Below are 56179 nucleotides of genomic sequence, written 5' to 3' on the forward strand. Positions count from 1 at the left end.
GCGCCAGCCTGGATGCCGCGAACCTGCCTGCTTCCAGGCCGGTGTCGCTGGCGGAAAGTCAGAAGGCCTATCAGCAGAGCATTGAACAATACCGCGGCATTGCACGTGCCATCGGCTTGCAGCCACAATAAGGACGCCATGCATCCCATCCTGGCCGCGCTGCGGGATAGCGCCGAAGAGTTCGTAGCAGTTCGCCGTGACCTGCACCGGCATCCGGAACTCGGCTTCGAGGAACATCGCACCAGCGACATCGTGGCCAGCCTGCTCGCCGAATGGGGCTATGAGGTCGAGCGCGGGCTGGGGACAACGGGGGTCGTCGGCCGGCTGCGACGCGGTACGGGCCACCGCAGCCTTGGCATCCGCGCCGACATGGATGCCTTGCCGATGGAGGAGGCCACAGGGCTCCCCTATGCCAGCTGCCATCCCGGCGTGATGCACGCCTGCGGGCATGACGGGCATACCACCATGCTGCTTTGCGCAGCAAAGTATCTCGCCCGGCGCGGCGGCTTCAGTGGAACCCTGAACCTTATCTTCCAGCCGGCAGAGGAGGGGTTGGGCGGTGCAAAGAAGATGATGGAGGACGGACTTTTCAGGAAGTACCCTTGCGATGCCGTCTTCGCCATGCACAACGTACCGGGCACCGCATCGGGCCGTCTGCTGTTGCGTGAGGGCGCGGCGCAGGCTTCGGCCGACAACGTCACCATCACGCTGGAAGGCGTAGGCGGCCATGCGGCGATCCCGCACCACGCGGCCGACCCTGTCGTGGCCGGCGCCTCCATCGTGATGGCCTTGCAGACCATCGTGGCGCGCAATGTCGATCCGCTGCAAGCGGCGGTCATTACCGTGGGCGCGTTCCAGGCCGGTACCGTCTCCAATATCATTCCCTCGCACGCCGTGCTCAGGCTGAGTGTCCGCGCACTGGACCGCGATGTGCGAGAGCGGATCGAACAGCGTGTCAGGGACCTGGTATCCGCGCAGGCGCAGAGTTATGGCGTCACGGCGCAGGTCGATTATCAGCGCGGGTATCCAGTCCTGGTGAATACGCCGGCTGAAACGGCGTTCGCGAGCCAGGTTGCCGTGGAGTTGCTGGGCCCGAGCCACGTCAACTGCCAGGCGTCGCCTATTGCCGCCAGTGAGGACTTTGCCTTCATGCTGGATGCCGTACCTGGCTGCTACCTGTGGATTGGAAACGGCGAAGGCAGAAAGGCCGGAGGCTGCTCGGTCCACAATCCCGGCTACGACTTCAATGATGGGAACATTGCTGTCGGTGCGGCGTATTGGGCCCTGCTGTGCGAACGTTTCCTCGTGGACTAAACGCTGCCGAACCTGATAGCAAAGGTCCCCCTTCGTTCCAGGCTGGCGGTGTGTAGCCACGCACACTCAGCCGCTTGCAAGCCACTCCATGGCAAGGGTTTCGCGCCTCACAAATCGTTGCGCCCCCACATACGTACTTTCACCTAATGCTGCATTGCGACAATTCCTCTGCTACAATCAGGGAAAACCCCATAAGGGTAATCCCGAAAGGAAGGACGCCATGAACACCCAATCCGATATCAAGCTGACTGACCAACTCGAACGCGACCTGATCGACCGTGAACTCGGTACGCAAAGCCTGGGCTTCGCCCACGACGTGAAGCGCGCCATTGCCTTCGTCCAGAGCGTGATCGAGCGCCTGCAGACCCAGGCCCGCAAGGCCAAGGTGGTCTACGCCAACGGCTAAAGTATTGTTTGCAGCATAGTAGTTGCGGCCCGTTGCGGGCTGCGTTGTAGAACCGGCCATACGTGCGCCCTCCCGGGCAGACGCGGCCGGTTTTGTTTTGCCCGTGGCTTTTGCGTGCTTTGTGAATAACTTTCGCAAGGCTTGCCAGACCTTTTCGTTTGGCCGGGACGTGGCAGGGGGCTATCGTGGATGCCTTCGCAATACGCATTCCCGACCATGCCCCCGCTTGTCCTGCTGTGCCTGCTGATCACCTATGTGGTCTGGGGCACGACCTACCTGGCGATCCGCTTTACGCTGGAGAGCTTTCCGCCGCTGTTCATGATGGGCACGCGCTTCCTGTGCGCGGGCCTGCTGCTGGCCGCCTGGCTGGCGTGGCGGGGCACGCCGATGCCGTCGTGGCGGTTGTTGCGCAACTGCGCGGTGCCGGCGCTGTTCCTGCTGGTGGGCGGCATGGGCTTGACCGCGATTGCCGAGCAGACGATTTCTTCCGGTGCCACCACGGTGATGATCGGGTCGATGCCGATCTTCGCGCTGATCTGGAGTGCCTGCTTCGGCAACCGGCCGAAATGGTATGAGTACGTGGCGATCGCGATCGGCAGCCTGGGCATCCTGGTGCTGACCGCGGGGGCGGAATTCCGCGTCAGTACCGGGGGCGTGGTGGCGCTGATGCTGGCCGTGGCGAGCTGGTCCTTCGGCTCGCAGCTGGCGCGCCGGCTTGAGCTGCCCCAGGGCGCAGCGGCATTTGCAGCGGAGATGCTGATCGGCGGCGCGGTGTTGATGGTGCTGTCGGCGCTGCGGCAGGAGCCGTGGCCGGCATCGGTCAGCGCGCAGGCCGGCTGGGCCTGGGCCTACCTGGTGGTGGCGGGGTCGCTGGTGGCGTTCTCTGCCTATATGTACCTGGTGTCCACGGTCAGCCAGACGTTGTCGGCCAGCTATGTCTATGTGAACCCGCCGGTAGCGCTGGCGATGGGTGCGTGGCTGGGCGGCGAGCAGATCGCTCCGCAGACGCTGGGTGCGGTGATGCTGATCCTGGTGGCGCTGGCCGTGCTTAGCCTGGGTACGCTGCGCACGGCGCGGACCCAGGCGGCCTGATACTGCCGACAGCCGCCTGGCAGATCAACTGCCCGACTGTTCCTGGATCCAGAGCGACAGCCGCACCTTGTAGGCCTGCTGGATATGCCGGCGCGCGATCTGCTCGGCCAGTGCCGGGTCGCGCTTTTCCAGCGCCTCGACCAGCGAGATGTGTTCTTCGTAGGAGCTGCGCGCGCGTCCCGGCACCGCCAGCGTGGTGCGTCCCAGCAGTGCCATCGACTCATGCAGCGAGCGCAGCGTCTTCAGCAGGTAGCGGTTGTGGGCGCAGCGGTGCAGGGTTTCGTGGAAGAGCCGGTTGTTCAGCGCGAGCCGGTCGGGGTCGTCGGCGATGGCTAGGTCGCGCTCGACGATATCGCGCAGCAGCGAGATCTCCACGTCGGTGGCGTGGCGCGCGGCCAGCGCGGCGGCGGTGCCTTCCAGCACTTCGCGCATGACGTACAGCTCGCTGACCATGCTGGCGTCGAGCTGGGTGACCATCATGCCGCGGTTGGGCTCGTTGACGACCAGCCCTTCGGACTCCAGCCGCGACAGCGCTTCACGCACCGGCGTGCGCGACAGGCCCAGGGATTCGGCCAGTTCCACCTCGCGCAGCCGCGTGCCGGGGGATAGCTGGCCGGCCTGGATGGCGGCGCGCAGTTGCTGGTAGGCGCGCTCTGAGCGCGGGAGCGATGCGGCCTGGCCACTCTCGGCGGCGCCGGCGAACTCTTGAGAAATCATGTGAGGCTGGCTGATGCGGTTGGACTGTCGTAGCCAGCCATCATACCCGCTCGTGCGCGGCTGACATCACGGCGACGCAATATGGGGTAAAGGGCCCGGCGCGCGGCAGTGCCGGGCGCTTCAGCCCGCCGGTGACTGGAACGGATGGTATTGATAGAGCCAGGTCTCGGACAGCGGCTTGCCGTTCATCCTCAGGAACAGGCGAATATCGACCGGCTGGTTGCCGTCGGCGGTCAGGTCGAACTGGGCGCGCCAGTGGCCCGGCACGCCGTTGGGCACGGCCTCGGTGAAGACGTAGGAGAAGGTGCCGCGCGAGGCGGTCAGCACGGCCTCGGGTTTGACGCCGAAGGGCAGTTTTTCCAGCGGCGCGCCCTTGAACTCGACCATGAACTTGCGCACGCCCTTGGGCCGCGGCTGGCCCGGCTGGCCGCCATTGCCCAGGCGCGTGGCCACGCAGCGCGCCAGCGGCGAGGGGAAGGGCTCGTCGGCCTGCCAGTGCAGCCGGTAGCGCAGGCGGTAGGTGCTGCCGGCCTTGGCCGGGGCCTTGGGCACCCACATGGCGACGATGTTGTCGTGGATCTCGTCATCGGTGCGCAGCTCAACCAGCTGCACCGAACCGGCGCCCCAACCGTCGCGCGGCTCGACCCACAGGCTCGGGCGGCGCTCATAGTTGACGCCGTCCTGGTAGTGGTCGAACAGGCGGTCGCGCTGCAGCAGCCCGAAACCCTTCGGGTTATCGTCGGAAAACGCCGAGGCCATGGTCTGCGGCGGGTTGTTCAGCGGGCGCCAGATATGCTCGCCGGCGCCGTTCCACAGCGCCAGGCCGTCGGAATCGTGCACCTCCGGGCGCCAGTCGACGGCGATGCCCTTGATGCCTTCAGAGAACCAGAACATCGAGGTCAGCGGCGCCAGCCCCAGCCGGCCCACATCCTTGCGCAGGAACAGCGCGCATTCCACATCCATGATCACGGCCTTGCCACGCTGCATGACGAAGCGGTAGGCGCCGGCGATGCTGGGGCCATCCAGCAGGGCATAGACCGTGACGGTATCGCCGTTGCCCTCGGGTGTCTCGAACCAGAAATGGGTGAAGGCCGGGAATTCCTCGGACTTGCCGGCTTCGGCCACGTCGATGGCAACGCCGCGCGCGGACAGCCCGTACTGGTACAGGTCGCCGATGGCGCGGAAATACGACGCGCCGAGGAAGGCAACCCAGTCGTTCTTGCGCCAGTCGCGCGTCTTCTGGTCGCCGAGGCGGCTTTCCTGGAAGCGGAAGCCGGCAAAGCCGCTGCCCGGCGGCAGCTTGTGCGCGGGGCTGTCGGCCGGCATGTCGAAGTAGGCGTCGTCGTAGACGATCTCGCGGGCCTTGGCGGGGCCGCCCTTGGCGCTCTCGATCACGTGCATGCGCACCGGCGTGCGGAAATACGTGCCGAGGTGGAAGAAGGTAACCGGGAACTGGCCGGGGCCACTGGCAAAGAGCGCGTCGTCGGTGCGGAAGCGGATCTTGCCGTGGGCGTCGTAGTCGATGCGGGACAGCACGTCCGCGGGCGGCGACGGCGGCGGCGCGTAGGGCTTGCCGGCCAGCGCGCGGGCGCGTTCGATCAGGGCGTCGAAACCGAATGGCTGGGCGTCGCCGAGCTTGATCCGGCTGGCTGCCAGCACCGACGGGGTAATGCCCAGTGCGGCAAGCGCGGCGGAGGCGGTGGCGGAGACCAGCAGGGTTCGGCGGTTCATCATGTGGCGAGAGCGTCCTTTTATTGTCCGGGGGTTGTGCAGAACTGTAAGAGACGCCGCCGTCCGCGAAAAGTTCGGACACCCTCTGTTACAGGCAGCCGCCCGCAGCCTGGCTGCAAGCGGCCGCCGCCGCACATCAGTGCGCCTGCCCGCCGGCCCGGCGCTGCTGGCGCCGCTGCCGCGCCAGCATGTTCAGCCCCTCGACCGCGGCCGAGAACGCCATTGCCGTATAGATATAGCCCTTGGGCACATGGGTGCCGAGGCCCTCCGCGACCAGTGTCATGCCGATCATCATCAGGAAGGCCAGCGCCAGCATCACGATGGTCGGGTTACGGTTGATGAAGTTGGCCAGCGGCGTGGCCGCGAACAGCATCGCCATCACCGCGGCGATCACCGCCACGAACATGATTTGCACATGCTCGGTCATGCCGACCGCGGTAATGATGCTGTCGATCGAGAACACCAGGTCCAGCACCAGGATCTGGCCGATGGCCGAGGCAAAGCTCTGCACCGCCTTGGCCGCGCCGCCTTCCTCGGCTTCCTCGTCCGCCGAGACATGGTGGTGGATTTCGCGCGTGGCTTTCCAGACCAGGAAGGCGCCGCCCGCAATCAGGATGATGTCGCGCCACGACAGCCCCTGGCCCAGGATGGTGAACACCGGCTCGGTGAGCTTGACGATGAAGGCGATGGTGGCCAGCAGGCCCAGGCGCATCACCAGCGCCAGGCTGATGCCGATCTTGCGCGCGTTCTCGCGCATGGCTTCTGGCAGCTTGTTGGTCAGGATCGAGATGAAGATCAGGTTGTCGATCCCCAGTACGATTTCCATGGCCACCAGGGTGGCCAGTGCCGCCCACGCGGCGGGGTCCTGCAGCAATGCCAACGACGCTTCCATGAGGGCTCCGGGTGTCAGGTTGCAGGCTGGCGCCAGACGGTGGTCCGCCCGGGGCACATGCAGGCGTCATGTTAGCGCAGCGCCGCTTGCCCGCGCAGTGTGATCCGTAAAGATAATGCTTGCTTGACGCGGTTGCCATGCGCCTCTATGGAATATAGTATGTGATATATCAAAGCATCTAAATCGGGCCATCAAGGAGACAGCAATGAAAGTGTGTATCTACGGTGCGGGCGCCATCGGCGGCTATGTTGGGGCGCAGCTGGCGCGCGCGGGGGCGGAGGTCAGCTTCGTCGCGCGCGGCCCCCATCTCGCGGCAATGCAGGAACATGGCGTCAAGCTGCAGATCGACGGCGAGGAGCGTGTGGCCAAGGTGCGATGCACCAGCGACCCGCGCGAGCTCGGGCACCAGGACTATGTGTTCATCACCCTCAAGGCGCATTCCGTGCCGGGCGTGGTGGACCAGATGCAGCCGCTGCTGGGGCCGGAAACCGCGGTTGTCACCGGCGTCAACGGCATTCCGTACTGGTACTTCTACAAGCATGGCGGCGAGCTGGCCGGCAGCACGCTGGAAAGCGTCGATCCCGGCGGGCGCCAATGGAAGGGACTGGGGCCGGAGCGGGCGATCGGCTGCGTGGTATATCCCGCGGCCGAGATCGTTGCGCCCGGCGTGATCAAGCATGTCTACGGCAAGAAGTTTCCGCTGGGCGAGCCGGATGGCAGCCGCTCCGCGCGCGTGACCCGGCTGAGCGAAATGATGATGGCCGCCGACCTGGACGCCCCGGTGCGCGACAACATCCGCGACGAGATCTGGCTCAAGCTGTGGGGCAACCTGTGCTTCAACCCGATCAGCGCGCTCACGCATGCCACGCTCGACGTCATCACCGCCGACCCGGCCACGCGGGCGCTGTCGCGCCAGATGATGGTGGAGGCGCAGGGCATCGCCGAGCGCTTCGGGGTCAAGTTCCGCGTCGACGTGGAGCGGCGCATCGACGGCGCCGGTGCCGTGGGCGCGCACAAGACCTCGATGCTGCAGGACCTGGAGGCCGGGCGGGCCATGGAAATCGACCCGCTGCTGACCGTGGTGCAGGAAATGGGACGCCTGGTCGCGCAGCCCACGCCGATGTGTGACGCCGTGCTGGGGCTGATCAAGCAGCGCGACACGATGGCCAAGCTGGCTGCCTGAGCGCGGCTGGAAACAGGGGATACCGCCGGGTCAGGTATCCCCTGGCGCACGCCAGGCGCGCCAAGATGGCGTGCGCCGGGCTTGCGAAGCGAGAAAGGCAGGGCGATAGTGATATACCATATACGACAGACCGCGCACCGCTACTGTGCCGATGCATGACAACAACGCATTGTTTGATGCGTTTTCGTAATGGGTCAGGCGTTTTTGCTAAGCTGTGCGGCAATGCGGGGGTAGCCATTCCGGCCACCCTGCCGCTGGTCTCACACGAGCTCATTCATGTCTGCGCAAAGCCAATCCATCGTCCAGCCCAACGGGCTGGCCTTGTCCGTGCAACCGATCAACGCCGGCGCAAGCCTGCGCGACCAGGCCTACGCCATGTTGCGCCAGGCCATCGCCGACGCTGACATCTACCAGTCGCGCGACGAGATCCGCCTCGATGAGCGGGTGCTGAGCGAGGCCATGGGTGTCAGCCGCACGCCCATCCGCGAAGCCATGACGCTGCTGGAGCAGGAAGGCTTCCTGCGCACCGTGCCCCGGCGCGGCATCTACATCATGCGCAAGACCAAGCGCGAGATCGTGGAGATGATCCAGATGTGGGCCGCGCTGGAAAGCATGGCGGCGCGGCTGGCCACGGAGAACGCCACCGATGCCGAGATCGCGCAGCTGCGCAGCATGTTCGACAGCTTCCGTGATTCCACTCCGGCCGAGCATATCGAAGAGTATTCCGACGCCAATATCGCGTTCCACCAGGCGATCGTGCAGCTGTCCAAGTCGCACATCATCATGGACACGATCCGCAATATCTTTATCCACGTGCGCGCGATCCGGAAGATGACGATCTCGCAGAGCGACCGGGCGGCGCGCTCCATCGTGGACCACCTGCGCATCATCGAGGCGCTTGAGAAGCGCGATACCGAGCTGGCCGAGCGCCTGGTGCGGCAGCATTCGCTGGACCTGGCTGACTACGTGGAACGGCACTGCGATTTTCTCGACTGAAGGCGGACGGGGCAGGGCGGCAAAACGGCGGACTTGGGTCCGCCGTTTTGCTTTTGTGCGTTTCCGGATGGCGGGCGAGCGTTTCGCGCTATGGTGTGTGATATATCAATGCGAAAAAGATCCTGGCTGGCTGATTCGGGATTTCCCTAAGTTTCCCCACTTCCGATAGGCGAAACCGGCCGATTGCTGCATTGCATCGTCGAAATTTGTGTCCCACCGGGCAAACTCCTCTTGCTCTCTTCTGATATATCACATACCGTATGTCATCGAGAGGCCGGAACGGACCCGAGTGAGTACGCGCCGAGCACCAGGAATCAGACCATATACAAGTGAAACCATCGCCCGAGGAGACATCCGAAATGGAAACCAAGGCACTGCAAGGCGTTCGCATCCTGGACATGACCCACGTCCAGGCGGGCCCCTCGGCCACGCAGCTGATGGCGTGGCTGGGCGCGGACGTGATCAAGGTGGAAATGCCCGGCCGCGGGGACATTACCCGCAGCCAGCTGCGCGACGTGCCCAATGCCGACAGCCTGTACTTCACCATGCTCAACAGCAACAAGCGCAGCCTGACGCTGAACATGAAGACGCCCGAAGGCAAGGCGTTGCTCGAAGACCTGGTCCAGCGCTGCGACGTGCTGATCGAGAACTTCGGGCCGGGCGTGCTGGAGCGCGCCGGCTTTGACTGGGACCACCTGCAGGACCTGAACCCGCGGCTGGTCTATGCCTCGATCAAGGGCTTCGGCCCGGGGCCGTACGCGGACTGCAAGGCGTATGAGAACGTGGCGCAGTGCATGGGCGGCTCGGCCTCCACCACGGGCGATGCTGAAGGCGTGCCTACCGTCACCGGCGCGCAGATCGGTGATTCGGGCACAGGCGTGCATTGCGTGGTCGGCATCCTGGCCGCGCTGCTGCAGCGCGAGCATACCGGCCGCGGCCAGCGCGTGGAAGTGGCGATGCAGGACGCGGTGCTGAACCTGTGCCGCGTCAAGCTGCGCGACCAGCAGCGCCTGTCCAACGGCCCGCTGCGCGAGTACCCCAACGATGAGTTCGGCGACCACGTGCCGCGCGCCGGCAATGCCTCGGGCGGCGGCCAGCCGGGCGCGGCGCTGCGCTGCGCGCCGGGCGGCCCCAACGACTATGTCTACGTCATCATCCAGCCGCAGGGCTGGGAGCCGCTGATGCGCCTGTGCGGGCGCGAGGACCTGATCACCAATCCGGACTACGCCACGCCCGAGGCACGCCTCAAACACCTGGCCGACTGCTTTGCCGTGATCGAGAAATGGACCGGCGGCCGCAGCAAGTTCGACGTGATGGCGGCGCTCAACGAGGTCGATGTGCCGTGCGGCCCGATCCTGTCGATGAAAGACCTGATCGAGGACGAGTCGCTGTACCAGCGCGGCTACCTGAAGGAGCTGGAGCACCCGCAGCGCGGCAGCTACGTGCAGCTGGGCTGCCCGATCACGCTCTCGGCGTCGCCGGTGGAGATCGAGCGCTCGCCGCTGCTGGGCGAGCATACCGAAGAGATCCTCGAGTGGCTGGGGCGCTCGCCCGCGCAGATCGCCGCGATGAAGCTGGCCGGCGCGGTATGACGCAAGCCTGACGTCATTCCCGCCTGTGCGGGAATGACGATTCCGGGCGCGAGCCGCCCGCGATCCCATTTCTTCCAAGATCCTGCAACCGACATCGGAGCAGGCAGGGTCTCCCTTTGCCTGCGCAAGGAGCATGCTGTGCAAACCTGGATACGCTTTCGCCGCGCCGACGGCAGCATCGGCCATGGCCGCATCGACGAAGCCGATGGCAACCGTGTCATCGAATATGACGGCGACGGTTTCAACGACCCAGCCCCCACGGGGGCCGTGCATGACCGCGCGTTGCTGACGCTGCTCGCGCCCTGTGCGCCGGGCAAGGTGGTGGCGCTGTGGAACAACTTCCATGCGCTCGCGCGCAAGCTGGAAAAGCCCGTGCCCACGCATCCGCTGTTCCTGCTCAAGCCGGCCTCGTCGCTGGCCGGGCCGGGCGATGCCGTGCTGCGCCCCAAGAGCTACGACGGCAAGATCGTCTATGAGGGCGAGCTGGGCATAGTGATCGGCAGCAAGGCGCGCAATGTGTCGGTGGCCGAGGCCGGCGCGCATATCTTTGGCTACACCGTCGTCAACGACGTGACCGCGGCCGAGCTGATCACGGCCGACCCCAACTTCCCGCAGTGGACGCGCGCCAAGGGCTTCGACACCTTCGGCTGCATCGGCCCGGCCATTGTCTGCGGCTTCAACTGGAAAGCCGCCAGCGTCATCACGCGGCTCGATGGCGTCGAGCGGCAGAACTACCCGCTGTCGGACATGGTCTTCTCGCCCGAGGAACAGGTCAGCCGGATCTCGCAGGACCTGACGCTGATGCCCGGCGACGTGATTGCGTGCGGCACCTCGATCGGCGTGGGGTCGATGAAGGACGGTGCGGTGGTCGAGGTGGCGATCGCGGGCATCGGCTCGCTGGTCAACCACGTGCGCGGCTGAGCCGGCGCCCGATTCCTTCCATAAAACGGTGAATGCCATGCCAATGACGATCGGTGTGCCACGCGAAGTCCACCCGGGCGAGCGGCGCGTTGCCGCCACGCCCGACTCGGTCAGGGAACTGCTCAAGCTGGGCTACCAGGTGGTGGTGGAGACCGGCGCCGGCCAGGAAGCGTCGTTCTCCGACGCTGACTACAGCGCCGCCGGTGCGGCCATTGTCGACGCGGCCAGCCTGTGGGCTTCGGTCGATGTGGTGATCAAGGTGCGCCCGCCGCAGGTCCATCCCAGCCTGGGCGTGGAAGAGGCGGCGCTGCTGAAGAAGCATGCCACGCTGATCGGCTTTGTCTGGCCGGCGCAGCAGATGGCGATGCTGGAGCGGCTGACGCAGCGCGGCGCAACCGTGCTGGCGATGGACTGCGTGCCGCGCATCTCGCGCGCGCAGAAGCTGGATGCGCTCAGCTCGATGGCCAATATGGCGGGCTACCGCGCGGTGATCGAGGCCGCGCATGCGTTTGGTCGGCCCTTCGCCGGGCAGATCACGGCCGCAGGCAAGATCCCGCCGGCGCGCGTGCTGGTGATCGGCGCGGGCGTGGCGGGGCTGGCGGCCATCGGCGCGGCGCGCAGCCTGGGGGCGGTGGTGCGCGCCTTCGATACGCGGCCGGTGGTGCGCCAGCAGATCGAAAGCCTGGGCGCCGAGTTCCTGACCGTCGAGATCGAAGAGGACGGCAACGGCGGCGGCGGCTATGCCAAGGAGATGAGCCCGGCCTTTATCGAAGCCGAGATGCGTCTCTTTGCCGAACAGGCGCGCGAGGTCGACATCATCATCACCACCGCCCTGATACCGGGCAGGCCCGCGCCCAAGCTGCTTGAGGCCGGCACGGTGGGCCTGATGCGCGCCGGCAGCGTGGTGGTCGACCTGGCCGCTGAGCAGGGCGGCAACTGCGTGCTGACCGTGCCGGGCGAAGCGGTGCGGCAGCACGGCGTGACCATCATCGGCTACACCGACCTGCCCAGCCGCATGGCCGCGCAGGCCAGCCAGCTCTATGGCACCAATATCCGCCACCTGCTGACGGAGCTGACGCCGGGCAAGGACGGCCAGCTCGTGGTCGACATGGACGACGAGATGATCCGCGGCGCCACGGTGCTGCACCAGGGCACGGTGACCTGGCCACCGCCGCCACTGACGGTGGCGATCCCGCAGCAGCAGGCGCCGGCCGCGCCGCCGCCGGTGCAGGCCGAGGCCGAGCCGCCGCGCAGCCGCACCGGCGCGACGCTGCTCGCGCTGGCCATCGCGGCGGCTGCGCTGCTGGGCCTGGGCGCGGTCGCGCCGCCGGCTTTCATGGCGCATTTCACGGTGTTCGTGCTGGCGATCTTTGTCGGCTACCAGGTGGTGTGGAACGTCACCGCCGCGCTGCATACGCCGCTGATGAGCGTGACCAATGCCATCAGCGGGATCATCGTGGTGGGGGCGCTGGTGCAGCTGGGTAAGCCGTCGCTGGTGACGGCGGTGATTGCTGGCAGTGCGGTGCTGCTGGCTACCATCAATATCGCCGGCGGCTTCCTGGTGACGCAGCGCATGCTCAAGATGTTCCAGCGGGACTAGAGGGGGGAGACAGGGATGCCATCCGGAATCAGCAATATCGCTTACCTGGGCGCCAGTGCGCTCTTCATCCTCAGCCTGAGCGGGCTGAGCCACCCCGGCACCGCGCGCCGCGGCAACCTGCTCGGCATCGCCGGCATGGTGATCGCGGTGCTGACCACCGTGCTGGCGGGCAGCCCGGACGGCATCGCCATCATCATCGGCGCGATGCTGGTGGGCGGCATCGCCGGTGCCATGCTGGCCAAGCGCGTGGAAATGACGCAGATGCCGCAGCTGGTGGCGGTGCTGCACAGCTTCGTCGGCCTGGCCGCGGTGCTGGTGGGCTACGCCAACTACCTGGATAGCCATGCGCTCACCGGCGCGGAGAAGGCCATCCATGAAGTGGAGACCTACCTTGGCATCCTGATCGGCGCGGTCACGTTCACGGGCTCGATCATCGCGTTCCTGAAGCTGCAGGGCACCATGGGCGGCAAGCCCATGCTGCTGCCCGGGCGGCATGCCTTGAATGCCATCGCGCTGCTGGTTTGCGTGTGGCTGGGCTATGCCTTCCTGAGCGCGCCCGACGCGCAGCAGGGGCTGGTGCCGCTGGCGATCATGACTGGGATCGCGCTGCTGGTCGGCGCGCACCTGGTGCTGGCCATCGGCGGCGCCGACATGCCGGTGGTGGTGTCGATGCTCAACAGCTACTCCGGCTGGGCCGCGGCGGCCACCGGCTTCATGCTGGGCAACGACCTGCTGATCATCACCGGCGCGCTGGTGGGATCGAGCGGCGCCATCCTCAGCTACATCATGTGCAAGGCGATGAACCGCAAGTTCCTGTCGGTGATCCTTGGTGGCTTCGGCGCGGTGCAGGCGCAGGGCGCGGCGACCGAGCAGGGCGAGGTGCTGCCGGTGTCCAGCGAGGAAGTCGGCAACCTGCTCAAGGACGCCAGCGACGTGATCATCGTGCCAGGCTACGGCATGGCGGTGGCGCAGGCCCAGGGCACCATCAGCGAGATCGCGCGGCGGCTGCGGGCGCAGGGGGTCAATGTCCGCTTCGGCATCCACCCGGTGGCGGGCCGCCTGCCCGGGCACATGAACGTGCTGCTGGCCGAGGCGCGCGTGCCCTACGACATCGTGCTGGAGATGGAAGAGATCAACGACGACTTCGAGAAGGCCGACGTGGTGCTGGTGGTGGGCGCCAACGACATCGTCAACCCCGGCGCGCTGGAAGACCCAGGCAGCCCCATTGCCGGCATGCCGGTGCTGGAGGTGTGGAAGGCCCGCACCGTGGTGGTGTCCAAGCGCAGCATGGCGGCGGGCTACGCCGGCGTGGACAACCCGCTGTTCTACAAGGACAACACGCGAATGTGGTTTGGCGACGCCAAGGGCAGTGTCGACGCCTTGCTGCGGCAGTTGGAGGAAGCCCCGGCCTGAGGTGAGCATTCCGGATCCGTTCGCGCTTTATTCAAGCCAGCGTCGCCCCCGCTCTTGCGGGGCGACGCTGGCTTTCGTTGCTGGTACGGACCGAAGGCATCTGGTCGGGCGCCGGACCATGGACGAGCCGCTATGGAAGCCCGCCAGGCAATTCATGCCGGTTCAGTCATATATAAATGATCGTGAATAGATACGATAAAAAACTTTAAGACCTGTCAAATTAAGCTTCAGGTAGCATGAATCCACGACTTCATGTGCCGCAATGCCAGGCGCCGGTCTAGATGTGAGAAGGGCAACCCACAAAGCCCTGATGTGCCCGTCGAGGCACAAACAAACGGTACCAGGAGACAAGACAGATGGCGCAATTTGAAGCATCGGCCTCGGCCGGTCACGGCAACGTGAACGGCCGCGGGCTGCAGAACCGTTGGATCCAGCTTGCAATCGGCGTGGTGTGCATGGGGCTGGTGGCGAACTTGCAGTACGGCTGGACCCTCTTCGTGTCACCGATGGACGCCAAGCATCACTGGGGCACGTCCGCTATCCAGGTGGCATTTTCCATTTTTATCGTGACTGAAACCTGGCTGGTGCCGCTGGAAGGCTGGCTGGTGGACAAGTTCGGCCCGCGCCCGGTGGTGGCGGGCGGGGCCATCTGTGCGGGACTGGCCTGGGTGATGAATGCCTATGCGACCACGCTGCCGGAGCTGTATGCGGCCGCGGTGATTGCCGGCATCGGCGCGGGCGGCGTCTACGGGACCTGCGTCGGCAACGCGCTGAAGTGGTTCCCGGACAAGCGCGGCCTGGCAGCCGGGCTGACGGCGGCCGGTTTCGGTGCCGGCTCGGCCATCACGGTGATCCCCATCGCCAACATGATCCAGAGCTCGGGCTATGAAAAGGCCTTCCTGACCTTCGGCATCCTGCAGGGCGTGTGCATCTTCGTGCTGGCACTGCTGCTGGTGAAGCCTAAGGCGCCCAAGGGCGCGGTGGCGGCCAAGGCGGTGCTGACCAATCCGGTCGAGTTCTCGCCGGGGCAGATGGTGAAGACGCCGGTGTTCTGGCTGATCTACGTCTGCTTTGTCGCGGTGGCGGCGGGCGGGATCATGGCGACGGCGCAGCTCGGGCCCATCGCCAAGGACTTCGGCTTCGCCTCGATGCCGGTGACGATGCTGGGCATGACGCTGCCGCTGCTGACCATGACCTTGTCGATCGACAACTTGTGCAATGGCTTTACGCGGCCCTTGTGCGGCTTCCTGTCGGACCGGTTCGGGCGCGAGAACACCATGTTCGTGATCTTCATCGGCGAAGGCCTGGCGCTGCTCGGGCTGATGCAGATGGGGCACAACCCGTACTGGTTCATGTTCTTCGCGGCGCTGACCTTCCTGTTCTGGGGCGAGATCTTCTCGATCTTCCCGGCCTTGTGCGCCGATACCTTCGGCAGCAAGTTCGCGGCGGCCAATGCGGGCACGCTGTACACGGCGAAGGGCACGGCGGCGATGGTGGTGCCGCTGGCATCGATCCTGTCGGCTTATGGCGGCTGGGGAGCCGTGTTCTCGGTGGCGGCGGTGGTGACGATTGCGGCGGGGATCTCCGCCAAGGTGTTCCTGGCGCCCATGCGCAAGCGCTTTATCACCGGGCATGCCGATGCAGTGCGCGTGTCCGACGCCGCGTTCCTGGCTGGCATGTCGCCGCGTCAGGGGGAGTAGTCCCAGTCTGGAGGGTAGGGGAGCCTGGCGAAGTCTGCCGGGCTTCGGAGTGAGGTCAGATCATTTCTATTAGTGGACGCGCTGGTGTTCGCGGAGGACGCCAGTGCGTGGCAACGTGTTCCAGAGGGCAGGAAAGCCGCTGGAATTTTGGTATGTAATATATCTTGCTGCGTAATCCAGATGAGATTTCCAGGCTTCGACATGGCCCGGAATCTGTGCCGATTGCGCATGAATGGCGTCCTTTCAGGAAATGCGCTGATTTAGCCGTAGTTGCCTGCAAGATTGCTGCGCCGCATCGACGAAACTTGAAGAACTAGTGGAAATTCCTCTTGCGTCGTTCTGATATATCACATACCGTATGTCATCAAGAGCAACGGAAACGATCGGGCGCCGCAAGGCAAACGTGTAGCAACAGTAAAGGGCGAGAAGGCGAGAGAGCCCCGTCCCAAGAATTCAACGAGGAGACCAAGACATGTCCGAAGTCGTCGAAGCCAAGCGGGTTGGGAGCACCACCGCGGAAGACACCCTGAAATAAAAGAATTCCAACCCCAGTCAATTTGCATAGAAGGAAGCAACCATGGCAGAAGTCGGAAACGAGTTGCAGCGTCACGCCGCAGAAGAGCATCAGGCACAAACCGATGGTTTTCATCTGGTCATCGACGCGCTGAAGCTGAATGGCATCGAAAACATCTACGGTCTGCCCGGCATTCCGGTCACCGATCTGGCTCGTCTGGCGCAGGCCAACGGCATGCGCGTCATCAGCTTCCGGCACGAGCAGAACGCAGGCAACGCAGCAGCGATTGCCGGCTTTCTCACGCAGAAGCCTGGCGTTTGCCTGACCGTGTCCGCGCCTGGCTTCCTGAACGGGCTGACGGCGCTGGCGCATGCGACCACCAACTGCTTCCCGATGATCCTGATCAGCGGCTCGAGCGAGCGCGAGATCGTCGATCTGCAGCAGGGTGACTACGAAGAGATGGACCAGCTGGCCATCGCCCGTCCGCACGCCAAGGCTGCCTTCCGCGTGCTGCACGCTGAAGACATTGGTGTCGGTATTGCGCGTGCCATTCGTGCCGCCGTGTCGGGCCGTCCGGGCGGTGTGTACCTGGACCTGCCGGCCAAGCTGCTGGGCCAGTCGATGGAAGCAGAAAAGGGCCGCAAGTCGCTGATCAAGGTGGTGGATCCGGCCCCGCGCCAACTGCCTGCACCAGACTCGATCGACCGTGCCGTCGCGCTGCTGAAGAACGCCAAGCGCCCGCTGATCCTGCTGGGCAAGGGTGCCGCGTACGCACGCGCCGAAGCGGATATCCGCACGCTGGTCGAGAAGACGGGCATTCCATACCTGCCGATGTCGATGGCCAAGGGCCTGCTGCCCGATACGCACCCGCAATCGGCCTCGGCCGCACGCTCGTATGTGCTGGCTGAAGCTGACGTGGTGTTGCTGGTCGGCGCCCGCCTGAACTGGCTGCTGTCGCACGGCAAGGGCAAGACCTGGGGCAAGCCGAAGCAGTTCATCCAGATCGACATCGCGGCGACCGAGATGGACAGCAACGTTGCCATCGCCGCGCCGGTAGTGGGTGACATTGGTTCGTGCGTGTCGGCGATCCTCGACAAGGTCGGCAATGACTTTGCCAAGCCGGGCGCCGAGTGGCTGAACGCGGTGGCCGACCGCAGGGACACGAACCTGGCGAAGATGGCCGAGACCCTGGCCAAGTCCAAAGATGTCTCGCCGATGAACTTCCACGGCGCGCTGAACGTGCTGAAGGATGTGGTCAAGGCCAACCCGAGCATCTCGTTTGTCAACGAAGGCGCCAACACGCTGGACTACGCCCGTGCCGTGATCGACATGTACGAGCCGCGCAAGCGCCTTGACGTAGGCACCTGGGGCGTGATGGGCGTGGGCATGGGCTACGCGGTGGCCGCGGCGGTCGAGACCAACAAGCCGGTGCTGGCGCTGTGCGGTGACAGTGCGTTCGGTTTCTCGGGCATGGAAGTCGAGACGATCTGCCGTTACAACCTGCCGGTCTGCATCGTCATTTTCAACAACAACGGCGTCTACAAGGGCATCGACGTGAATCCGACCGGCGGCAAGGATCCGGCGGTCACGACCTTCGTCCCGGGCGCGCGCTACGACAAGATGATGGAAGCGTTCGGTGGCGTCGGCCACAACGTCACCACGCCGGCGGAACTCGAAGCCGCGGTGAACGAAGCCCTGTGCTCGGGCAAGCCCACGCTGGTCAACGCCGTCATCGACCCGGCTGCTGGCACCGAAAGCGGTCGTCTGACCAATCTGAATCCGCAAAGCTCGGCCAAGAAGTAATTCACCCGAATTTCACCCCTCTGATCCAATAGGAGATCGAAAGTGAACCTCCCGCTCAACGGCATCAAGATCATCGACTTCACGCACGTCCAGGCCGGGCCCGCCTGCACGCAGCTTCTCGCCTGGTTCGGCGCCGACGTGATCAAGGTCGAGCGCCCCGGTTCCGGCGACGTGACGCGCACCCAGCTGCGCGACATCCCGGATGTCGATGCGCTGTACTTCACCATGCTCAACTCCAACAAGCGCAGCCTGACGCTGGACACCAAGAAGCCGGAAGGCAAGAAGATCCTGGAGCAGCTGATCCGTGAATCGGACGTGCTGGTCGAGAACTTCGGCCCGGGCGCGCTGGACCGCATGGGCTTCTCGTGGGAGCGCATCAACGAGCTGAACCCGAAGATGATCGTGGCTTCGGTCAAGGGTTTCAGCGACGGCCACCACTATGAAGACCTGAAGGTCTATGAGAACGTGGCGCAGTGCGCTGGCGGCGCGGCCTCGACCACCGGCTTCTGGGATGGTCCGCCGACGGTGTCCGCCGCGGCGCTGGGCGATTCCAACACCGGCATGCACCTGGCCATCGGCATCCTGACGGCGCTGATCGGCCGCGACAAGACCGGCAAGGGCCAGAAGGTGGCCGTGTCGATGCAGGATGCGGTGCTGAACCTGTGCCGCGTCAAGCTGCGCGACCAGCAGCGCCTGGACCGCCTGGGCTACCTGGAAGAGTACCCGCAGTATCCGCATGGCAGCTTCAGCGACGTGGTGCCGCGCGGCGGCAACGCGGGCGGCGGCGGCCAGCCGGGCTGGGTGCTGAAGTGCAAGGGCTGGGAGACCGACCCCAACGCCTATATCTACTTCACCATCCAGGGCCATGCCTGGGAGCCGATCTGCAAGGCGCTGGGCAAGCCAGAATGGATTTCCGATCCCAACTACGCCACCGCCAAGGCACGCCAGCCGCATATCTTCGATATCTTCAACACCATCGAGGAATGGCTGGCCGACAAGACCAAGTACGAGGCCGTGGACATCCTGCGCAAGTTCGACATCCCGTGCTCGCCGGTGCTGTCGATGAAGGAAATCGCCGATGATCCGTCGTTGCGCGCCAGCGGCAGCATCACCGAGGTCCCGCACAAGGAGCGCGGCACCTACCTGACGGTGGGCAGCCCGATCAAGTTCTCCGACATGAAGCCGGAGATCACCGGGTCGCCGCTGCTGGGCGAGCATAGCGATGAAGTGCTGGCGGGCCTGGGCTACGGTGCGGACGACATCAAGCGCCTGCGCGAGTCCCAGGTGATCTGACGCTGCCCGCCGGTACTTGTGCCGGAGCGTACGCCGGGGTCTCGCGCATAGCGGGCCCCGGCGTTTTTGCTTGCAGCGTGGCCATGAGGCACGCTACCTTGATGGCCATGACAGGCCGGCGCCGACCGGCCCTGGTAATAACGAGGGAATCCCCATGACAGACCAGATCGACTACGCGCAACTGGTGTCCGCCATCGGCGACGCCATCATCATCTCCGATGCCAAGGGCGCCATCACGCTATGGAACCCCGCCGCCGAGCGCATGTTCGGCTTCACCCAGGCCGAGGCCATGGGCCAGTCGCTCGACCTGATCATCCCTGAGCGCCTGCGCGGGCGGCACTGGGAGGGCTATGACAAGACCATGGCGACCGGCATCACGCGCTACGGCCACGACCTGCTCAAGGTGCCTGCGGTCGACAAGGACGGCAAGTCCATGTCGATCGCCTTTACCGTGGCGCTGCTCAAGGATGACGCGGGCGCCATCACCGGCATCGTCGCGGTGATCCGCGACGAGACTGTGCGCTTCCAGGAGGAGCGGGCGCTGAAGAAGCGGCTGGTGGAGCTGGAAAACCAGGTCAAGGAACAGGCCTGAGGCGCGTGCCTTCCCCGTGATCCCGGGCCAGCCGCTCAGCGCGTCGGCCCGGTGGCCAGGCCCTGGTCCTGGCCGTTTCCTGTTTGCGTGGCGGCCCCGGCCGGGGTGGCTGCGCAGGTCTCGTTTGTCCCCCGAGTTTTCCCGAATAGGTGGCCGGCGTGCGCTTCCAGCGCCGCTTTGGCGTGGCCGATTCTGGTTTTTACGGTACCAGATGCGTTGACTGAGTACCGAATGCCTCCTACATTGGGAGTCCTGACAAAAACAGATCCGAGGAGACAACATGACCCGTCAAGCTTCGGCCGCTGCGGTGGTCCACGGCAGCGCAACGGTGGGCCAGCTCTACGCGGCCGCGCTGCGCGCCCGGCCCGGCGTGCCCGCCATCGTCGGCGACGACACCACGCTGAGCTATGAGGCGCTCGCGCTGCAGTGCGCGCGCGTCGCGCGGCTGTTTGCCGCCCGCGGGCTGGCGCGCCAGGATGCCGTGGCCTTCCTGGTGGGCAACCGCGCCGAAGCGGTCGCCGCCATCATCGCCGCGCAGCTGGCCGGGCTGAAGAACGTGTCGCTGCATCCGATGGCCTCGGAAGCGGATCACGCCTTCGTGCTGCAGGATGCCGGGGTGCGGGCGCTGGTGGTGGACAACGCCCGCTTCACCGAGCGGGCGCGCGTGCTGGCGGCCGGCGCCGGCCTGCAGGTCCTGCCGCTTGACGATGGCGAGTTCGGGCCTGGCCTGGCCAGTGCGGCGGCTGCGTTCGATGGCTCGCCCGTGGTCCCGGGCGACGACCCCACGGAAATCAGCCGGCTGGCCTATACCGGCGGCACCACCGGCCGCTCCAAGGGCATCCTGCATACGCACCGGACCACGGTAACGGTGCTGCAGTACATGCTGGCCAGCTACGAATGGCCGGAGCAGATCCGCTACCTGGTGACCACGCCGATCTCGCACGCGTCCGGCAGCCTGTTCCTGCCGACGCTGCTGCGTGGCGGCACCATTTACCTGTGCGACAAGTTCAGTCCCGCCGATTTCCTGCGCCGCGTGGCCGAACAACGGATCAACCTGACCTTCCTGGTCCCCACGCAGATCTATGGCCTGCTCGATTGCGACGGGCTGGACGCGGCCGACCTGTCCAGCCTGGAACTGGTGCTCTACGGCGCGGCGCCGATCGCGCCGGTGCGCCTGGCTGACGCGCTGCGCCGCATCGGCCCGGTGTTCGGGCAGGTCTACGGCCAGGCTGAAGTGCCGATGTGCATCAGCTACCTGAGCCAGCGCGACCACGATCCGGACAACCCCGAACGCCTGCGCTCGTGCGGCAAGGTGATCCCGGGCAACTAGGTCAAGCTGCTCGACCCCGACCTGCGTGAAGTCGCGCCGGGCGAGGTCGGCGAGCTGTGCGTGCGCGGTCCGCTGGTGATGGAAGGCTACCTGAACCGGCCCGAGGAAGACGCCAAGGTCTTTGCCGGCGACTGGCTGCATACCGGCGACATGGCCCGTTGCGACAGCGAGGGCTTCCTGTACATCGTCGACCGCGCCAAGGACATGATCATCAGCGGCGGCTTCAACGTGTACCCGAGCGAGGTGGAGCATTGCCTGGCGCTGCACCCGGCCATCGCCATGTCCGCGGTGATCGGCATCCCCGATCCCAAGTGGGGCGAAGCGGTCATCGCCGTGGTCGTGGCCCGGCCCGGTGCGGCGCTCACCGAGGCCGATGTGATCGGCCACGTAACCCAGCACAAGGGCGTGGTCAACGCGCCCAAGCAGGTCGTGTTCGTGGATGAGCTGCCGCTGACCGCGCTGGGCAAGATCGACCGCAAGGCCATCCGCGGCCGCTACTGGGGCGGCCAGGAGCGGCAGGTGGCCTGAGCGCGGTTACCTTCCGGCGTGCGGCTGGGACGTGCGCGCGCCGGTGCCTGGCCGGCACAGCAGGCCGTTCAGGATGATCTCGTAGAACTCGCTGAAGGCATCGCCCATCTTCAGGCCGGTGTCCTTCAGGAACTGCTGGTTGCGCAGCCGGTGCGCGGCGCCCAGGATCGCTTCTGAAACCAGCCGCGGATTGTGCGGCGCCATCAGCCCTTGCCGCATGCCTGCGTCCAGCAGGCTCTCCAGCCCGCGCACGCGCGCCAGCTGGTAGTCGTCGAATACCGCCCGGCCGCTGTCGATCGCATCCAGGTCCGCCAGCGCGGCCTTGCTCAGCCCCGATGTGTGGAGCGCGGCATGCAGGTAGGCGGACACTGCCTGCGCCGCATCGCTTTCGCGGCGCGCCGCGGCAAAGCCCCTTTCCAGGTTGTCAGCAAGCACGTCGCGGCAGATGCCGACGAACAGCGCTTCCTTGGTTGGCGCGATTTCGTACAGGCGCCGCCGCGAGCAGCGCATGCGTTGGGCAATCTCGCCGATGGTCAGCGACGACACGCCTTCGGTGCTCAGCAGCCGGGTCAGTTCGTGGGCAAATTCTTCGTCGGTGCGTCGGGTCGGCATGAAACGGGTGGCAAGCCGGGCAAGCGCCGGGCGCGTGAGTGTTGATGCCGAATCTTACGACGACTGCGCGGTGCACAGGCATGGTGACCTCGCCTGAGGGACATGCGGGCCAGGCAAAAAAGGCGAGGCCGCTCGCGCGCCTCGCCGTGAACCGACCGGCCCCTCAGTTGAGATGACCGACCGCGCGCAGGTATTCGTTCTTCTTCTCGAAGATCAGCGCGCTCAGAAAGGCGGCGTCATAGGCGGCCAGCAGGTGCGCGTGGTGTTCCTCGATATAGCGGGCCACGCGCGCCTTTTCGCATTCGATGCCGCACAGCCATTCATACATCTCGGCGTCCCAGCGGAAGCGCAGGCCCAGCTCGATAAACGCAGCGTTGTAGGCGGCGAGCTGGGTGTCGCGCGGAATGGGTTGGTTATCGGTGCCGACCGTGACGGCGGCCTGGCGGCTTTCCTGCTGGACTTGGTTCATGCTCGTCTCCTGAGATGCGCTGTAGCGGTTGGGTTGAGACAAGCATAGGTACCCTCAATGATTTACGATAATTAAAGTTTCATAGGAAAACCATAATCAATCGTTTATGCATTCTGGCTGATCAAACCTTCCACGCCGGTGATGCGCTGGATCAGTGCCGCGCCGTCTTCCATCAGGAACTGCTTGAACGCCAGCGCTACTGGCGGCAGCCGCTTGTTCTTGCGGTGCACCACGTACCAGTTGAGCATGACCGGGAAGCCCTCGATGTCCAGCACCGCGAGCTTGCCGGCCTGCAGCTCCAGGCCGACCGTATGCGCCGACAGGAAGGCGATGCCCATGTTGGCGATCACCGCCTGCTTGATGGTCTCCGTGCTCTTGATCTCCATCGCGATGCGCATATTGGACAGCTTTCCAGCAAAGCCTTCCTGCATCGAATTCCAGGTATCCGAGCCTTTCTCGCGTGAAACGAAGGCTTCGTCAGTCAGCGCCGCCAGCGGGATATTGCGCTGGCCCACCAGCGGGTGGGTGGGCGCAGCCACGATGACATAGGGGTGCGGGGCGAAGACCTCGTTGATGGTGTCCATGCCTTCGGGCGGGCGCACCATCACCGCCAGGTCGGTCAGGTTGCCGGCCAGCTGGTGCAGCAATTCCTCGCGGTTATGCACGGCAAGGTTCAGCGTCACGCCTTCATGGCGGTTCATGAACTCGGCCAGCAGGCGCGGAAAGAAATAGTCGCCGGCGCTGATCACCGCCACGTTGAGCCGGCCGCCGGAGATGCCCTTGAGCTGGGACATGGCGTCTTCGGCCTCGCGGAACTGCTGGATGATGCTGCGGCTGTAATGCAGCATCTCATGGCCCGCCGGGGTCAGGTAGATCTTCTTGCCCAACTGCTCGAACAGGGGCAGACCTACGTGGTGCTCCAACTGCCGCACCTGGGTCGATACCGCGGGCTGCGTCAGGTGCAGTTCCTCGGCAGCGCGTGAAAAGCTCATATGGCGGGCAACGGTCTCAAAGACCTTCAGCTGGCGCAGCGTAGCGTTCCTCATCCTCGTCCCGTGCAATATATAAACGATTGACTATATAAACGATAAAAAACTTTATGCAGTGCTGATCTTAGATTCAAGTAGCATCAATCGTCGGATTGGCATGCCCCGCCCCGAATCCGGCCCTCCGGCTTGCGCCAGGAGTCCGCCAATGGCCACAAGCATGGCCGATAACAACGATGGCTGCCTACAGCCACGACAAAAAAACACAAGGAGACTACCGTGACCGGACTGAACGCAATGGTGCGTGCAACGCGACACCCCGCCATGCCTGAAGACAGGCTCCGTCTCAGCCACGCCGGTGCCGGGCAGGGGGGCAGGTCATGAATATCTCGCTCCCCCAACTGAAGGCCTTCGCCGCGGTCGCGCGGCACAAGAGCTTTACGCGCGCCTCGGTTGAACTGGGCCTGACGCAATCCGCGGTCAGCCGCAGCGTGCGTGAACTGGAAGATGAAATCGACCAGCGTCTGTTCGACCGTACCACGCGCCAGGTGGAACTGACCGATGCCGGCCAGCACCTGTCGCAGCGCATCTGCCACCTGATCGAAGAGGTGGAGCAGACCCTGCGCGACAGCCAGAGCGCCAGCCGTCCGTGCCAGGGCCTGGTGCAGATCGCTTCGGATCCGGTGCTCAGCTCGATGTCGGTGCCGACGTGGCTGGCCGGCTGCCGGCAAGCGTGGCCGGCGATTGCCATTCACCTGAAGGACCGCTCGCAGGAGTCGGTGCTGCAGAGCGTGCGCAGCGGCGAGGTGGACTTCGGCATTGCCACCGATCCGCAGCCAAGCGATGACCTCTATTGTGAACCGCTGTGCGTCGATGCCTACCACGCCGTCCTGCCTGCCCAGCATCCGCTGGCCATGCGCGACGCGGTGGGGTGGGGTGACCTGAGCGATGCCCGCGTTCTGGCCCTGGACCAGCAGTGCGGCATGCAGCCCGCGGTGGAGAAGGCGCTCAGCAGCTATCACGTGCGTGCGGGCTCGCTGCAGTTGCTTGGCCACTTTGCGGCGGTGTTCGGCATGGTGGCGCTGGGCCTCGGCATCGGCGTGGTGCCGTCGCGTGCGCAGGTTGGCGGCATGAATCCGGCGGCGGTAATGCGGCCGCTGCGTCCGCAGGTGACTTCCACGGTGATGCTGGTTCGGCGCAAGAGCCGTTCGCTCAAGCCCAATGCCGCGGCAATCTGGGATGCCTTGCGTGGCCAGGAGTATCAGGAGCCACCAGTGGCGCGTCGTGAAACGACCACGGTGTGAGGCCATAGGCTCATCTGGGGCATGGGGGCGACTTTCGTTGTATTAGTGCAAAACTTCTACTGATATATCACATACAGGATATTTACACATAGTGCAGCGCAGCATATAATGAAAACTCCTGACCACAATGCTATTGGAGTTTTCAAATGGAAGTCGCTCTTCTCTTCGCTCTTGGCCTGGGCCTGATTGCTGCTGGTGTCGGCGTGACCACGCTGCTGGCCACGCGCCTGCCGATGGACGTGCTGGTGACCGCGCAGGAGCATGGTCGCTTCGCCGGCCTGGGCTCGAACCAGGAAAGCGATGGCGTGGGCCGCGCCAGTCCGTCGCGCATCGTGCCCGCTGCCGGTGAACTGGCTTACGCGTAATGCGCGCAGGCGCCATGCGCCTTTCGCGCTGAACAGCGCATCTGGCAAGGGTTGTAGCGGCCGGCATCCCTTGTGGCAGTACCCCGGTTGATTCCTGATCTGCGGCATTCGCCGCGAGCCAGGGCAGGGTTCCGCGCGAACCTGCGGCCGCCACCCCCTTCCTCCTGATCGCTGCCAGTGATCGCCCCGCGCAACCCTTACTTGCGCCGCCTGTCCCGATCCGGCAGCTCCCTGCCGTGCCTGCAGCGCCTCCTCCGACATCGTTCCCAAGGCCATACATGCGTCGCCATACATTAATGTATGCATCTAGGGACTTTCCCCAACTCATCGTTTTCCCGATTTTTCCCAAGCGCGATCCCCGGCATTCTTGCGGGTGCCAGCAGTCGGCGGATTGATGCGCCGATGCGTGGCAACTGCTTGATTTCTAACGACTCCGGATGCTGTCGGACCGGCCATTGATGCAGTGTGCGCACCAGTCGCATTGCAGCAACGGCCAGCCAGGCGTCGCTCACCGCGGGCTCATGCTGCAGGGCCGCGACGAATACGCTTGACTTACCTGATATATCACATACCGTATAGCACTAGAACGGCTCAGCTGTTCTTTGACTGAGAGTCACGCAGAGGCGTCTATAGGCGCCCATCTTCCACCTTGGCGGCAAGCCGCTATAAGGAGACATCATGGAATTGCAGCAGAGGGAGTCCACGTCGCGCTTTGCGTCGCCGTGGGTGCAACTGGTATTCGGCGTGATCTGCATGGCGATGATCGCCAACATGCAATACGGCTGGACGCTGTTCGTCAACCCGATCGACGACAAGTACCACTGGGGCCGCACCGCGATCCAGGTGGCCTTCACCATCTTCGTCGTGACGGAAACCTGGCTGGTGCCGATTGAAGGCTACCTGGTCGACAAGTACGGCCCGCGCCCGGTGGTGGTGGGCGGTGGCCTGCTGTGCGCGATTGCGTGGGCCCTGAACTCGGTGGCGTCCTCGCTGCCCATGCTTTACTTCGCGGCGGCGATCGGCGGCCTTGGCGCGGGCGCGGTGTATGGCACCTGCGTGGGCAACGCGCTGAAATGGTTTCCCAATCGCCGGGGCCTGGCAGCGGGGATTACCGCAGCCGGTTTCGGCGCGGGCTCTGCGCTGACCGTGGTGCCCATTGCCAACATGATCAAGACTTCGGGCTATGAGGCCGCGTTCCTGTGGTTCGGTCTTGGCCAGGGTCTGATCGTGTTCATCCTGGGCATGGCCCTGTACCCGCCGTCGGCCAAGATCCTGAGCGAGGTCAAGTCCACGCTGAAGGCTGCCGCAACCTACAACGCTTCGCCGCGCGAGGTGCTGAAGTCGCCGATCTTCTGGGTCATGTACGCGATGTTCGTGATGATGGCCGCCGGCGGCCTGATGGCCACCGCCCAGCTCGGCCCGATCGCCAAGGACTTCGGCCTGCACGACGCCCCGATCTCGATCCTCGGTCTGACCTTGCCGGCGCTGACCTTCGCACTGACCATCGACCGCGTGCTCAATGGCCTGACGCGCCCGTTCTTCGGCTGGATCTCCGATCATATCGGCCGTGAACGCACCATGTTCTTTGCCTTCGGGGTCGAGGCCATCGGCATCCTGCTGCTGTCCAAGTACGGCCACCATCCGGTTGCCTTCGTGATCCTGACAGGCGTGGTGTTCTTTGCCTGGGGTGAGATCTACAGCCTGTTCCCTGCCACCTGCGGCGACACCTTCGGGCCGAAGTTTGCCGCCACCAACGCGGGCCTACTGTACACGGCCAAGGGCACGGCCGCGCTGCTGGTGCCGTTCTCCAGCGTGATCACCACTGTCACGGGCAGCTGGCATGCGGTCTTCATGGTGGCCTCCGCCATGGCGGCATTGACCGCGGTAATGGCGCTGTTCGTGCTCAAGCCGATGCGCGAGGCCCATGCCCGTAAATATGTGCATGCCAATGCCTCGGCACCGATGGGCTACCGTACCGTGCCGGAAGACCTGACCTGATGAAGAAAGCAGTACGGCGCCCCCCGGCGCCGGCAGGACCCGGACGTGGCGGCTGCGATGCCTGCACAGACGCCGCGCCCGGTAGCACAATACGACAACTACAAAGCGCGACAGGAGGGCGGCCCGCCGGGCGCCTTCCTGATTGCACATCGGAACCCCACAAACAGAATCCAGGCACGCCATGAACCAGGTTGTCATTCCACTCGAGGCGACGGGGCTCGGCCGGCAGCGCAAGCGCCGCCAGCCCAAGGGCAGGCAGGTAGACGCGGCCGCGCTGGCCGAAGTGCGCGTGGCGCTGGGCGACATGCCCCGCCGGCGCGACCTGCTGATCGAACACCTGCACTGCATCAACGACCGCTACGGCCAGCTGGCGATGCCGCACCTGGTGGCGCTGGCCAGCGAACTGCGGCTGTCGATGACCGAGGTCTATGAAGTCGCCACCTTCTACCACCACTTCGACGTGGTGCGCGAGGACGCCGACGGCCAGATCACGCCGCCGCCGGTGCTGACCGTGCGCGTATGCGAAGGCATTGCCTGCGAGCTGGCGGGCGCGCAGGCGCTGATCGACAAGCTGCCCGCGGTGCTCGGCACTGAAGTGCGCGTGGTGGCCGCGCCCTGCATCGGCCGCTGCGAAAAGGCGCCCGCGGCGCTGGTCGGGCAGAATCCGGTCGATGCTGCCACGGCCGAGGCCATCGACGCCGCCGTGCAGGCAAAGGCCGTGCGCCATGCGCCCGAGCCCTATATCGGCTACGACGCTTACCAGAAGGACGGCGGCTATGGCTTGCTGAAGTCCCTCGCCAGCGGCGACCTGGATCCGGCCGCCGTGTTGTGCACGATGGAGGACTCCGGCCTGCGCGGGCTGGGCGGCGCAGGCTTCCCGACCGGGCGCAAGTGGCGCATCGTGCAGAACGAGCCCGCCCCCCGGCTGATGGCCATCAACATCGACGAAGGCGAGCCCGGCACCTTTAAGGATCGCGTCTACCTGGAACGCGATCCGCACCGTTTCCTGGAAGGCATGCTGATCGCGGCGACGGTGGTCAACGTGTCAGCGATCTATATCTACCTGCGCGACGAGTATGCCGGTTGCCGCGCGCTGCTGGCGGAAGAACTGCGGCGGCTGCAGCAAGACCCGCCAATCCCCTGCTTGCCGACGATCGAACTGCGCCGCGGCGCGGGCGCCTATATCTGCGGCGAAGAGTCGGCCATGATCGAGTCGATCGAAGGCAAGCGCGGCATGCCGCGGCTGCGCCCGCCCTATGTGGCGCAGGTGGGCCTGTTCGGCCGGCCCACGCTGGAGCACAACTTCGAGACCCTGTACTGGGTGCGCGACATCATCGAGAAGGGCGCCGAGTGGTTTGCCTCGCAGGGGCGCAACGGGCGCAAGGGCCTGCGCTCGTTTTCGGTGTCCGGGCGCGTGAAACGTCCCGGCGTGCATCTGGCGCCGGCGGGTATCACGGTGCGCGAACTGATCGACGAATACTGCGGCGGCATGCTCGACGGCCATGCGTTCTACGGCTACCTGCCGGGTGGCGCCTCGGGCGGCATCCTGCCGGCGTCGATGGGCAATATCCCGCTGGACTTCGACACGCTGCAGCCCTACGGCTGCTTTATCGGCTCGGCCGCGGTGGTGATCCTGTCCGACCACGACAGCGCCACGCAGGCAGCGCGTAACCTGATGCACTTCTTCAAGCACGAGTCCTGCGGGCAATGCACACCGTGCCGCACCGGCACCGCCAAGGCGCTCGACCTGATCCGCCAGCCCAAGTGGGACCTGTCGGCGCTGGATGACCTGTCCGCGGTGATGCGCGATGCATCGATCTGCGGGCTGGGGCAAGCCGCGCCCAATCCGGTCGACTGCGTCATCAAGTACTTCCCGCACGAACTGGCCTGAGAGACTGACATGAATGCACTGACCCGCGCCGAACGCGCGCTTGTCGAATCCGCCGAGCCAGCCGTCACCTTCACGCTCAACGGCCGCGAGGTGAGCGCCCAGCCCGGCGAAAGCCTGCTCAAGGTGGCCCAGCGCGAAGGCTTCGACGTTCCGCACCTGTGCTACAAGGACGGCCTGGAGCCTGCCGGCAACTGCCGCGCCTGCATGGTCGAGATCCAGGGCGAGCGCGTGCTGGCCCCGTCCTGCTGCCGCTATCCCGCCGCAGGCATGCAGGTCCAGACCGAATCCGAGCGCGCCCGCCGCGCCCAGCGAATGGTGCTGGAGCTGCTGCAGTCGGACATGCCCGAGACCGACTACACCCGCCACAATGAGCTGGACCAGTGGGCCGCGAAGCTGGAGGTCGGCAAGCCCCGCTTTGCCCCGCGCGAACGCGTGGCGGCGGATTTGTCGCACCCGGCCATCGCCGTCAACCTGGATGCCTGCATCCAGTGCACGCGCTGCCTGCGCGCCTGCCGCGACGAGCAGGTCAACGACGTGATCGGCCTGGCGCTGCGCGGCGACGAAGCCCGCATCGTGTTCGACATGGACGACCCGATGGGTGCGTCGACCTGCGTGGCCTGCGGCGAATGCGTGCAGGCCTGCCCGACCGGCGCGCTGATGCCCGCGCGCGACGCCGCGCTGGCGGTGCCGGACAAGCAGGTGGACTCGGTCTGCCCGTACTGTGGCGTGGGCTGCCAGCTGACCTACAACATCAAGGACAACCGCATCCTGTTCGTGGAAGGGCGCGATGGCCCCGCCAACCACGAGCGGCTTTGCGTGAAAGGCCGCTACGGCTTTGACTACGTGCAGCACCCGCAGCGCCTGACGGTGCCGCTGGTGCGCCGCGAAGGCGTGCCCAAGCAGGGCGATTTCGTCATGGATCCGGACCACGTCATGGACGTGTTCCGCGAGGCCACCTGGGAAGAGGCGCTGGCGCTGGCCGGCGGCAAGCTCGCGCAGATCCGCGACACCCACGGCAAGCGCGCGCTGGCAGGGTTTGGCTCGGCCAAGGGCAGCAATGAAGAGGCCTACCTGTTCCAGAAACTGGTGCGCACCGGGTTTGGCAGCAACAACGTCGATCACTGCACGCGGCTGTGCCATGCCTCGTCGGTGGCGGCGCTGCTGGAGGGGATCGGCTCGGGCGCGGTATCGAACCCGGTGATGGATGTCGACAAGGCCGAGGTGGTGATCGTGATCGGCGCCAACCCGACCGTGAACCACCCGGTGGCGGCCAGCTGGATCAAGAATGCGGTGAAGAACGGCACCAAGCTGATCGTGGCCGATCCGCGCCGCTCGGACCTGGCGCGCTTTGCCCATCGCTTCATGCAGTTCAAGCCCGATGCCGACGTGGCGCTGCTCAACGCGATGATGCATGTCATCGTCACCGAGGGCCTGGTGAACCAGGACTTCATCGACAGCCGCACCATCGGCTTTGACGAGCTGCAGCGCAATGTCGCGGCGTACAGCCCGGAACTGATGGCGCCGGTGTGCGGCATCGAGGCCGAGGTCATCCGCGAGGTCGCACGGCTGTATGCCACGTCCAAGGCCTCGATGATCCTGTGGGGCATGGGCGTGTCGCAGCACGTGCACGGCACCGACAACGCGCGCTGCCTGATCGCGCTGGCGCTGATGACCGGCCAGATCGGCCGCCCCGGCACCGGCCTGCATCCGCTGCGAGGGCAGAACAACGTGCAGGGCGCGTCCGACGCCGGCCTGATCCCGATGATGTACCCGGACTACCGCCGCGTGGACGATCCCGTGGCGATCGCCAGCTTCGAGGCGCTGTGGGGCATGCCGCTGGACCGCCAGCCCGGCCTGACCGTGGTCGAAGTGATGCAGGCGATCGAGCGCGGCGAGGTGCGCGGCATGTACATCATGGGTGAGAACCCCGCGATGTCCGATCCCGACGCCGAGCACGCGCGCGAGGCGCTGGCCTCGCTCGACCACCTGGTGGTGCAGGACATCTTCCTGACCGAGACCGCCTACCTGGCCGACGTGGTGCTGCCGGCCTCGGCCTTCCCGGAGAAGACCGGCACCTTCACCAACACCGACCGCACCGTTCAGCTCGGCCGCCAGGCGCTGAACCCGCCTGGGCAGGCGCGCCAGGACCTGTGGATCATCCAGCAGATGGCGGCGCAACTGGGGCTGGACTGGCACTACGACGGCGTGGCCGAGGTCTTCGATGAGATGCGCCAGGCCATGCCCAGCATCGGCGGCGTGACCTGGGAGCGGCTGGAGCGCGAACATGCCGTGACTTATCCGTGCAAGGAAGAGGGCGACCCGGGCGAACCGGTGATCTTTATCGACAGCTTCCCGACCGAGACCGGCCGTGGGCGCTTCGTGCCGGCCGACATCATCCCGGCGGCCGAGCGGCCCGATGTCGACTACCCGATGGTGCTGATCACCGGCCGCCAGCTCGAGCACTGGCACACCGGCAGCATGACGCGGCGCGCCGGCGTGCTCGATGCGATCGAGCCCGATCCGGTGGCGCTGGTGCATCCGCTGGACCTGGACGCGCTGGGCGGCAAGCCGGGCGACGTGGTCACGCTGGCATCGCGCCGCGGCGAAGTCACGCTGTACGCGCGGGCCGACGCCGGCACGCCGCGCGGGGCGGTGTTCGTGCCGTTCTGCTATTACGAGGCGGCGATCAACAAGCTGACCAACGCGGCGCTGGACCCCTTCGGCAAGATCCCGGAGTTCAAGTACTGCGCGGTGAAGATGGCACTGGGCGGCGACGCGCCTGAGCAGTCGAGCTACGGCGGCGGGCAGATCCTGGCGGCGGTGTAGGGTCAACGGCAAGCCCTGGCGGGGCCGCCTGCGCAGGTAGCGCAGGCGGCCCTTTTTGTTTGGTGACTATCCGGAGTTTCGGGAAATTGATTGCTGTAGTTTCCAGCTAATCAAATCAATCGTGACGGGCTACGCTTCAGTTCATTCCCTACACAACCCGGAGCCCCCCATGAAAGCCATCGGCCTGACCCAGTACCTGCCCATCACCGACCCGCGTTCGCTGCAGGACGTGGAGATCGACATACCCTGCCCCGGCGGCCGCGACCTGCTGGTAAAGGTCGAGGCCGTCTCGGTCAACCCGGTCGACACCAAGGTGCGCGCGCCCAAGGCGCAGGCAGAGCCCACGCCGCGCGTGCTGGGCTGGGACGCGGCCGGCACGGTGGCGGCGGTGGGGCCGGAGGTGACCCTGTTCAAGGTTGGCGACCCGGTCTACTACGCGGGCAGCATCACGCGGTCCGGTTCCAACGCTGAATTCCACCTGGTCGATGAGCGCATCGTCGGCCACAAGCCTGCCTCGCTGGATTTCGCCAACGCGGCGGCGCTGCCGCTGACGGCGATCACCGCCTGGGAGGCTCTGTTCGACCGGCTCGGCATTTCGCCCAAGGGGGATCACGCCGGCCGCTCGGTGCTGATCATCGGCGGCGCGGGCGGCGTGGGCTCGATCGGCATCCAGCTGGCCAAGGTGCTGGCCGGGCTGACCGTGATCGCCACCGCGTCGCGGCCCGAGTCGCAGGAGTGGTGCCGCCGCCTTGGCGCCGACCATACCGTTGACCATCGTGGCGACCTGCCGGCGCAGCTGAAGGCGCTGGGATTTGCCGAGGTCGACTACATCCTCTGCTTCAGCGATATCGACGGCCATTTCCCGGCGATGGCTGAACTGGTCGCCCCGCAGGGCAAGATCTGCACGATCGTCTCGAATACGCGGCCGTTGCCGGTGGAATTGCTCAAGAACAAGAGCGCCACCTTCGTCTGGGAATTCATGTTCACGCGCGCCATGTTCAGCACGCCCGACATGGTCGCCCAGCATCGTCTGCTTAACGAGGTCGCGCGGCTGGTCGATGCCGGCCGCCTGCAGACCACGCTGGGCGAGAACCTGGGGCGCATCAATGCGGAGAACCTGCGGCGCGCGCACGCCATGCTGGAAGGCGGGCGGACCATCGGCAAGCTGGTGCTGGAAGGGTTCTGAGCCGGCGCGCTGCGCCCGCAACCAACAACGCCCGCCGGGATGGCCCCGGCGGGCGTTGTGTGTTTCTCAGGCAAGGGTCAGCCCATCTTGCCGAGAATGCCCTGCATCTCGTCGCTGTTGAAGGCACGCAGGGTTTGGGTGCGCACGTTGCCGGCCGCGCCGATGGTCAGCCCGAAGCTGGTCATGGTCTCGTCGTCGGGCGCTTCGACGGTGAGCACGATGTCGTATTCGCCCAGCGTCCAGTAGATGTCTTTCATCTGCACGCCCAGGCGCGCCCCCATCTCGCGCACCGCGGCGGCGCGCTTGGTGGTGTCCTTGACAGTGCGGATGCCCTGGTCGGTGAAGCTGGCTAGCACGATGTAGCGGGTCATGGCGAGACCTCCGGTTATGGTTGGATTGGTCGCCGTCCCGGCGGTGTGCACGGCGCAAACGGCCGGGGCAGTGGTTCAGGGCTTCGGGGCGTGGCGAGGCGCGAATGGCATGGCGCTTCGCCGTTGATGCTCGCGATGTCTGAGCAACTTCATGCCAACGCATATTGCGCGCCAGTCGGCGCGGCAGGCCAGGATGCGGACCGCGGGCGCGCGGCCGGCTGTTCCGGCCGGCCGGTGTGTTTCAGTTGCGATACTGCGTGCGGCTCAGTCCTGTGGACTGCCACCGTCCGCGCTGTCGGGCGTGTCGAGTGCGCGCATGTTATCCAGCAACTTGAGCAGGTAATGCAGCGTGTGCGTCAGGTCATTGGTAGAAAAACCCGTCAGCGCCTGCTCGTAATAAGCACGGATCTTCGGCTGCGCCTGGTGCAGCCAGACCTCCCGCCCCGGCTCGCTCATCCGTATCAGCCGTGAGCGGCGGTCGCGGCCGTCCGGGGCCAGCGTGACGTGGCCGTCGCGTTCCATCCGGCTGACCAGTCCTGACAGGTTCTGCCGGCTCACCATCAGGTAGCGGGCCAGGTCGCCCACGCTCATGCCATCGGCGGCTTCCGGGCGCGACAACGCGCCGAGCACGGCCCACTGCTGCGTCGTCAGACCCTCTGCCTCGACGGCTCGTGATCCCGTTTTATGCAACATATTTGCGCATTGGTACAGTCGGAAGAACAGCCGGTTGGCCAGTTCCATGCGCGCGTTTGTCGGGAGTTCTGCTCCTGATTCCGGGTTAACCATAGTCTTTTCCACAGTGTTGGCGTCTTGCGCAGGCAGCGGCTGCCTCCTATTATAGGTAAACATATTTACCTATTTAGCGGTGCGATGTGACGGCGTCATGGCCGGCACGATAGCACCGGAATCCTGAAAGGAGAACGCTGTGCAAGGACTTGAAGGCAAGACGGTCATCGTGACCGGTGGTGGCGGTGGTATCGGCGGCGCAACCTGTTTGCGCTTTGCGCGCGCCGGGGCGGCGGTGGGCGTGCTCGACCTGAACCCGGAAGCGGCCGAGCGCGTCGCCGGCCAGATCCGCGAGGCGGGCGGGCGGGCGCTGGCGCTTCGCTGCGACATCACTGAGCGCGCCAGCGTGGATGCCGCGCTGGCGGCGGTGGAGCAGGGCCTGGGCCCGGTGGATGTGCTCGTCAACAACGCCGGCTGGGATGTGTTCAAGCCGTTCATCAAGACCGAGCCCGCGCAATGGGAGCGGCTGATCGCCATCAACCTGACCGGCGCGCTGCACATGCACCACGCGGTGCTGCCCGGCATGATCGAGCGCAAGCGCGGCCGCATCATCAATATCGCCTCCGACGCGGCGCGCGTGGGTTCGTCCGGCGAGGCGGTCTATGCCGCGTGCAAGGGCGGGCTGGTGTCGTTCTCCAAGACGATAGCCCGCGAACATGCTCGCCATGGCATCACCGTCAACGTGGTGTGCCCGGGGCCGACTGAGACCGCGCTGTTCGAAGACTACAAGCAGGGTGCGGGCAACCCCGAGAAGCTGGTGGAAGCCTTTACCCGCTCGATCCCGCTGGGCCGCATTGGCCAGCCCGACGACCTGCCCGGCGCGGTGCTGTTCTTTGCCAGCGACGACGCCGGCTTTATCACCGGCCAGGTGCTGAGCGTGTCGGGCGGCCTGACCATGAATGGCTGAGCAAGCAAAGACCAGAAAACGGAGACCACCATGCAATACGAAGACATCCTGTACGAAGTGCGCAACGGCGCCGCCTGGATCACCATCAACCGCCCGGAAAAGATGAACGCCTTCCGTGGCCGCACCTGCGACGAGCTGATCCACGCCATCAACCGCGCCGGCTACGACCGCGAGATCGGCGCCATCGTGCTGGCGGGTGCCGGCGACAAGGCGTTCTGCACCGGCGGCGACCAGTCAGCGCATGAAGGGCAGTACGACGGCCGCGGCACCATCGGCTTGCCGATGGAAGAACTGCACAACGCCATCCGCGACGTGCCCAAGCCGGTGATCGCGCGGGTGCAGGGCTTTGCCATCGGCGGCGGCAACGTGCTGTGCACGATCTGCGATTTCACCATCGCCTCTGAAAAGGCCGTGTTCGGGCAGGTAGGGCCAAAGGTGGGCTCGGTCGACCCGGGCTATGGCACGGCCTTCCTGGCGCGCGTGGTCGGTGAAAAAAAGGCGCGCGAGATCTGGTACCTGTGCCGTCGCTACCCGGCCGCCGAGGCACTGGCGATGGGGCTGGTGAACGCCGTGGTGTCGCATGACCAGCTCGACGCCGAAGTGCAGAAGTGGTGCGACGAGATCCTGGACAAGAGCCCGACCGCCATCGCCATCGCCAAGCGCTCGTTCAACATGGACACCGCGCACCAGGGCGGTATCGCCGGCATGGGCATGTACGCGCTCAAGCTCTACTACGACACCGAGGAATCGCGCGAGGGCGTGAAGGCCTTCCAGGAAAAGCGCAAGCCCGACTTCCGCAAGTACGCCAGATAAGCGCTGGCATCCGACCAAGCGGAGACAACCATGAACCCCTACCTTGACGAAGACCTGATGGCGCTGGCGGAGCACGCGCGCCGTTTTGCCGATGCGCGCGTGGCGCCCGGCTACCTGGAGCGGGACCAGACCCGCGTGCTGGACCGCGCGCTGATGCGCGAGATGGGCGAGATGGGCTTTATCGCGCCGGAACTGCCCGAGGCCTGCGGCGGCCAGGGCATGGGCTCGCTCGCGGCCGGCGTGATTCATGAAGCGGTGGCGCGCGCCGACCTGAGCCTGTCATATATCAACCTGCTGGCTTCGCTCAATGGCCAGATCCTGGCACAGCACGCGCGTCCTGAAATCGGCGGGCCGTGGCTGCAGCGGCTCACGCGCGGCGAAGCGCTGCTGGCGATCGCGCTGACCGAGCCGCGCGGCGGCTCCGACGCGGCCAACCTGCGCCTGCGCATGGAGCGCGACGGCGACGCCTATGTGCTCAACGGCGAGAAGACTTCGATCTCCGCCGCGGACCAGGCCGATGCCGCGGTGGTCTTTGCCCGCACTGGCCCGGTCGATGCCGGCGCGCGTGGCGTCTCAGCCATGCTGGTGCCGATGGACCTGCCTGGCATCACTCGCAACCGTTTCGACTGCCACGGCCAGCGCGCCATCGGCCGCGGCTCGATCTTCTTCGAGAACGTGCGCGTGCCGGCCAGCCACCTGCTGGGCGAGGAAGGCCAGGGCTTCGTGCAGGTGATGCAGGGCTTCGACTTCTCACGCGCGCTGATCGGCCTGCAGGTGCTGGCGGTGGCGCAGGCCGCGCTGGACGAGACCTGGACCTATGTGGCGGAACGCCAGGCCTTCGGCAAGCCGCTGTCGGCCTTCCAGGGGGTATCGCACCCGCTGGCCGATTTCCAGACTCAGGTGACCGCGGCCCGGCTGCTGTGCCTGCAGACGCTGTGGCTGAAGGACCATGGCCAGCCACACACCGCCGAAGCCGCGATGTGCAAGTGGTGGGCGCCCAAGCTGGCCTACGACGTGGTGCACCAGTGCCTGCTGTCTTTCGGCCACGGCGGCTATGACCGCGGCGTGATGGAGCAGCGCCTGCGCGATGTGCTCGGCTTCCAGATCGGCGACGGTACCGCGCAGATCATGAAGACCATCATTGCCCGCGGGCGCGCCGGGCGCGAAGCCGTCCCGGCCTGAAGCCGCGCTCGCACGCGGCATCGCATAACGAGGAGACAAGCGATGGATTTCGACGCCGTACTGATTGCGCCCCGCCGAGCCGCCAGCGTGGCGGCAGGCCACTGGCACGACCGCACCGTCAACGACTACCTTGCCGCCTGCGTGAGCGGGCGGCCCGACGCGCCGGCCCTGACTGCGGTAAGCCTCGACAGCGGCACCGTGGCCCGCTTTACCTGGTCCGAGCTGGACCGGATGGCCGACCGGGTGGCGGTGGGGCTGAGCCGCCTCGGCGTCGGTGCGCAGGATGTCGTGTCCTGCCAGTTGCCCAACGGCTGGCACCTGACGGTGCTGTACCTGGCGTGCGCACGGCTGGGCGCGGTGCTTAACCCGCTGATGCCAATCTTCCGCGAGCGCGAGTTGTCGTTCATGCTGGCGCATGCGCAAAGCAAGGTGATGGTGGTGCCGCAGGGTTTCCGGAGCTTCGGGCATGCGCAGATGGTGCAGGGCTTGCGCCACGTATTGCCGGCGCTGCGCCACGTCGTTGTCACGGGCGGCGCTGGAGCGGACAGCTTCGACGCATTGCTCAGCGGTCCGCGCTGGGAAGATGAGCCCGATGCGCCGGACATCCTGCTGCGCGGCCGCCCGGGCGCTGACGACGTCACGCAACTGATCTACACCTCCGGCACCACCGGCGAGCCCAAGGGCGTGATGCATAGCGCCAACACGCTGTTCTCCAATATCGTTGCCTATGCCGATCGGCTGCGCCTGACGGTCGACGACGTGGTGCTGATGGCCTCGCCGATGGCGCACCAGACTGGCTTCATGTACGGACTGATGATGCCGGTGATGCTGGGCGCGCATGCGGTGCTGCAGGACATCTGGGACCCGGCGCGCGCGGCCGCGCTGATCCGCGAGGAAGGCGTGACCTTCACCATGGGATCCACACCGTTCCTGACGGATCTTGCCCGCGTGGTGTCGGAGTCCGGCACGCCCGTGCCAAGCCTGCGCACCTTCCTGTGCGCCGGCGCGCCGATCCCGGGCGCGCTGGTGGAGAGCGCGCGACTGGCGCTGGGCGCCACGATCGTGTCGGCGTGGGGCATGTCGGAGAACGGCGCGGTCACCACCACGCTGCCGGACGATCCCGAAGCGCGCGCATCGACCACCGATGGTCGCCCGCTGCCGGGCGTGGAGGTGAGGGTGGTGGACGGCGCCGATGCCGACGTGCCCACCGGGGAGACCGGCCGCCTGCTGGTGCGAGCGTGTTCCAACTTCGGCGGTTACCTGAAGCGGCCGCATCTGAACAGCACCGATGCCGATGGCTGGTTCGACACCGGCGACCTGGCGCGGCTCGATGCGCACGGCTACCTGCGCATCGCCGGGCGCAGCAAGGACGTGATCATCCGCGGCGGCGAGAACATCCCCGTGCTCGAGGTCGAGACTCTGCTATACCGCCATCCCGCGGTGTCGCAGGTGGCTATCGTCGCCTACCCGGATGAGCGGCTGGGCGAGCGTGCCTGCGCCTTTGTCGTGCCGCGCGCCGGACAGGCGTTCGACCAAGCGGCGATGGTGGACTGGCTCAAGGCGCAGAAGATGGCGCTGCAGTACATCCCCGAGAAGCTCGTGGTGCGGGACGCCCTGCCGGCCACACCCGCCGGGAAAATCCAGAAATTCCGGCTGCGCGAGATGCTGCGCGGCGACCCGTCCTGAACCTGGTGCAGCGGTGGCCGGGGCGCCGGCCGCCGCGCAATCCAAAAAGCGCAATTAACCGCCGCGCATTGCGCCCGACCACGACCGCGCGTTCGCGCCAAGGCTGGCAGGGCGAGGGGTGCCCGGCCCCACCCGTCACCGACCTGCGCCGGAATAGCCGCGCCCATGCGGCGCCAGCAAGCGCCGTAGCCATTGCCGCCAGGCGCCCGCTGCCGGCCCGGCGCCTTGCCGGCAGCGTGTGACGTGCAGCGATGCCGTGGTGACGGCATACAGATCGATGTGGCCGCTGTCGGACAACGTAAAGCTCTCGCTGGCCGTCAGCGCGGTGTCCTTCGGGTCGCCGTCGCGGATCAGCCAGAGCTCGCCTTCGGTGCAGCGCACGGCGACGTGTTCGCCGGGGCCCGCCACCAGCCGCAGCGAACTGCGTGCGGGCAGGGTGGCGGTCATGTCATTGCTCACCAGGAACATGATGGTCTCCAGGTTCAGTCGACGGCCAGGCCGTGCAACGCGCGGGCGGGATCACCGCGCGCGCTGTGCCGGGCCGGATGAAATCGGCGATACGCTGGATCACGGCGGGGTCCTGCAGGATGCGGCGATGCCCCAGGCCGCTGGTCGTGACCAGTTGCGCGCCGGGCCAGGCGCCGGCGATGGCGGCGCCGTCTTCCCAGCGCACCTCCTTGTCGTCGCGGTCATGGATCACCAGCGTTGGCGGGACCGGCCGGGTGCGGCCGACGTCGGGCACGTTGAAAGCCGACCATGGCAGTCCCAGCCAGCGCTCGCTCTGGCGCTGCATGCGCGCCAGCACGCCGGGGGTGAAGCCCATTTGCCAGGCCAGCGACGCACACGCGGCGTGCATGTCGGCCGGCGATCCGACCAGCACGGCGGCGCGGGCGGGCAGGCCTTCGCGCAGCGCCAGCGCAGTGGCTGCGCCGCCGAGCGAGTGCGCCACCACGGCGTGTACCGGCCCCGCATGCCAGGCTGCGGCGAGCAGCGAACGCGACATTTCCAGCACCGAGGTCTGCGCCGCGCCGCGCGCGCCGGCATCGGAGGCGCCGTGCGAGAGCGCATCGAAGGCCACCACCCGCATGCCGGCTGCCAGCAGGCCTTCGACCACCGCATGCCACTGGCCGGCGTGGCCGCCCCAGCCGTGCGCGAGCAGCACCACGGGACCGGACGCGCCCCAGCGATAGACGCGCACGCGCCGGCTCGGGCCCTGGCCCGTCACCAGCGCCCAGTCGGCGCGCGCACTGTCCAGCAAGTGCCGCGCTGCCGATGTGGCGGCGGCGCGCGGCGGCTTGAACCAGATGTGCTCCAGCGCGCGCGCTGTCGCGCCGGGCCTGACCATGCTACCCGCCTGCCAGCGCAACCGCTGCCAGCCCTGCAAGGCTCGCTCCACCGCACCGGACTTGCCGGTGCGCAGCGGCGCGTTGCCGGCGCGCGCGGGCAAGGGCGCGGCGGCGGGGGATGAGGAGACCGCGGAAGGAGAAGAGACTGCTTGCGTCACGACCTGCACCTCCAATGGATTCTGGATTGAACTGCATCCTCGGCACCGGCCCCGCCGGCGGCTTTCCGTGCTGTTGTTAAGACCGACCAGTCGTGCTTTTTTCAGTACAAAAAAAGCCCGCCGGAGCGGTTGCTGCCTGCCGGCGGGGTAGCGCCGGCGCCAATGTGTGGCTCAGTGGCGGCGGGCGCCCTCGGCGGCACGGGCCACCAGTGCCGCAAATGCGCGCCGCGCCATGGTCTCGGCATCCTCGCGGCCAAGCAGCTTGAAGGATTGCTGGAAGGCCATGCCGATGCCCGCGAGTTCGAAAGCAAATTGGCGCGGATCGGTGTCTGGCCCGAAATGGCCCTCATCGATGGCGTCGCCCACCACGCGCGCAACCGTGCTGTGCCAATCCTTCAGCGACTGCACCACCAGGTCGCGGATCGAGCCCGGCCGGTCGCGGTATTCCTGGCCCAGCGCCGTGAACAGGCAACGTCCCTGAGTCACCGTGCCGCCCAGCCATTCCAGGTAACCTTCGAACAGCCCCTGCAGCCGCGGCATCCCGCGCGGCTGGCGCATCGCTGGCCGGATCACGATCTCGCCGAAGCGTTCCACGGCCAGGTCCAGCACTGCCTGCTGCAACACCTCCTTGGATTTGAAGTGCGCATACAGGCCGCTCTTCGACATATTGGTGTCCGCGGCCAGCGTGGCCAGCGACAACTGTTCGAAGCCGACCTTGGCAGCGGTGTCCAGTGCCTGTTCGACGATCGCGTTGCGGGTGAGTTGTCCTTTCTGCATGGTCTGAAGAATAGCACGACCGGTCGGTTTGTCAACGAAACCAGATGCATGGTATTTGCCCCGACTTGCGCACTTGTGTCCGCGAGGCCATAACGTCATATGGATAGGCATGTGACGTCAACGCAAACCGCCAAGACTCGTTAGAGATTGGGCGGCTCAGCGATGTTGTGCATGATCCGGCTCTTTGACGTTCGCCAGTCGGCCGATGTCAGGGCGGGATTGCGGACTTCTAAGAAATCTGCACAAAGTGTTTCTGCGGTTACATACGGAACGCTTTGCGTGCTCTATACTCGAATGCACGTCCGCGCACTTTTTTTCACTGGTGACTGGAGACCGACATGAACAGTACAGCCGTGCCAAGAGGCGCTAGCGAACCGTTCCGGCAACTGCGGGCGTTGCGTCGCGCGCGCAAGCTCAAGCAGGAGGACGTCGCCCGTAAAGCGGGGATTTCCCGGGAAGCCTACCTGCGGGCGGAGTCGGGTCAGGCCGATCCCCGCATGTCGACGTTCCTGGCCGCCTGCGAGGCGCTGGGCCTGGAAGTCGTGCTGGCCCCGCAGCATCTTGCTGCAGACGTCAACGCATTTATTGCCAGCCGCAATGGCGGCGTGACGGCAGCTTCCATGGCAGGCCAGCCGGCCGCCGGAAGCACGGCCGCGCCGGCTGCGGCGCCGGCTTCCGGAGGCGCTTTCGGCTCCGGGACCGGAGAGGGCCACAAGCCGGTCTGACCAGCCGCTGCCCGGCCGGCCGCGTTCACAACGCGCCGGCACCGGCAGCTGGCCTCCAGGCCACCGCATGACAACCGGCGCGGGGCGTTCCGCACCGCGCCGGTCGCTATTGTCCTGAGCGCCGTTCGCGACGCCCGGTGTGGATGACGCCGCAGGCCCGGCTGCCTGCTTCGGCGCTTTCCCGCCTTTCCCGTTTCCCCGGTTTTTCCTTTCCGCTGCGTGAGCGATTGCCACCGCGCACGTGCCAGCGCGCGTCACAGCGCCTGGCTGGTTTCTTCCCGCTTTCCCGTTTCCCACCTACAACTGCAATGCAAGCGGCGTCCGGCGCATGCGCACGCGATGCCGTTTGACACGTCCGATGCTGGCGATTACGATATGGTAAATGCATTACGTATTCCGTAATTCTTGCCTCGTGCACCACGCACAGGCTGGATACGAACCGGCAGGCACTCCCAGCCAGAGGCCGCCAGGCGCCAGCGCAGCGCCAGATGGATCGAGACCCAGGAACGCTGACGACACCATGACACTCACGCACACCCAGCTCGCCGAGCACGGCTATATGTCCGGCTTCGCCAATGAATTCGCCACCGAGGCGCTGCCCGGTGCGCTGCCCGTGGGGCGGAACTCGCCCCAGCGCGCGCCCTACGGCCTGTACGCCGAGCAGCTGTCCGGCACGGCCTTTACCGCGCCGCGCGCGCACAACCGGCGCTCGTGGCTGTACCGCATCCGCCCGGCCGCGATGCATACGCCGTTCACGCAGATCGAGCAGTCGCGTTTCCTGAGCCGTTTCGACCAGGTGCCGCCGTCGCCCAACCAGATGCGCTGGAGCCCGCCGGCAATGCCGTCGGTGCCGACCGACTTTGTCGACGGCATCGTCACCATGGCCGGCAACGGCGGCCCCGAGGCCATGACCGGCTGCGGCATCCACCTGTACCTGGCCAACCAGTCGATGCAGGACCGCTTCTTCTACAACGCCGACGGCGAGATGCTGATCGTGCCGCAGCAGGGCCGCCTGCTGATGGTGACCGAGCTGGGCCGGCTGGAAGTGGAGCCGCAGGAGATCGTGGTGATCCCGCGCGGCGTGCGCTTCCGCGTGGAACTGCCCGACGGCGAGGCGCGCGGCTATATCTGCGAGAACTACGGCGCGCTGTTCCAGCTGCCCGACCTGGGCGTGATCGGCTCCAACGGCCTGGCCAACCCGCGCGACTTCCTGTCGCCGGTGGCCAGCTATGAAGACCGCGAGGGTGATTTCGAGCTGGTGGCCAAGTTCCAGGGCAACCTGTGGCGCGCCGGGATCGGCCACTCGCCGCTGGACGTGGTGGCCTGGCATGGCAACTACACCCCGTACAAGTACGACCTGCGCCACTTCAATACCATCGGCTCGATCAGCTTCGACCACCCGGACCCGTCGATCTTCCTGGTGCTGCAGTCGCCGTCGGCCACGCCGGGCGTGGACACCATCGACTTCGTCATCTTCGGGCCGCGCTGGCTGGCGATGCAGGACTCGTTCCGCCCGCCCTGGTTCCACCGCAATATCGCCAGCGAATTCATGGGCCTGGTCACCGGCGTCTACGATGCCAAGGCCGAAGGCTTTGCCCCGGGCGGCGCCAGCCTGCACAACTGCATGAGCGGCCACGGCCCGGATGCGGAAACCTTCGAGAAGGCCAGCGCCGCCGATACCTCGCAGCCGCACCGCATCGAAGACACCATGGCCTTCATGTTCGAGACTCCGGGCGTGATCCGCCCGACGCCGTATGCCGCGCAGTCGGCCTCGCTGCAGCAGGACTACTACACGTGCTGGCAGGGCCTGAAGAAACACTTCAACCCGAACACTCGCTAATCCCGGACGCCTGGCCGCCCGCCCGGTTTTCTCTCCTCTCCCGCAAGCGGGCGAGGGGCCGGGGGAGAGGGCAGGCGCTCGTCAAGCATGACGCGTCGCCGCACGCGACAAGTGCCACCAAATTTTCGGAGTATCCCAATGACCGCCCCCAAGACCAGCTGGATCGCTTCCGCCAACGACGGCCAGTCCCACTTCCCGCTGCAGAACCTGCCGTATGGCGTGTTTTCGACCAAGGGCCAGGCCCCGCGCGTCGGCGTTGCCATCGGCGACCAGGTGCTGGACCTCGCCGCGCTGGATGAAGCCGGCCTGCTGCCGGCCGCTGCCAAAGGCACGTTCGCCGCTGGCAGCCTGAACCGCTTTATCGCCCTGGGCAAGCCGGTGTGGAGCGAAACCCGCAAGCGCCTGGGCGCGCTGCTGTCCGGTGATGACGCCGCGCTGCGCGACAACGCCGCCCTGCGAGACAAGGCACTGGTGCCGATGGCGGCCGCGACGCTGCACCTGCCGGTGGAGATCCCGGGCTACACGGACTTCTATTCGTCCAAGGAGCACGCCACCAACGTCGGCCGCATGTTCCGCGACCCCGACAATGCGCTGCTGCCCAACTGGCTGGAAATCCCCATCGGCTACAACGGCCGCGCCAGCTCGGTGGTGGTGAGCGGCACGCCGCTGCATCGCCCCAACGGCCAGATCAAGCTGCCGAACGAGGCGCGCCCGGTGTTCAGCGCCTGCCGCAAGCTGGATTTCGAACTGGAGATGGGCTTTATCGTCGGCAAGGAATCGGCGCTGGGCGAGTCCATCAGCACCGCCGATGCGCCGGCGCATATGTTCGGCATGGTGCTGCTCAACGACTGGAGCGCGCGCGATATCCAGCAGTGGGAGTACGTGCCGCTGGGGCCGTTCAACAGCAAGGGCTTCGGCACCTCGATCTCGCCGTGGGTGGTGACGATGGAAGCGCTCGAGCCGTTCCGCCGCGACAACCCCGAGCAGTCGCCGCAGCCGCTGGAGTACCTGCAGCAGCAGGGCAAGAACGCCTATGACATCGCGCTGGAAGTCGCGCTGCAGCCGCAGGGCGCGTCGGCCCCCAGCACCATCTGCCGCACCAACTTCAAGGCGATGTACTGGACCATGGCGCAGCAGCTGGCCCACCACACGGTGTCGGGCTGCAATGTGCGCGTGGGCGACCTGATGGGCTCGGGCACGATCAGCGGCACCACGCCGGATTCCTACGGCAGCCTGCTGGAAATGACCCGCAACGGCGCCGAACCGGTGACGCTGGCCGACGGCAGCCGCCGCGGCTTCCTGGAGGATGGCGACGACGTGATCATGACCGGCTACTGCCAGGGCGAAGGCTATCGCGTCGGCTTCGGCGCGGTGTCGGGCAAGATCCTGCCGGCGCGCTGAAGCGTTTCAGCCGGCGCTGCGGTCGGCGCTGCGGTCGACGCTTTGGCCGACTGCGGCGGCATCCAGGATGACCGCCGCGCGGCCTGACAGCAGTGCCCGGCCCGCGGCGCTGACGGTGAAGGCGTACAGCACGCTGCTGCCTTCACCGCTGATACGCTGCGCCTCAACCTGCAGCGGCGCGTCGATATCGTCGAGCCGCTCCACATGCAGCACCAGCTTGCGCACGCTGGCCAGGTAGCCCGAGCGCGGGCGCTGCGCGTCCTTGCCTGGTTCCGCTTCCGCCAGCAATGCGCCGTGCACGGCCATGGCCTGTGCCGCATATTCAATCCCGCTGACCGCGGCCAGCCGGCCCTGCGCGCGCAGCGGGTTGTCCGCGCGCGTATGCGTGGCGGACGTGCAGCGAACCGATGCCGCATCCCAGGCCAGCACGCCGTCGAGCAGGCACATCGTGCCCTGGTGCGGAATGCGTGCCGCGATCCAGTCACGGTCTTTCAACAGCTCAGCCATCCGCGTGGCCACCGAGGCTTTCCACCTCGGCTTCTAGCTGCAGCGTGTCCAGATAATCGAGCACCACGGTGGTAGTTTCGCCGCGGGCGATGGCCGCCAGCAGCGGCAGCATGCGTGCGGCCGGCGCCGACGTGCGCAGCGCTTCCAGCGCGGCGTCCGGCATCACCGTGGCCGGTGCCTGCTTCAGCGCCACGCCGATGCGCGCGAGCGAACGCGCGGTCTGCCGCGGCGTGAGCAGCAGGGCCACGCCGAAGGGATCGGGGATCGGGCGGTGGCTGTGCAGCGGCTCGGGATAGCCGGTGTCGTAGGCGATCAGCAGGCAGGGCTCGGCTTCGGCGGCGGCCTGCAGCACGCATTCGATCAAGCCCGCGCTGCCACTGCCATCCATGGCGCACAGCACATTGGAGGTGCGCATCGCGCCCGCGGCGATCGACCAGTAGCCGGCGGTCGCGTTATGCACGGAGTTGTGGAAGCGCGTGGGCGACATCAGCGGCTCAGGCTCGGCCAGCGCTTCGCAGATCGCATGGAAGTTGAAGCCGTCGCTGCTGGACGAGGCAAAGATCGTCGGCAGCTGCGCGGCTTCGCAGTCGCTGGCGGCGACGGCCTGCTGGCCCACCGCCAGCGCCAGCCGTACGGTCGGGCCGGTGCGGCGGCGTTCGGCCGGCGGCAGGCCCGCGGGTGGCGGCAGCTCGGTCGGCGCGTGCGCATACGGCACGCGGCCGGCAAGGACTTCGGTGGCCTGCTGCCAGCCGGTCAGGCCGGGGCCGAGCAGGCCGATGCTTTCGATATACACGTGCTGCGGCATGGCGATGCTCAGTGGGATGCTGCGTCCGCGCGGGCGAACAGCAGGCTGCAGTTGGATCCGCCGAAGCCGAAAGCATTGGTCATTGCATAGCGCAGCGGTGCTTCGCGGTTGGTGAGCTGGTAGTTCACGTCCAGCGCCGGATCCACCTGCGTGGTGTTGATGCCACCGGGCACCAGGCCGTGGCGCAGCGCCAGCGCGCAAATGACGGCTTCGAGCGCGCCGGCGGCACCCAGCGCATGCCCGGTGGCGCCCTTGGTGGAGCTGCAAGGCGTGCCGGGCAGCACCGCGGCCATGGCCATCGCCTCGGCTGCGTCGTTGCTGCGCGTGGCGGTGCCATGCAGGTTGACGTAGCCGACCTGTGCCGGCGCGACCCCCGCGCTGGCCAGTGCCTGCTCCAGCGCCAGGCGCGCGCCCAGCCCGTCGGGGTGCGGGGTCGACATATGGTGCGCATCGCTCGATTCGCCGATGCCGGCCAGCAGGATGGCATCGCCTGGCGGGGTGCCGGCCACGCGTTCGAGCAGGCCGAATGCCGCCCCCTCGCCGATCGAGATGCCGTTGCGCGCCACGTCATAGGGCCGGCACGGCTGGTCGGACAACAACTCCAGCGAATTGAAGCCGTACAGGGTCGTGTAGCACAGCGAATCGACGCCGCCGACGACGGCCACATCGATCAGTCCGGCCTCCAGCATGCGCCGTGCCGAACTGAACACCTTGGCGCCGGATGAACAGGCCGAGGACACCGCAGCCGCCGGGCCGGCCAGCCCCAGGTATTGGCGCAGGAAGGCGGGCAGCGAGTAGGGGTTGTGGGTGGTGGCGTAGTGGAAGCCCGGCGGCAGCGCGCCGCTGGCAGGATCCCGCTGGCGATAGGCCAGTTCCGTCTGCAGCACGCCCGCGGTGCTGGTGCCCAGGAAGACGCCGACCCGGTGGGCGCCGTAGCGCGCCGCCGCTTCGCGCACGCGCGCGGCAAAGCCGTCCTGCTCAAGCGCCAGTTGCGCCAGCTGGTTGTTGCGGCAGTCGAATTCGGCCAGTGCGGGCGGCAGTGCCACGGCGTCCAGGCCGGGTACCTCGCCGACGAAGGTATCGAGCTCGACGCCGCCGAAGCGGCAGGGCGCCAGGCCGCCGCGCTGCGCACGCAGTGCCGACAGGGTGGCGTCTACACCGGCGCCCAGGCAGCTGGTGGCCGTGAAATGCGAGAACAGGAGCGGGGACACGGCTTAGGGGGAACGAATGGAAGAAATCTCGGAAGGCTGTGCCAATTGTAACAAGCCGCAGCTCACTCAGGCTGGTGGCACGGCCGCGCGCAGCGTGACGCAGCGCAGGCCGGCTTGTTCGATGGCGGCGAGCAGGCCCGGCAGCACCGTGGTGCAGTGCGCATTGCCGGCGGTATCGGTGCCGGGATTGCCGTCGTGCAGCAGCAGGATGTCGCGCCCGGCGAGCTTGCCGGTGAGGCGCTGCGCCACGCGTGCCGCGTGGTCGCCGCAACGGGTGTCGAAGCCGCGCCGGGTCCAGGCGGCAAGCTGAAGCCCGAGCCGGCACAGCACTGGCTCAAGGAAGGGATTGCGCAGCCCCGCGGGCGCGCGGAAGAAGCGCGGCGCCTGGCCGGTGAGGTCGGTCAGCACCTGCTGCGCGGCACCGATGTCGCGCAGCATGCGCCCCGGACCGAAGACCGAGAAGTGCAGCCGGTGGTACATGCTGTGGTTTTCCACGGCGTGGCCGCGGCGGACGATTTCGCGCACCAGTTCCGGATGCGCCGCGGCGCGCGCGCCGACGCAGAAGAAGGTCGCGCGCGCGCCGTGCTGGTCCAGCATGTCGAGCACGCGCGGCGTCAACGCCGGGTTGGGGCCGTCGTCGAACGTCAGTGCCACACAGTCACTGGCCGAGGGCGGCAGGCACAGCAGGTTGGGGCCAAGCGAGCGGCTGCGCGGCCACAGGCCGGCGGCGCACATTGCCGCATGGGCGGCGCCAACGCCGGCCAGCGCCATGCCCATGGCTTCAGGGTGCGCCAGCATCGCGCCGGCGGCACCCAGGTGCACGGCGGCGGTGCCGTAAAGCAGAGGGGTGGGGCGCCAAGGGCGGCTGTTGGAGGTGCCGTGCAAGGCAACGCGCGGTGCGGGATACGAATTCATGTTGCACTCCCGGCTGTGTCCGGCGCCGCGGGGCGCGCCAGGATCGCCGAAAACCACAGGGCCAGCACGGCACCGGGACCTACCGTCAGGCCGAAGGCCTTGAGCAGCGGCAGGCTCGACAGCGCCAGCAGGCCGAAGGCGGCCACCGTGGTCAGGTTGGCCAGCAGCAGCGATACCAGTGTATGCGGTGAAGCGCCCGCCAGCTGGCTGCCCGACGCGGGGCCGTTGAAGAATAACGCGTAATTGGAACCCACTGCCATCAGCAGCAGCAGGCCCACCAGATGCAGCAGCGTCAGCGGCTGGCCGAGCGCTGCCAGCCCGCCCAGCACCACCAGCGCCGCCGCGGCCAGCGGCAGCACCGTGGCCACGACGCGCCGTGCCGAGCGCAGCGCCACCGCCAGCAGCACGATGATCGCCAGCAGGCCGGCCAGCGACAGCAGCAAGGCCTCGCGCAGGTAGCCGGTGTAGAGACGGTCGGATTCGCCCTTGAGGTCGACGAACAGCGTGTCAGCGACGCCGGCCCGCGCGACCGCGGCCCGCACCGCGCTGGTGTCGACGCCGTCGGCCGTGCCTTGCGGGGTGTGGGCCGGTGCGCGCAGCGGCAGCGTGGCGCTCCAGCGCCCGTCGCGCTGCGCCAGCAACGCATCGACAGCCAGTGCCATCGAGGTGCCGCGCAGGTCCTCGCGCCGCAGCAGCGCACCGGTGCGCGCCGCTTCGGCCTGCGCCAGGAACGGCGCGAACAGGGACGCGCGCACCGGCTGCGTGGCGATGGCGGCGCGCAGGCGCTGCGCCAGCTCGTCGGGCGGCGGCAGGCTGGCCTGGCGCTCGCGCTGGGTCGCCGCGCTGGGCAGGTAGCGCGCCGGGCTCTCGTAGCCGCCGATGAAATTCTGCGCCACCAGCGGGTCCAGTTCACGTGCCACGCGCTCCGCGCCCTGCAGCACGGACTCCTGGTCCGGCCCGGACAGCACCACCAGGTAGCGCACGTCGGGTGCGCCAAGGTCCTCGCGCAAGCTGGTGTCGAGGGCCTGGTCGCTGGCCGACACCGGGCTCAGTGCCTGCAGCTCGCGGCCCCACAGCGTGCCGCGGTGCATGGCCAGCACCGTGCCGGCTGCCACCACCAGCACGAGCACCAGCCAGCGCACCCGGTGCGCGCGCGCCGCCAGCCACTGCAGCCGGCGGCCCAGCGGCGCCACGTCGCGCAGGTGCAGCGTGGCCGGCACCAGCTGCGGCAGCACGAAGCGCGTCACCAGCGCCGCGGTCGTCAGCCCGGCAATCGAATACAGCCCCAGCTGCGCCAGCCCCGGAAAGCCCGACAGCAGCAGCGAGGCAAAGCCGCAGACCGAGGTCAGCACGCCCAGGCGCACCGTCGGCCAGAAGCCGCCCAGCCAGGCGCGCTCGTCGCGCCGGCCGTCGCGCGTGTACTGCGCGGACTGCACGAACAGGTAGATCGAATAGTCGACCGCCTCGCCGATCAGCGTGGTGCCGAAGCCCAGCGTCAGTCCGTGCACCGAGCCGCCGAAGCCCAGGCTGACCGCGGCAATGCCCGCCAGCGCGCCGCTCAGTACCGGCACCAGCCCCAGCACCAGCAGTGGCACCGAGCGGTAGACCAGCAGCAGCAGCGTGACGATGATGGCCACGCCGATGGTCGACAGGCGCTCCACATCATGGCGGATGGTGTCGCGTGCATTGACGGAAAACACGCCCGGACCGGTCATCACCAGCTGGTACTGGCCAGCCGTCGCGGCCTTGGCAAACGCCTCGCGCACGGCCCCGATGGCTTGTGCCTGCGCATCCGTGTCAGAACCCGCGGCGGCGGTCTGGGCCAGCAGCACCGCGCGCTTGCCGTCGCGCGACGCCCAGGCGCCGGCGTGCATGGGCACGCGCTGCCCGGCATCCAGCTGTGCCAGCATCGCGGCCACTTCGCCGGTGGGATCGCGCGGCAGCAGCGACTTGGTGAAGAGCCCGGCGGACGAGGCCAGCAGCTCGAACGATTCATTCAGCGCCTGTGCCAGGCCGCGTTCACTGAAGCGCTCCGGCGTGACTGCGGGGCTGAGCAGGTAGCGGTGCGCAAACACGTATTGGCGGTCTGCGGCCTGGTTGACCGGCTCGCCGTTCTGGATCGCCGTGAAGCGCGGGTCCCCGCGCAACTGTGCCGCCATGGCACGCGATACCGCGGCGCGGCCATCGGCATCGCCGCCTTCGATCCCGACCAGGACCAGGCGCGATACCAGTCCGTCGCGCAGCTGGTTCACCAGCAATTGCTGCTCGGCGCTGGGCAGCCGAGGCAGGAAGGCCGAGAGGTCGGCCGTGAAGGTGGTGCGGCTGATGACGGCCGCGCAGGCGAGCATGGCGAAGATCCACAGTGCCAGCGCGAGCCGGCTCGTCGCTGGGCGCATCGTTGCGGGCGGCGCTGCGCTCATGGGTGGCCGGCAGGTCGGATCTTCATCACCGAGCGGTCGCCGTCGGCCTGCCGGATCTCGACGCGGTCGAGCGCATCCTGGCTGCCGTCGATGCGCACCTGGCTGATCACAGCGGCCATGCGCGAGTCCGCCGGTGTCAGCGTCAGCGTCCAGCGGCTGGCGCGGCCTTCCAGGCCGAGCTTGTAGTAGCGCTCCAGCGTCTGGCGGTTGCCTGCCAGCGTGCCGCGGATGCTTTCGATAAAGGCGGCCAGCTCGGGGTAGTTCTGCAGCGGCATGGTGTAGCGCTTGCCGTCGCGCTCGACCGTCAGCATGTCGCCGTCGAGCACCATGTTCTCGGCTTTGGGCGACAGTGTGCGCTTCTCCAGGTGGTCGGGCGCCGTGAACAGCAGTTCGCCGGTCGACTGCACCGGCTTGTCGACTATCGCCATGTACTTGGTCTCGGTGAACAGCACGCGCCCCGACTTGCGTTGCGCCAGGGTGGACATCAGCTGGTCGACGCCAAACGTGGCGGCACCGGACGGTGTGGCCAACGCAAGCATGGCGCCGGCCAGCAGCATCGACATCAGGAAGCGGAAAGGGCGTCTGGAAAGGGGCATCAGGGGCTGCTCAGGGCTCGCGGGTCATGGCTCGTTGCCCGGCGGCGGCTGTTCAGACAGCGGCGGGCCGGCGTGCCAGAAATCGTAGAAGTTGAACCAGTTGTATGGGGCGCTGCGGCAGAACTGCTCCAGCAGGCGCACGTATTCCGCCAGCGCGGCCTGCACGGCTGCCTCGCGCTGGCCGCGCGCGGTGTCGGTGAAGTCCGCCAGCGGCACGAAGTGCACATCGTAGCGGTTGCCGCCGCGGTACAGGCCGGTGATGAAGAACACCGGCCGGCGCAGCATCGCCGCCATGCGCAGCGGGCCGGTCGGAAGGCCCGTGGGCGTGCCGAGGAAGCTGCACTGCTGTACCGGGTCGGTGGCGCGCTGCGACAGCGTGCGGTCGGCCAGCATGCCGATCATGTAGCCGCGGTCCAGGTAGTCGCGCACCCGCAGCATGGTGTCGAAGCGGCCCAGCGCGATCACGTCCTGGCGCATCGCCGGGTTGATCGACTGCAGCACGTCGTTGAGCTTGTGCGCGTTTTCCTCGTACATGGTGATCGCGACTTCCATCTCCGGGTGTCGCCGCCCTAGCGCGCGCACCACCTCGAAGCTGCCCAGGTGCGCACCCAGCAGGATTGCGCCGCGGCCGCGCGCCATCGCGGCTTCCAACTGCGCCTCTCCGTGCAGGCGGATATCGAACAGGTCGAAGCGTCCGTTGAGCAGGTAGATGCGGTCATGGATGGTCGAGGCGAAGGTGAACACATGCCGGTAGCCATCGACCCAGTTGGCCTCGCGCCCGAGGGCGCGGTCCATGTAGGCGCGCGAGGCATGGCGTGCCGCCGGCGCGAACAGCATGAAGTACGCCGCAATCCCCCGCAGCACCACGCGCCCGACGGGGCGGCCGAGTGCCAGCGAGATCCACGTCATGACGCGCAGCAGCGTGATGCTGCCGCGCTCCTCGCGGCGCGACCATTCGGATTCCAGCGGCGGCTGCCGCTTCCACAGCCAGCTCAGCATGCCGATGCCCCCGCTTGCGGCGCGGCGCCGCGCACCTGCAGCGTGCCGCTGGCGACATCGCGTCCGGCGCTGCGCAGCGTGAAGCGGATACTCTCGCCGCCGTCGGCCGCTGCGTCGGCCTGGTGGAGGATCTCCACGCGCTCGCCCGGGGTCACCGGGCTCAGGAACTTGATGGCGCCGGCCTGCGTGACGGCAAGGCGGCGGCCCAGCGCCGCGCCGAGTGCCAGCACCGCGTGGTCCAGCAGCACCACCCCCGGCACGATCGGATGGCCGGGGAAGTGGCCGGCGATGGCCGGGTGATCGGCGTCGATGACAAAGCCGGGCCTTGCCACGCTCTCGCCGTGGTGCGCCCCGGCAAGTCTTGCGACCAGCGCCGCCAGGGCTTCGCGCGGCAGCTTGCCGGCGGCATTGCGCGGCAGGCTGTCGGCAAAGAGCAGCGGGCGTGGCAGGAAGGCCGGGTCGATGCGCGCGCGCAGCGCCTGCTGGAGCTGCGCCGGGGCGACGCCTGGCGCCACCGCCACCGCCACCAGCCGCACCACGTGGCCATGCGTGTCGCCTTCGTGCGCATCATCGGGCATGAAGAACGCGCCGTCGCGCACGCCATCGATGGCCGTGAGCTGGTGGTTCAGGTAAGCCAGCGAGGTGCGCTTGCCGGCGATATTCAGCATGTCAGCCTTGCGGCCATGGAGCAGGAAGTGGCCGGCATCCAGCGGTGCGATGGCGTCGCCCAGCGACACCGGCTGTTCGATATGGCCGCCTTCGGCCCAGGTCTCGGTGTCGCCGCCGTTGCCCTGGCGTGCCTCCAGCCGCACGCCAGGCACCAGTGTCCAGGCATCGGTCTGCGCGGTGCGGCGCGTGGCGACCTGGCCGGTCTCGGTGCTGCCGTAGATCTCGCACAGCGGAGCGCCGAACAGGGTCTCGGTCTCGCCTGCCAGCTGGCGGCCAAGCGGGGCGGTCGCGCACAGCACCAGGTCTGCCGGCGGCATCGCCATGCCCGACTGCACCAGCGTGCGCAGGTGCACGGGCGAGCTGACCAGCGCACGCGGCGCCGGCACCGAGGCGAGGGCATCGCGCACGTCGGCCGGATAGAAGGCCGGGGCCGCCACCAGTGCCGCGCGGCCCTGCAGCACCAGCATGACCGTGGCTTCCAGCCCGAACATATGCTGCGGCGGCACCGTGCCCACCACGGTCCAGGCACGCCCGTCCAGCAGGCCGAGCCGCTGTGCCGCGGCATGCGCGCACCGGGCCATCGCGCCCCAGGTCTTGCGGTGCGGCACCGGCGTGCCGGTCGAGCCTGACGTGAACACGTACGCCATGACCTGGGTCGCGGCAATCTGCGGGATCTCGAACGGCCCGTCCGTGGCGGCGCCGCGCAGGCCGTCGTGATAGTGGAACGCCGGCATGGCGCACGCCGTATCTGGCTGGTCATGCAGGCAGAAGGCGTCCGGGGCAAAGTCGGCCAGCTGGCGCACCATCTCCGGCGTATGGGACGGCGGCAGCAGGGTTGCCTTGCCCGCCAGCAGCGCGGCGCACAGGCCGACGGTAAAGCGGTAGCGGTCGGTGCAGGCGTTGAATACGTGCCCGCCTGCCGGCAGCGCGGTGGCCAGGCTGGACGCATCGGCCAGGAACTGGCGCACGCTGACAGGCCGCCCGTGCGCCCAGGCGATGATGTCTTCGGGCGAGGCATGCGCGACGATGGGGAGCGTGGTCATGGGGCGGAGCCTTTGCCTGTTGCCAGTGTAGGGGCCGGGGCGCGGCGCGTCAGCGCGGCAAACCGGGCCGGCCCGCACGGGCAGCCATGACTGCGCGATAGCCATGCACCGCGTCCAGCAGGCCGCCGTGGGCCATGTCCGGGAAAGCGATGCGGCGGCACACGGCCTCGCCCACGAACATCAGCGCGATCAGCAGTGGCGTGGCCAGATTGGCGAAGCTGGACCAGGTTGCCACCGGCGCCAGCACGAACAGCAGCGTCGATATACCCACCATCGCGGCAAAGAACAGCGTCCAGGCCTGGGTCACGCGCAGCGTGTAGCGCAGGTGAGCGGGGGGCAGCTGGCCATGGATTGCCGTCGCGATCTGCGTGCACAGTGGCGTGTGGCCTGGGCGCAGGCTCAGCGCGAACATCACGCCCAGCGCGGCGTTGATGCCGGCGTGCTGCAGGAAATAGGTCCAGCCGAAATGCGTGGCCAGCGGCAAGCGCCAGATCCACAGGGCGGCGCAGGCTGCCAGCAAGCCAGCCAGTGCAGGGAAGCGCCACCCGGCGCGGCGGCAGGCAAGGAAGCCAATCAGCAGGAACGGCGCCGCCCCGAGCCACAAGGCGGCGACTTCGGCACCCGGCTGGTGTGCTGCACGGTGCAGGGCGGATTCGTAGGCGACAAAGGCGGCTACCGCGGCAATCCAGCCATGGCGCCGGCCTGGCGGCACGGCATCCTGCCGCAAAGGCATGGCCGGCGCGGCGGGCGTGGAGGAGTGGTCGAATTGCTGGCTCGATGGCATCTGCGAGGGTATATTGTGTGTAGCGTAAGGCGCTTGGCGCACGGCGTTGCCGGAAATGGCGCCGCATGGTGCGTGAAGCGAACGCTTTATACCCCAAAAGACCGGCCCGACGTGATGATGATTCCCAAAAGGGCCGCCTTTGTTGTTACTAAACTTCTCTCAACTGGCTGGGATTTGCCCCTTTTGATAGCATCGGTTGCCCTGCCGTGCGGACTGGACAACCTTGCCCGGACCCATGCCGCAGCGGCATTCCAGCCACCTAGCGACATGACCGAACTCGAAACCGAACTTGCCCGCCTGATCATCGACGAACTCGACATTGCCGAGCTGCGGCTGGAGGACGTCAATGCCGCCACGCCGCTCTATGGCGAAGGCTTCGGGCTGGATTCCATCGATATCCTTGAGATCGCACTGCTGGTGTCGCGCAAGTACGGGGTCGAACTGCGTTCGGACAACCCCGACAACAAGACCATCTTTGCCTCGCTGGGCAGCCTGGCCACCTACCTGGCGGAACACCGCACGCGCTAGCCCGGCTCGCCGCACCCACCCTTTCGCCCTTTCCCAAAGCCAGGACCGGAGCACGACATGCCGCAGCAAGCCATGCCCGGGCCCGCACTGGTGACCGGCGGCAGCGCCTGCCCCATGGGTGGCGCCGAGCCGTCCGCCACGCACCTGGTGCTGATCCCCAGCTATAACCCCGGCGTGCGCCTGCATGAAGTGCTGCGCGCGGCGCGCGCCGCCTGGACGCCGGTCTGGGTGGTCGTGGACGGCAGCACCGATGGCAGCGACCAGTGGCTGCTGGCGCAGGCGGCCACCGATCCCGGGCTGCGCGTACTGGTGCTGCCGCGCAACCAGGGCAAGGGCACCGCGGTGCTGCACGGCATCGACGCGGCCGCCGCGGCTGGCTTTACGCATGTGCTGGTGATGGATTCGGACGGGCAGCATCCTGCACACCTGATTCCGCAGTTCATGGCGATATCGCAG

General features: G+C 67.0%; 50 protein-coding genes and 1 pseudogene (2 of these 51 running past the window's edge). 31 read left to right on the top strand and 20 right to left on the bottom strand.

Going from position 1 to position 56179, the window contains the following annotated elements; translation table 11 throughout:
- The 4 genes from AC07UK_RS27990 to AC07UK_RS28005 all read left to right on the top strand — a co-directional run.
- Window positions 1–131 carry the end of a Bug family tripartite tricarboxylate transporter substrate binding protein gene (locus AC07UK_RS27990; RefSeq protein WP_436225230.1) on the top strand. The gene continues 868 nt to the left of window position 1, outside the view, so the window shows 131 of its 999 coding nt (coding positions 869–999); its start codon lies off the left edge, out of view; it ends in the stop codon at window positions 129–131.
- A gap of 7 nt (window positions 132–138) precedes the next feature.
- A complete protein-coding gene (locus AC07UK_RS27995; protein ID WP_436225375.1) occupies window positions 139–1314 on the top strand; it encodes a M20 aminoacylase family protein in 1176 nt (391 codons plus the stop codon).
- Window positions 1315–1534: 220 nt separating this feature from the next.
- A complete protein-coding gene (locus AC07UK_RS28000) occupies window positions 1535–1720 on the top strand; it encodes a hypothetical protein (protein WP_436225231.1) in 186 nt (61 codons plus the stop codon).
- Between the two features lie 216 nt (window positions 1721–1936).
- A complete protein-coding gene (locus AC07UK_RS28005; RefSeq protein ID WP_494686862.1) occupies window positions 1937–2812 on the top strand; it encodes an EamA family transporter in 876 nt (291 codons plus the stop codon).
- Between the two features lie 24 nt (window positions 2813–2836).
- Here AC07UK_RS28005 and AC07UK_RS28010 read toward each other — a convergent pair whose 3' ends face one another.
- The 3 genes from AC07UK_RS28010 to AC07UK_RS28020 form a co-directional block, all read right to left on the bottom strand.
- Window positions 2837–3529, bottom strand: a complete 693-nt coding sequence (locus AC07UK_RS28010) for a GntR family transcriptional regulator (protein ID WP_013953340.1) — start codon at window positions 3527–3529, stop codon at window positions 2837–2839.
- A gap of 120 nt (window positions 3530–3649) precedes the next feature.
- Window positions 3650–5263 carry an OpgD/OpgG family glucan biosynthesis protein gene (locus tag AC07UK_RS28015; protein WP_436225233.1) on the bottom strand — a complete coding sequence of 538 codons (1614 nt, stop codon included), beginning with the start codon at window positions 5261–5263 and terminating at the stop codon, window positions 3650–3652.
- A gap of 133 nt (window positions 5264–5396) precedes the next feature.
- On the bottom strand, window positions 5397–6152 hold the full coding sequence (locus tag AC07UK_RS28020) for a TerC family protein (RefSeq protein ID WP_436225234.1): 756 nt from the start codon (window positions 6150–6152) through the stop codon (window positions 5397–5399).
- Between the two features lie 205 nt (window positions 6153–6357).
- On the opposite strand from AC07UK_RS28020, the gene AC07UK_RS28025 reads away from it, so the two are divergent.
- The 12 genes and pseudogenes from AC07UK_RS28025 to AC07UK_RS28080 all read left to right on the top strand — a co-directional run bounded on the left by AC07UK_RS28025 (window position 6358) and on the right by AC07UK_RS28080 (window position 21617).
- Complete coding sequence (locus AC07UK_RS28025; protein WP_013953337.1) at window positions 6358–7335, top strand: 2-dehydropantoate 2-reductase; 978 nt, start codon at window positions 6358–6360, stop codon at window positions 7333–7335.
- A 276-nt stretch (window positions 7336–7611) separates the two neighbouring features.
- The gene (locus AC07UK_RS28030) at window positions 7612–8331 is read left to right on the top strand and encodes a GntR family transcriptional regulator (protein ID WP_011617427.1); all 720 of its coding nucleotides are present in this window, start codon (window positions 7612–7614) and stop codon (window positions 8329–8331) included.
- 359 nt (window positions 8332–8690) lie between these two features.
- Window positions 8691–9923, top strand: coding sequence for a formyl-CoA transferase (gene frc / locus AC07UK_RS28035; RefSeq protein WP_436225236.1), 1233 nt, complete (start codon window positions 8691–8693; stop codon window positions 9921–9923).
- Between the two features lie 138 nt (window positions 9924–10061).
- Window positions 10062–10844 (top strand): fumarylacetoacetate hydrolase family protein, encoded by a 783-nt coding sequence (locus AC07UK_RS28040; protein ID WP_436225237.1) that lies wholly within the window; start codon window positions 10062–10064, stop codon window positions 10842–10844.
- Window positions 10845–10881: 37 nt separating this feature from the next.
- Window positions 10882–12444 (top strand): Re/Si-specific NAD(P)(+) transhydrogenase subunit alpha, encoded by a 1563-nt coding sequence (locus tag AC07UK_RS28045; RefSeq protein ID WP_436225238.1) that lies wholly within the window; start codon window positions 10882–10884, stop codon window positions 12442–12444.
- Between the two features lie 15 nt (window positions 12445–12459).
- A complete protein-coding gene (gene pntB, locus AC07UK_RS28050; RefSeq protein ID WP_436225239.1) occupies window positions 12460–13857 on the top strand; it encodes a Re/Si-specific NAD(P)(+) transhydrogenase subunit beta in 1398 nt (465 codons plus the stop codon).
- A gap of 356 nt (window positions 13858–14213) precedes the next feature.
- On the top strand, window positions 14214–15557 hold the full coding sequence (oxlT, locus tag AC07UK_RS28055; RefSeq protein ID WP_436225240.1) for an oxalate/formate MFS antiporter: 1344 nt from the start codon (window positions 14214–14216) through the stop codon (window positions 15555–15557).
- 577 nt (window positions 15558–16134) lie between these two features.
- Entirely contained in the window at window positions 16135–17874 is a 1740-nt protein-coding gene (oxc, locus tag AC07UK_RS28060; RefSeq protein WP_494686863.1) for an oxalyl-CoA decarboxylase, read from the top strand.
- Window positions 17875–17916: 42 nt separating this feature from the next.
- Window positions 17917–19167, top strand: coding sequence for a formyl-CoA transferase (gene frc / locus AC07UK_RS28065; RefSeq protein ID WP_013953330.1), 1251 nt, complete (start codon window positions 17917–17919; stop codon window positions 19165–19167).
- A gap of 154 nt (window positions 19168–19321) precedes the next feature.
- Entirely contained in the window at window positions 19322–19759 is a 438-nt protein-coding gene (locus tag AC07UK_RS28070; RefSeq protein WP_013953329.1) for a PAS domain-containing protein, read from the top strand.
- 280 nt (window positions 19760–20039) lie between these two features.
- Window positions 20040–21170: pseudogene (locus AC07UK_RS28075) on the top strand (AMP-binding protein); the annotation flags it as partial.
- Window positions 21171–21293: 123 nt separating this feature from the next.
- Window positions 21294–21617 (top strand): AMP-binding enzyme, encoded by a 324-nt coding sequence (locus tag AC07UK_RS28080; RefSeq protein ID WP_494686883.1) that lies wholly within the window; start codon window positions 21294–21296, stop codon window positions 21615–21617.
- A 6-nt stretch (window positions 21618–21623) separates the two neighbouring features.
- On the opposite strand, the gene AC07UK_RS28085 is transcribed toward AC07UK_RS28080, so the two are convergent.
- The 3 genes from AC07UK_RS28085 to AC07UK_RS28095 form a co-directional block, all read right to left on the bottom strand.
- Window positions 21624–22229, bottom strand: coding sequence for a TetR/AcrR family transcriptional regulator (locus AC07UK_RS28085; protein ID WP_436225243.1), 606 nt, complete (start codon window positions 22227–22229; stop codon window positions 21624–21626).
- A 163-nt stretch (window positions 22230–22392) separates the two neighbouring features.
- A complete protein-coding gene (locus AC07UK_RS28090; RefSeq protein ID WP_013953326.1) occupies window positions 22393–22698 on the bottom strand; it encodes an HAD family hydrolase in 306 nt (101 codons plus the stop codon).
- 104 nt (window positions 22699–22802) lie between these two features.
- Window positions 22803–23744: a LysR family transcriptional regulator gene (locus AC07UK_RS28095; RefSeq protein ID WP_013953325.1), complete on the bottom strand. Its 942-nt coding sequence runs from the start codon at window positions 23742–23744 to the stop codon at window positions 22803–22805.
- A 320-nt stretch (window positions 23745–24064) separates the two neighbouring features.
- Between AC07UK_RS28095 and AC07UK_RS28100 the strand changes: the two genes are divergently transcribed.
- The 6 genes from AC07UK_RS28100 (at window position 24065) to AC07UK_RS28125 (ending at window position 33254) form a co-directional block, all read left to right on the top strand.
- On the top strand, window positions 24065–24988 hold the full coding sequence (locus tag AC07UK_RS28100; protein WP_035818915.1) for a LysR family transcriptional regulator: 924 nt from the start codon (window positions 24065–24067) through the stop codon (window positions 24986–24988).
- 146 nt (window positions 24989–25134) lie between these two features.
- Entirely contained in the window at window positions 25135–25353 is a 219-nt protein-coding gene (locus tag AC07UK_RS28105; protein WP_013953323.1) for a hypothetical protein, read from the top strand.
- A gap of 678 nt (window positions 25354–26031) precedes the next feature.
- Window positions 26032–27351 (top strand): oxalate/formate MFS antiporter, encoded by a 1320-nt coding sequence (gene oxlT / locus AC07UK_RS28110; RefSeq protein ID WP_436225244.1) that lies wholly within the window; start codon window positions 26032–26034, stop codon window positions 27349–27351.
- Window positions 27352–27532: 181 nt separating this feature from the next.
- Window positions 27533–29242, top strand: a complete 1710-nt coding sequence (locus AC07UK_RS28115) for an NADH-ubiquinone oxidoreductase-F iron-sulfur binding region domain-containing protein (protein WP_494686864.1) — start codon at window positions 27533–27535, stop codon at window positions 29240–29242.
- A 9-nt stretch (window positions 29243–29251) separates the two neighbouring features.
- Entirely contained in the window at window positions 29252–32068 is a 2817-nt protein-coding gene (fdhF, locus tag AC07UK_RS28120) for a formate dehydrogenase subunit alpha (RefSeq protein ID WP_436225246.1), read from the top strand.
- A 169-nt stretch (window positions 32069–32237) separates the two neighbouring features.
- The gene (locus AC07UK_RS28125; RefSeq protein WP_494686865.1) at window positions 32238–33254 is read left to right on the top strand and encodes a zinc-binding alcohol dehydrogenase family protein; all 1017 of its coding nucleotides are present in this window, start codon (window positions 32238–32240) and stop codon (window positions 33252–33254) included.
- 77 nt (window positions 33255–33331) lie between these two features.
- Here the strand turns inward: AC07UK_RS28125 and AC07UK_RS28130 are convergent, their stop codons facing one another.
- Window positions 33332–33625 carry a GYD domain-containing protein gene (locus AC07UK_RS28130; protein WP_013953318.1) on the bottom strand — a complete coding sequence of 98 codons (294 nt, stop codon included), beginning with the start codon at window positions 33623–33625 and terminating at the stop codon, window positions 33332–33334.
- Window positions 33626–33889: 264 nt separating this feature from the next.
- The gene (locus tag AC07UK_RS28135) at window positions 33890–34411 is read right to left on the bottom strand and encodes a MarR family winged helix-turn-helix transcriptional regulator (RefSeq protein ID WP_436225248.1); all 522 of its coding nucleotides are present in this window, start codon (window positions 34409–34411) and stop codon (window positions 33890–33892) included.
- A gap of 139 nt (window positions 34412–34550) precedes the next feature.
- Between AC07UK_RS28135 and badH the strand changes: the two genes are divergently transcribed.
- Genes badH through aliA form a run of 4 tightly spaced genes read left to right on the top strand, consistent with a single transcriptional unit; the run spans window position 34551 to window position 38999 of the window.
- Window positions 34551–35318, top strand: a complete 768-nt coding sequence (badH, locus tag AC07UK_RS28140) for a 2-hydroxycyclohexanecarboxyl-CoA dehydrogenase (protein WP_436225249.1) — start codon at window positions 34551–34553, stop codon at window positions 35316–35318.
- A 30-nt stretch (window positions 35319–35348) separates the two neighbouring features.
- Entirely contained in the window at window positions 35349–36131 is a 783-nt protein-coding gene (badI, locus tag AC07UK_RS28145; protein WP_436225250.1) for a 2-ketocyclohexanecarboxyl-CoA hydrolase, read from the top strand.
- 30 nt (window positions 36132–36161) lie between these two features.
- Window positions 36162–37313 carry a cyclohexanecarboxyl-CoA dehydrogenase gene (aliB, locus tag AC07UK_RS28150; protein WP_436225251.1) on the top strand — a complete coding sequence of 384 codons (1152 nt, stop codon included), beginning with the start codon at window positions 36162–36164 and terminating at the stop codon, window positions 37311–37313.
- A gap of 42 nt (window positions 37314–37355) precedes the next feature.
- Window positions 37356–38999 carry a cyclohexanecarboxylate-CoA ligase gene (gene aliA / locus AC07UK_RS28155; protein WP_494686866.1) on the top strand — a complete coding sequence of 548 codons (1644 nt, stop codon included), beginning with the start codon at window positions 37356–37358 and terminating at the stop codon, window positions 38997–38999.
- Window positions 39000–39134: 135 nt separating this feature from the next.
- On the opposite strand, the gene AC07UK_RS28160 is transcribed toward aliA, so the two are convergent.
- The 3 genes from AC07UK_RS28160 to AC07UK_RS28170 form a co-directional block, all read right to left on the bottom strand.
- Window positions 39135–39467, bottom strand: a complete 333-nt coding sequence (locus AC07UK_RS28160) for a DUF2917 domain-containing protein (protein ID WP_494686867.1) — start codon at window positions 39465–39467, stop codon at window positions 39135–39137.
- Window positions 39448–40503 (bottom strand): alpha/beta fold hydrolase, encoded by a 1056-nt coding sequence (locus AC07UK_RS28165; protein WP_494686868.1) that lies wholly within the window; start codon window positions 40501–40503, stop codon window positions 39448–39450. The genes AC07UK_RS28160 and AC07UK_RS28165 overlap by 20 nt, the downstream gene beginning before the upstream one ends.
- 171 nt (window positions 40504–40674) lie before the next feature.
- Window positions 40675–41280 carry a TetR/AcrR family transcriptional regulator gene (locus AC07UK_RS28170; protein WP_041228671.1) on the bottom strand — a complete coding sequence of 202 codons (606 nt, stop codon included), beginning with the start codon at window positions 41278–41280 and terminating at the stop codon, window positions 40675–40677.
- Between the two features lie 338 nt (window positions 41281–41618).
- Here AC07UK_RS28170 and AC07UK_RS28175 point away from each other — a divergent pair, with 338 nt between their 5' ends.
- The 3 genes from AC07UK_RS28175 (at window position 41619) to fahA (ending at window position 45246) form a co-directional block, all read left to right on the top strand.
- Window positions 41619–42005, top strand: a complete 387-nt coding sequence (locus AC07UK_RS28175) for a helix-turn-helix domain-containing protein (RefSeq protein ID WP_013953309.1) — start codon at window positions 41619–41621, stop codon at window positions 42003–42005.
- 520 nt (window positions 42006–42525) lie between these two features.
- Window positions 42526–43845 (top strand): homogentisate 1,2-dioxygenase, encoded by a 1320-nt coding sequence (gene hmgA / locus AC07UK_RS28180; protein ID WP_436225255.1) that lies wholly within the window; start codon window positions 42526–42528, stop codon window positions 43843–43845.
- A 138-nt stretch (window positions 43846–43983) separates the two neighbouring features.
- Window positions 43984–45246, top strand: coding sequence for a fumarylacetoacetase (fahA, locus tag AC07UK_RS28185; protein ID WP_494686869.1), 1263 nt, complete (start codon window positions 43984–43986; stop codon window positions 45244–45246).
- A gap of 6 nt (window positions 45247–45252) precedes the next feature.
- Here the strand turns inward: fahA and AC07UK_RS28190 are convergent, their stop codons facing one another.
- The 9 genes from AC07UK_RS28190 to AC07UK_RS28230 form a co-directional block, all read right to left on the bottom strand.
- Complete coding sequence (locus AC07UK_RS28190) at window positions 45253–45753, bottom strand: hotdog family protein (protein WP_494686870.1); 501 nt, start codon at window positions 45751–45753, stop codon at window positions 45253–45255.
- Complete coding sequence (locus tag AC07UK_RS28195; protein WP_494686871.1) at window positions 45746–46558, bottom strand: beta-ketoacyl synthase chain length factor; 813 nt, start codon at window positions 46556–46558, stop codon at window positions 45746–45748. Before AC07UK_RS28195 ends, AC07UK_RS28190 begins: the two co-directional genes overlap by 8 nt.
- A gap of 8 nt (window positions 46559–46566) precedes the next feature.
- Window positions 46567–47769 (bottom strand): beta-ketoacyl-[acyl-carrier-protein] synthase family protein, encoded by a 1203-nt coding sequence (locus tag AC07UK_RS28200; protein WP_436225258.1) that lies wholly within the window; start codon window positions 47767–47769, stop codon window positions 46567–46569.
- Window positions 47770–47835: 66 nt separating this feature from the next.
- On the bottom strand, window positions 47836–48684 hold the full coding sequence (locus AC07UK_RS28205) for a polysaccharide deacetylase family protein (RefSeq protein ID WP_436225259.1): 849 nt from the start codon (window positions 48682–48684) through the stop codon (window positions 47836–47838).
- Window positions 48681–51080: an MMPL family transporter gene (locus AC07UK_RS28210; protein ID WP_436225260.1), complete on the bottom strand. Its 2400-nt coding sequence runs from the start codon at window positions 51078–51080 to the stop codon at window positions 48681–48683. Before AC07UK_RS28210 ends, AC07UK_RS28205 begins: the two co-directional genes overlap by 4 nt.
- 20 nt (window positions 51081–51100) lie before the next feature.
- Window positions 51101–51700, bottom strand: a complete 600-nt coding sequence (locus AC07UK_RS28215; protein ID WP_436225261.1) for a LolA-related protein — start codon at window positions 51698–51700, stop codon at window positions 51101–51103.
- Window positions 51701–51724: 24 nt separating this feature from the next.
- Window positions 51725–52699: a lysophospholipid acyltransferase family protein gene (locus tag AC07UK_RS28220; RefSeq protein WP_436225262.1), complete on the bottom strand. Its 975-nt coding sequence runs from the start codon at window positions 52697–52699 to the stop codon at window positions 51725–51727.
- Window positions 52693–54411 carry an ApeI family dehydratase gene (locus tag AC07UK_RS28225; RefSeq protein WP_494686872.1) on the bottom strand — a complete coding sequence of 573 codons (1719 nt, stop codon included), beginning with the start codon at window positions 54409–54411 and terminating at the stop codon, window positions 52693–52695. Before AC07UK_RS28225 ends, AC07UK_RS28220 begins: the two co-directional genes overlap by 7 nt.
- A gap of 49 nt (window positions 54412–54460) precedes the next feature.
- Window positions 54461–55144, bottom strand: coding sequence for a COG4648 family protein (locus AC07UK_RS28230; RefSeq protein WP_494686873.1), 684 nt, complete (start codon window positions 55142–55144; stop codon window positions 54461–54463).
- A gap of 318 nt (window positions 55145–55462) precedes the next feature.
- On the opposite strand from AC07UK_RS28230, the gene AC07UK_RS28235 reads away from it, so the two are divergent.
- Entirely contained in the window at window positions 55463–55723 is a 261-nt protein-coding gene (locus AC07UK_RS28235) for a phosphopantetheine-binding protein (protein WP_494686874.1), read from the top strand.
- A 57-nt stretch (window positions 55724–55780) separates the two neighbouring features.
- Window positions 55781–56179 carry the start of a glycosyltransferase family 2 protein gene (locus AC07UK_RS28240; protein WP_494686875.1) on the top strand. It continues 456 nt past the right edge of the window, so the window shows 399 of its 855 coding nt (coding positions 1–399); its start codon is at window positions 55781–55783; its stop codon lies off the right edge, out of view.

This window comes from Cupriavidus sp. GW821-FHT07C08 (genome assembly GCF_059419025.1).

What these genes read in the sequence shown, in the direction of transcription:
- AC07UK_RS27995 (WP_436225375.1), top strand. Translation starts at nt 139, where the DNA reads ATGCATCCCATCCTGGCCGCGCTGCGGGATAGCGCCGAAGAGTTCGTA.
- AC07UK_RS28080 (WP_494686883.1), top strand. Translation starts at nt 21,294, where the DNA reads ATGATCATCAGCGGCGGCTTCAACGTGTACCCGAGCGAGGTGGAGCAT.
- AC07UK_RS28010 (WP_013953340.1), bottom strand. Translation starts at nt 3,529, where the DNA reads ATGATTTCTCAAGAGTTCGCCGGCGCCGCCGAGAGTGGCCAGGCCGCA.
- AC07UK_RS28220 (WP_436225262.1), bottom strand. Translation starts at nt 52,699, where the DNA reads ATGCTGAGCTGGCTGTGGAAGCGGCAGCCGCCGCTGGAATCCGAATGG.
- AC07UK_RS28195 (WP_494686871.1), bottom strand. Translation starts at nt 46,558, where the DNA reads ATGCCGCAGCACGTGTATATCGAAAGCATCGGCCTGCTCGGCCCCGGC.
- AC07UK_RS28175 (WP_013953309.1), top strand. Translation starts at nt 41,619, where the DNA reads ATGAACAGTACAGCCGTGCCAAGAGGCGCTAGCGAACCGTTCCGGCAA.
- oxlT (WP_436225240.1), top strand. Translation starts at nt 14,214, where the DNA reads ATGGCGCAATTTGAAGCATCGGCCTCGGCCGGTCACGGCAACGTGAAC.
- AC07UK_RS28230 (WP_494686873.1), bottom strand. Translation starts at nt 55,144, where the DNA reads ATGCCTTTGCGGCAGGATGCCGTGCCGCCAGGCCGGCGCCATGGCTGG.
- AC07UK_RS28135 (WP_436225248.1), bottom strand. Translation starts at nt 34,411, where the DNA reads ATGGTTAACCCGGAATCAGGAGCAGAACTCCCGACAAACGCGCGCATG.
- AC07UK_RS28020 (WP_436225234.1), bottom strand. Translation starts at nt 6,152, where the DNA reads ATGGAAGCGTCGTTGGCATTGCTGCAGGACCCCGCCGCGTGGGCGGCA.
- AC07UK_RS28005 (WP_494686862.1), top strand. Translation starts at nt 1,937, where the DNA reads ATGCCCCCGCTTGTCCTGCTGTGCCTGCTGATCACCTATGTGGTCTGG.
- AC07UK_RS28095 (WP_013953325.1), bottom strand. Translation starts at nt 23,744, where the DNA reads ATGAGGAACGCTACGCTGCGCCAGCTGAAGGTCTTTGAGACCGTTGCC.
- AC07UK_RS28115 (WP_494686864.1), top strand. Translation starts at nt 27,533, where the DNA reads ATGAACCAGGTTGTCATTCCACTCGAGGCGACGGGGCTCGGCCGGCAG.
- AC07UK_RS28045 (WP_436225238.1), top strand. Translation starts at nt 10,882, where the DNA reads ATGCCAATGACGATCGGTGTGCCACGCGAAGTCCACCCGGGCGAGCGG.
- frc (WP_436225236.1), top strand. Translation starts at nt 8,691, where the DNA reads ATGGAAACCAAGGCACTGCAAGGCGTTCGCATCCTGGACATGACCCAC.
- AC07UK_RS28170 (WP_041228671.1), bottom strand. Translation starts at nt 41,280, where the DNA reads ATGCAGAAAGGACAACTCACCCGCAACGCGATCGTCGAACAGGCACTG.
- badI (WP_436225250.1), top strand. Translation starts at nt 35,349, where the DNA reads ATGCAATACGAAGACATCCTGTACGAAGTGCGCAACGGCGCCGCCTGG.
- AC07UK_RS28210 (WP_436225260.1), bottom strand. Translation starts at nt 51,080, where the DNA reads ATGCGCCCAGCGACGAGCCGGCTCGCGCTGGCACTGTGGATCTTCGCC.
- fdhF (WP_436225246.1), top strand. Translation starts at nt 29,252, where the DNA reads ATGAATGCACTGACCCGCGCCGAACGCGCGCTTGTCGAATCCGCCGAG.
- AC07UK_RS28235 (WP_494686874.1), top strand. Translation starts at nt 55,463, where the DNA reads ATGACCGAACTCGAAACCGAACTTGCCCGCCTGATCATCGACGAACTC.
- AC07UK_RS28190 (WP_494686870.1), bottom strand. Translation starts at nt 45,753, where the DNA reads ATGGCTGAGCTGTTGAAAGACCGTGACTGGATCGCGGCACGCATTCCG.
- AC07UK_RS28085 (WP_436225243.1), bottom strand. Translation starts at nt 22,229, where the DNA reads ATGCCGACCCGACGCACCGACGAAGAATTTGCCCACGAACTGACCCGG.
- AC07UK_RS28015 (WP_436225233.1), bottom strand. Translation starts at nt 5,263, where the DNA reads ATGATGAACCGCCGAACCCTGCTGGTCTCCGCCACCGCCTCCGCCGCG.
- AC07UK_RS28100 (WP_035818915.1), top strand. Translation starts at nt 24,065, where the DNA reads ATGAATATCTCGCTCCCCCAACTGAAGGCCTTCGCCGCGGTCGCGCGG.
- AC07UK_RS28205 (WP_436225259.1), bottom strand. Translation starts at nt 48,684, where the DNA reads ATGAATTCGTATCCCGCACCGCGCGTTGCCTTGCACGGCACCTCCAAC.
- AC07UK_RS28090 (WP_013953326.1), bottom strand. Translation starts at nt 22,698, where the DNA reads ATGAACCAAGTCCAGCAGGAAAGCCGCCAGGCCGCCGTCACGGTCGGC.
- aliA (WP_494686866.1), top strand. Translation starts at nt 37,356, where the DNA reads ATGGATTTCGACGCCGTACTGATTGCGCCCCGCCGAGCCGCCAGCGTG.
- AC07UK_RS28105 (WP_013953323.1), top strand. Translation starts at nt 25,135, where the DNA reads ATGGAAGTCGCTCTTCTCTTCGCTCTTGGCCTGGGCCTGATTGCTGCT.
- aliB (WP_436225251.1), top strand. Translation starts at nt 36,162, where the DNA reads ATGAACCCCTACCTTGACGAAGACCTGATGGCGCTGGCGGAGCACGCG.
- AC07UK_RS28030 (WP_011617427.1), top strand. Translation starts at nt 7,612, where the DNA reads ATGTCTGCGCAAAGCCAATCCATCGTCCAGCCCAACGGGCTGGCCTTG.
- AC07UK_RS28025 (WP_013953337.1), top strand. Translation starts at nt 6,358, where the DNA reads ATGAAAGTGTGTATCTACGGTGCGGGCGCCATCGGCGGCTATGTTGGG.
- AC07UK_RS28125 (WP_494686865.1), top strand. Translation starts at nt 32,238, where the DNA reads ATGAAAGCCATCGGCCTGACCCAGTACCTGCCCATCACCGACCCGCGT.
- AC07UK_RS28225 (WP_494686872.1), bottom strand. Translation starts at nt 54,411, where the DNA reads ATGACCACGCTCCCCATCGTCGCGCATGCCTCGCCCGAAGACATCATC.
- oxlT (WP_436225244.1), top strand. Translation starts at nt 26,032, where the DNA reads ATGGAATTGCAGCAGAGGGAGTCCACGTCGCGCTTTGCGTCGCCGTGG.
- oxc (WP_494686863.1), top strand. Translation starts at nt 16,135, where the DNA reads ATGGCAGAAGTCGGAAACGAGTTGCAGCGTCACGCCGCAGAAGAGCAT.
- hmgA (WP_436225255.1), top strand. Translation starts at nt 42,526, where the DNA reads ATGACACTCACGCACACCCAGCTCGCCGAGCACGGCTATATGTCCGGC.
- AC07UK_RS28000 (WP_436225231.1), top strand. Translation starts at nt 1,535, where the DNA reads ATGAACACCCAATCCGATATCAAGCTGACTGACCAACTCGAACGCGAC.
- AC07UK_RS28070 (WP_013953329.1), top strand. Translation starts at nt 19,322, where the DNA reads ATGACAGACCAGATCGACTACGCGCAACTGGTGTCCGCCATCGGCGAC.
- AC07UK_RS28130 (WP_013953318.1), bottom strand. Translation starts at nt 33,625, where the DNA reads ATGACCCGCTACATCGTGCTAGCCAGCTTCACCGACCAGGGCATCCGC.
- AC07UK_RS28215 (WP_436225261.1), bottom strand. Translation starts at nt 51,700, where the DNA reads ATGCCCCTTTCCAGACGCCCTTTCCGCTTCCTGATGTCGATGCTGCTG.
- fahA (WP_494686869.1), top strand. Translation starts at nt 43,984, where the DNA reads ATGACCGCCCCCAAGACCAGCTGGATCGCTTCCGCCAACGACGGCCAG.
- pntB (WP_436225239.1), top strand. Translation starts at nt 12,460, where the DNA reads ATGCCATCCGGAATCAGCAATATCGCTTACCTGGGCGCCAGTGCGCTC.
- AC07UK_RS28160 (WP_494686867.1), bottom strand. Translation starts at nt 39,467, where the DNA reads ATGTTCCTGGTGAGCAATGACATGACCGCCACCCTGCCCGCACGCAGT.